Origin of the sequence: Nocardioides eburneiflavus, from assembly GCF_004785795.1 — a bacterium.
Taxonomy (GTDB): domain Bacteria; phylum Actinomycetota; class Actinomycetes; order Propionibacteriales; family Nocardioidaceae; genus Nocardioides; species Nocardioides eburneiflavus.
The window spans coordinates 3,340,050-3,395,287 of the sequence record NZ_SRRO01000001.1; the positions used below are offsets into that span (position 1 = coordinate 3,340,050).

The 55,238-nt window shown below is 71.6% G+C and carries 54 protein-coding genes, 1 tRNA gene, 2 rRNA genes, 1 other RNA gene and 1 pseudogene (2 of these 59 cut by a window edge); 28 read left to right on the forward strand and 31 right to left on the reverse strand.

The window, feature by feature from the left end; translation table 11 throughout:
- From EXE59_RS15705 to EXE59_RS15720, 4 genes are all read left to right on the forward strand, one after another.
- Positions 1–1,408 (forward strand): 23S ribosomal RNA (locus tag EXE59_RS15705) (it extends 1,720 nt beyond the left edge of the window).
- 141 nt (positions 1,409–1,549) lie between these two features.
- Positions 1,550–1,667, forward strand: a 5S ribosomal RNA gene (gene rrf / locus EXE59_RS15710).
- A 115-nt stretch (positions 1,668–1,782) separates the two neighbouring features.
- A complete protein-coding gene (locus EXE59_RS15715; protein WP_135839742.1) occupies positions 1,783–2,757 on the forward strand; it encodes a tetratricopeptide repeat protein in 975 nt (324 codons plus the stop codon).
- Positions 2,758–2,901: 144 nt separating this feature from the next.
- Entirely contained in the window at positions 2,902–3,429 is a 528-nt protein-coding gene (locus EXE59_RS15720) for a DUF3145 domain-containing protein (RefSeq protein WP_425464519.1), read from the forward strand.
- A 4-nt stretch (positions 3,430–3,433) separates the two neighbouring features.
- On the opposite strand, the gene EXE59_RS15725 is transcribed toward EXE59_RS15720, so the two are convergent.
- The 7 genes from EXE59_RS15725 to EXE59_RS15755 form a co-directional block, all read right to left on the reverse strand.
- The gene (locus EXE59_RS15725; RefSeq protein ID WP_135839743.1) at positions 3,434–3,874 is read right to left on the reverse strand and encodes a hypothetical protein; all 441 of its coding nucleotides are present in this window, start codon (positions 3,872–3,874) and stop codon (positions 3,434–3,436) included.
- Between the two features lie 74 nt (positions 3,875–3,948).
- A complete protein-coding gene (locus EXE59_RS15730) occupies positions 3,949–5,379 on the reverse strand; it encodes an acyl-CoA carboxylase subunit beta (protein WP_135839744.1) in 1,431 nt (476 codons plus the stop codon).
- Positions 5,379–6,629, reverse strand: a complete 1,251-nt coding sequence (locus EXE59_RS15735) for a beta-ketoacyl-[acyl-carrier-protein] synthase family protein (protein WP_135839745.1) — start codon at positions 6,627–6,629, stop codon at positions 5,379–5,381. The genes EXE59_RS15730 and EXE59_RS15735 overlap by 1 nt, the downstream gene beginning before the upstream one ends.
- Before the next feature lie 94 nt (positions 6,630–6,723).
- Positions 6,724–6,969 carry an acyl carrier protein gene (locus EXE59_RS15740; RefSeq protein WP_135839746.1) on the reverse strand — a complete coding sequence of 82 codons (246 nt, stop codon included), beginning with the start codon at positions 6,967–6,969 and terminating at the stop codon, positions 6,724–6,726.
- Between the two features lie 62 nt (positions 6,970–7,031).
- On the reverse strand, positions 7,032–8,045 hold the full coding sequence (locus EXE59_RS15745; RefSeq protein ID WP_135839747.1) for a beta-ketoacyl-ACP synthase III: 1,014 nt from the start codon (positions 8,043–8,045) through the stop codon (positions 7,032–7,034).
- On the reverse strand, positions 8,045–9,229 hold the full coding sequence (locus tag EXE59_RS15750; protein WP_135839748.1) for an acyltransferase domain-containing protein: 1,185 nt from the start codon (positions 9,227–9,229) through the stop codon (positions 8,045–8,047). Before EXE59_RS15750 ends, EXE59_RS15745 begins: the two co-directional genes overlap by 1 nt.
- Positions 9,230–9,309: 80 nt before the next feature.
- Positions 9,310–10,482, reverse strand: a complete 1,173-nt coding sequence (locus EXE59_RS15755; protein WP_135839749.1) for a PucR family transcriptional regulator — start codon at positions 10,480–10,482, stop codon at positions 9,310–9,312.
- Between the two features lie 150 nt (positions 10,483–10,632).
- On the opposite strand from EXE59_RS15755, the gene EXE59_RS15760 reads away from it, so the two are divergent.
- Positions 10,633–11,619 carry an alpha/beta fold hydrolase gene (locus EXE59_RS15760; RefSeq protein WP_246056824.1) on the forward strand — a complete coding sequence of 329 codons (987 nt, stop codon included), beginning with the start codon at positions 10,633–10,635 and terminating at the stop codon, positions 11,617–11,619.
- A gap of 78 nt (positions 11,620–11,697) precedes the next feature.
- Here the strand turns inward: EXE59_RS15760 and aceE are convergent, their stop codons facing one another.
- Positions 11,698–14,493: a pyruvate dehydrogenase (acetyl-transferring), homodimeric type gene (gene aceE / locus EXE59_RS15765; RefSeq protein WP_168218549.1), complete on the reverse strand. Its 2,796-nt coding sequence runs from the start codon at positions 14,491–14,493 to the stop codon at positions 11,698–11,700.
- A gap of 232 nt (positions 14,494–14,725) precedes the next feature.
- Here aceE and EXE59_RS15770 point away from each other — a divergent pair, with 232 nt between their 5' ends.
- The 6 genes from EXE59_RS15770 (at position 14,726) to EXE59_RS15795 (ending at position 18,923) form a co-directional block, all read left to right on the forward strand.
- Positions 14,726–15,124, forward strand: a complete 399-nt coding sequence (locus EXE59_RS15770; RefSeq protein WP_281280322.1) for a DUF3052 domain-containing protein — start codon at positions 14,726–14,728, stop codon at positions 15,122–15,124.
- Positions 15,121–16,791 carry an AMP-binding protein gene (locus tag EXE59_RS15775; protein WP_135839751.1) on the forward strand — a complete coding sequence of 557 codons (1,671 nt, stop codon included), beginning with the start codon at positions 15,121–15,123 and terminating at the stop codon, positions 16,789–16,791. Before EXE59_RS15770 ends, EXE59_RS15775 begins: the two co-directional genes overlap by 4 nt.
- Positions 16,788–17,273, forward strand: a complete 486-nt coding sequence (locus tag EXE59_RS15780) for a peroxiredoxin (RefSeq protein WP_135839752.1) — start codon at positions 16,788–16,790, stop codon at positions 17,271–17,273. The genes EXE59_RS15775 and EXE59_RS15780 overlap by 4 nt, the downstream gene beginning before the upstream one ends.
- Before the next feature lie 147 nt (positions 17,274–17,420).
- Positions 17,421–17,492: transfer RNA gene (locus EXE59_RS15785), tRNA-Val, on the forward strand.
- A 123-nt stretch (positions 17,493–17,615) separates the two neighbouring features.
- Positions 17,616–17,996, forward strand: a complete 381-nt coding sequence (locus tag EXE59_RS15790) for a hypothetical protein (protein WP_135839753.1) — start codon at positions 17,616–17,618, stop codon at positions 17,994–17,996.
- Positions 17,997–18,023: 27 nt separating this feature from the next.
- Positions 18,024–18,923, forward strand: coding sequence for a serine/threonine-protein kinase (locus tag EXE59_RS15795; RefSeq protein WP_135839754.1), 900 nt, complete (start codon positions 18,024–18,026; stop codon positions 18,921–18,923).
- A 28-nt stretch (positions 18,924–18,951) separates the two neighbouring features.
- Here EXE59_RS15795 and EXE59_RS15800 read toward each other — a convergent pair whose 3' ends face one another.
- From EXE59_RS15800 to EXE59_RS15810, 3 genes are read right to left on the reverse strand one after another with little or no spacing between them, the layout of a single operon-like run.
- A complete protein-coding gene (locus EXE59_RS15800; RefSeq protein ID WP_135839755.1) occupies positions 18,952–19,632 on the reverse strand; it encodes a response regulator transcription factor in 681 nt (226 codons plus the stop codon).
- Between the two features lie 16 nt (positions 19,633–19,648).
- Complete coding sequence (locus tag EXE59_RS15805) at positions 19,649–21,103, reverse strand: sensor histidine kinase (protein WP_246056825.1); 1,455 nt, start codon at positions 21,101–21,103, stop codon at positions 19,649–19,651.
- Positions 21,060–21,443 (reverse strand): hypothetical protein, encoded by a 384-nt coding sequence (locus EXE59_RS15810; protein WP_135839757.1) that lies wholly within the window; start codon positions 21,441–21,443, stop codon positions 21,060–21,062. The genes EXE59_RS15805 and EXE59_RS15810 overlap by 44 nt, the downstream gene beginning before the upstream one ends.
- A gap of 150 nt (positions 21,444–21,593) precedes the next feature.
- Here EXE59_RS15810 and EXE59_RS15815 point away from each other — a divergent pair, with 150 nt between their 5' ends.
- Genes EXE59_RS15815 through EXE59_RS15830 form a run of 4 tightly spaced genes read left to right on the forward strand, consistent with a single transcriptional unit; the run spans position 21,594 to position 26,153 of the window.
- Positions 21,594–23,126 (forward strand): AMP-binding protein, encoded by a 1,533-nt coding sequence (locus tag EXE59_RS15815; RefSeq protein WP_135839758.1) that lies wholly within the window; start codon positions 21,594–21,596, stop codon positions 23,124–23,126.
- 31 nt (positions 23,127–23,157) lie between these two features.
- Complete coding sequence (locus tag EXE59_RS15820; protein ID WP_135839759.1) at positions 23,158–24,309, forward strand: Nif3-like dinuclear metal center hexameric protein; 1,152 nt, start codon at positions 23,158–23,160, stop codon at positions 24,307–24,309.
- The gene (locus EXE59_RS15825) at positions 24,306–25,046 is read left to right on the forward strand and encodes a zinc ribbon domain-containing protein (RefSeq protein ID WP_135839760.1); all 741 of its coding nucleotides are present in this window, start codon (positions 24,306–24,308) and stop codon (positions 25,044–25,046) included. Before EXE59_RS15820 ends, EXE59_RS15825 begins: the two co-directional genes overlap by 4 nt.
- Positions 25,047–25,061: 15 nt before the next feature.
- Positions 25,062–26,153, forward strand: coding sequence for an FUSC family protein (locus EXE59_RS15830; RefSeq protein ID WP_135839761.1), 1,092 nt, complete (start codon positions 25,062–25,064; stop codon positions 26,151–26,153).
- A 17-nt stretch (positions 26,154–26,170) separates the two neighbouring features.
- On the opposite strand, the gene yaaA is transcribed toward EXE59_RS15830, so the two are convergent.
- A complete protein-coding gene (gene yaaA / locus EXE59_RS15835) occupies positions 26,171–26,950 on the reverse strand; it encodes a peroxide stress protein YaaA (protein ID WP_135839762.1) in 780 nt (259 codons plus the stop codon).
- Positions 26,951–27,098: 148 nt separating this feature from the next.
- Here yaaA and EXE59_RS15840 point away from each other — a divergent pair, with 148 nt between their 5' ends.
- On the forward strand, positions 27,099–28,547 hold the full coding sequence (locus tag EXE59_RS15840; RefSeq protein WP_135839763.1) for an RNB domain-containing ribonuclease: 1,449 nt from the start codon (positions 27,099–27,101) through the stop codon (positions 28,545–28,547).
- A gap of 34 nt (positions 28,548–28,581) precedes the next feature.
- On the opposite strand, the gene rnpB is transcribed toward EXE59_RS15840, so the two are convergent.
- An RNA gene (gene rnpB, locus EXE59_RS15845) (RNase P RNA component class A) lies at positions 28,582–28,962 on the reverse strand.
- A 13-nt stretch (positions 28,963–28,975) separates the two neighbouring features.
- Positions 28,976–29,848 (reverse strand): type I methionyl aminopeptidase, encoded by an 873-nt coding sequence (gene map / locus EXE59_RS15850; protein ID WP_135839764.1) that lies wholly within the window; start codon positions 29,846–29,848, stop codon positions 28,976–28,978.
- Between map and EXE59_RS15855 the strand changes: the two genes are divergently transcribed.
- A complete protein-coding gene (locus tag EXE59_RS15855) occupies positions 29,847–30,041 on the forward strand; it encodes a hypothetical protein (protein ID WP_135839765.1) in 195 nt (64 codons plus the stop codon). The two genes, map and EXE59_RS15855, sit on opposite strands and share 2 nt — an antisense overlap.
- A 3-nt stretch (positions 30,042–30,044) precedes the next feature.
- Here the strand turns inward: EXE59_RS15855 and EXE59_RS15860 are convergent, their stop codons facing one another.
- On the reverse strand, positions 30,045–30,539 hold the full coding sequence (locus EXE59_RS15860) for a hypothetical protein (RefSeq protein ID WP_135839766.1): 495 nt from the start codon (positions 30,537–30,539) through the stop codon (positions 30,045–30,047).
- A 74-nt stretch (positions 30,540–30,613) separates the two neighbouring features.
- Between EXE59_RS15860 and EXE59_RS15865 the strand changes: the two genes are divergently transcribed.
- Positions 30,614–30,892 (forward strand): hypothetical protein, encoded by a 279-nt coding sequence (locus EXE59_RS15865; protein WP_135839767.1) that lies wholly within the window; start codon positions 30,614–30,616, stop codon positions 30,890–30,892.
- A gap of 13 nt (positions 30,893–30,905) precedes the next feature.
- On the opposite strand, the gene panB is transcribed toward EXE59_RS15865, so the two are convergent.
- The 7 genes and pseudogenes from panB to EXE59_RS25135 form a co-directional block, all read right to left on the reverse strand.
- On the reverse strand, positions 30,906–31,763 hold the full coding sequence (gene panB / locus EXE59_RS15870) for a 3-methyl-2-oxobutanoate hydroxymethyltransferase (protein ID WP_135839768.1): 858 nt from the start codon (positions 31,761–31,763) through the stop codon (positions 30,906–30,908).
- Positions 31,764–31,881: 118 nt separating this feature from the next.
- Positions 31,882–33,024 (reverse strand): PQQ-dependent sugar dehydrogenase, encoded by a 1,143-nt coding sequence (locus EXE59_RS15875; protein WP_168218550.1) that lies wholly within the window; start codon positions 33,022–33,024, stop codon positions 31,882–31,884.
- Between the two features lie 48 nt (positions 33,025–33,072).
- On the reverse strand, positions 33,073–35,013 hold the full coding sequence (locus tag EXE59_RS15880; protein ID WP_135839770.1) for an alpha/beta hydrolase: 1,941 nt from the start codon (positions 35,011–35,013) through the stop codon (positions 33,073–33,075).
- Entirely contained in the window at positions 35,010–35,306 is a 297-nt protein-coding gene (locus EXE59_RS15885) for a hypothetical protein (RefSeq protein WP_135839771.1), read from the reverse strand. Before EXE59_RS15885 ends, EXE59_RS15880 begins: the two co-directional genes overlap by 4 nt.
- Positions 35,303–35,800, reverse strand: a complete 498-nt coding sequence (locus tag EXE59_RS15890; RefSeq protein WP_135839772.1) for a hypothetical protein — start codon at positions 35,798–35,800, stop codon at positions 35,303–35,305. The genes EXE59_RS15885 and EXE59_RS15890 overlap by 4 nt, the downstream gene beginning before the upstream one ends.
- 610 nt (positions 35,801–36,410) lie before the next feature.
- On the reverse strand, positions 36,411–36,734 hold the full coding sequence (locus EXE59_RS25130) for a GNAT family N-acetyltransferase (protein ID WP_425464540.1): 324 nt from the start codon (positions 36,732–36,734) through the stop codon (positions 36,411–36,413).
- 179 nt (positions 36,735–36,913) lie between these two features.
- Positions 36,914–37,297: pseudogene (locus EXE59_RS25135) on the reverse strand (GNAT family N-acetyltransferase); the annotation flags it as partial.
- Positions 37,298–37,396: 99 nt separating this feature from the next.
- Here EXE59_RS25135 and EXE59_RS24205 point away from each other — a divergent pair.
- The 8 genes from EXE59_RS24205 to EXE59_RS15935 all read left to right on the forward strand — a co-directional run bounded on the left by EXE59_RS24205 (position 37,397) and on the right by EXE59_RS15935 (position 47,150).
- Positions 37,397–37,798 carry a SigE family RNA polymerase sigma factor gene (locus EXE59_RS24205; protein WP_210429033.1) on the forward strand — a complete coding sequence of 134 codons (402 nt, stop codon included), beginning with the start codon at positions 37,397–37,399 and terminating at the stop codon, positions 37,796–37,798.
- 9 nt (positions 37,799–37,807) lie between these two features.
- Positions 37,808–39,850 carry an NAD(+) synthase gene (locus EXE59_RS15905; protein ID WP_135839774.1) on the forward strand — a complete coding sequence of 681 codons (2,043 nt, stop codon included), beginning with the start codon at positions 37,808–37,810 and terminating at the stop codon, positions 39,848–39,850.
- Between the two features lie 98 nt (positions 39,851–39,948).
- Positions 39,949–40,572 (forward strand): hypothetical protein, encoded by a 624-nt coding sequence (locus EXE59_RS15910; RefSeq protein ID WP_135839775.1) that lies wholly within the window; start codon positions 39,949–39,951, stop codon positions 40,570–40,572.
- Positions 40,573–40,638: 66 nt separating this feature from the next.
- Positions 40,639–41,985, forward strand: a complete 1,347-nt coding sequence (locus EXE59_RS15915; protein ID WP_135839776.1) for a glutamine synthetase family protein — start codon at positions 40,639–40,641, stop codon at positions 41,983–41,985.
- 1 nt (position 41,986) lies between these two features.
- Positions 41,987–42,709: a type 1 glutamine amidotransferase gene (locus EXE59_RS15920; RefSeq protein WP_135839777.1), complete on the forward strand. Its 723-nt coding sequence runs from the start codon at positions 41,987–41,989 to the stop codon at positions 42,707–42,709.
- Entirely contained in the window at positions 42,706–45,696 is a 2,991-nt protein-coding gene (locus EXE59_RS15925; RefSeq protein WP_135839778.1) for a bifunctional [glutamine synthetase] adenylyltransferase/[glutamine synthetase]-adenylyl-L-tyrosine phosphorylase, read from the forward strand. The genes EXE59_RS15920 and EXE59_RS15925 overlap by 4 nt, the downstream gene beginning before the upstream one ends.
- 81 nt (positions 45,697–45,777) lie before the next feature.
- Entirely contained in the window at positions 45,778–46,419 is a 642-nt protein-coding gene (locus tag EXE59_RS15930; RefSeq protein WP_135839779.1) for a SatD family protein, read from the forward strand.
- Positions 46,416–47,150, forward strand: coding sequence for a hypothetical protein (locus EXE59_RS15935; RefSeq protein WP_135839780.1), 735 nt, complete (start codon positions 46,416–46,418; stop codon positions 47,148–47,150). Before EXE59_RS15930 ends, EXE59_RS15935 begins: the two co-directional genes overlap by 4 nt.
- Before the next feature lie 9 nt (positions 47,151–47,159).
- On the opposite strand, the gene EXE59_RS15940 is transcribed toward EXE59_RS15935, so the two are convergent.
- From EXE59_RS15940 to EXE59_RS15955, 4 genes are all read right to left on the reverse strand, one after another.
- A complete protein-coding gene (locus EXE59_RS15940; protein ID WP_210429034.1) occupies positions 47,160–47,654 on the reverse strand; it encodes a GNAT family N-acetyltransferase in 495 nt (164 codons plus the stop codon).
- A gap of 29 nt (positions 47,655–47,683) precedes the next feature.
- Positions 47,684–48,052 (reverse strand): hypothetical protein, encoded by a 369-nt coding sequence (locus EXE59_RS15945; protein WP_135839782.1) that lies wholly within the window; start codon positions 48,050–48,052, stop codon positions 47,684–47,686.
- 77 nt (positions 48,053–48,129) lie between these two features.
- The gene (locus EXE59_RS15950) at positions 48,130–48,642 is read right to left on the reverse strand and encodes a hypothetical protein (RefSeq protein ID WP_135839783.1); all 513 of its coding nucleotides are present in this window, start codon (positions 48,640–48,642) and stop codon (positions 48,130–48,132) included.
- A 133-nt stretch (positions 48,643–48,775) separates the two neighbouring features.
- Positions 48,776–49,186: a hypothetical protein gene (locus EXE59_RS15955; protein WP_135839784.1), complete on the reverse strand. Its 411-nt coding sequence runs from the start codon at positions 49,184–49,186 to the stop codon at positions 48,776–48,778.
- A gap of 199 nt (positions 49,187–49,385) precedes the next feature.
- Between EXE59_RS15955 and EXE59_RS15960 the strand changes: the two genes are divergently transcribed.
- Positions 49,386–50,141, forward strand: a complete 756-nt coding sequence (locus EXE59_RS15960) for a hypothetical protein (protein ID WP_135839785.1) — start codon at positions 49,386–49,388, stop codon at positions 50,139–50,141.
- Positions 50,142–50,399: 258 nt separating this feature from the next.
- On the opposite strand, the gene EXE59_RS23830 is transcribed toward EXE59_RS15960, so the two are convergent.
- From EXE59_RS23830 to cobT, 5 genes are all read right to left on the reverse strand, one after another.
- Positions 50,400–51,851 (reverse strand): hypothetical protein, encoded by a 1,452-nt coding sequence (locus EXE59_RS23830; RefSeq protein ID WP_168218551.1) that lies wholly within the window; start codon positions 51,849–51,851, stop codon positions 50,400–50,402.
- A 271-nt stretch (positions 51,852–52,122) separates the two neighbouring features.
- Entirely contained in the window at positions 52,123–52,245 is a 123-nt protein-coding gene (locus EXE59_RS24870) for a hypothetical protein (protein WP_281280323.1), read from the reverse strand.
- 384 nt (positions 52,246–52,629) lie between these two features.
- Entirely contained in the window at positions 52,630–53,157 is a 528-nt protein-coding gene (cobU, locus tag EXE59_RS15970) for a bifunctional adenosylcobinamide kinase/adenosylcobinamide-phosphate guanylyltransferase (protein ID WP_135839786.1), read from the reverse strand.
- A gap of 24 nt (positions 53,158–53,181) precedes the next feature.
- Positions 53,182–53,946 (reverse strand): adenosylcobinamide-GDP ribazoletransferase, encoded by a 765-nt coding sequence (locus tag EXE59_RS15975; RefSeq protein ID WP_246056826.1) that lies wholly within the window; start codon positions 53,944–53,946, stop codon positions 53,182–53,184.
- A 4-nt stretch (positions 53,947–53,950) separates the two neighbouring features.
- Positions 53,951–54,991, reverse strand: coding sequence for a nicotinate-nucleotide--dimethylbenzimidazole phosphoribosyltransferase (cobT, locus tag EXE59_RS15980; RefSeq protein WP_135839787.1), 1,041 nt, complete (start codon positions 54,989–54,991; stop codon positions 53,951–53,953).
- 53 nt (positions 54,992–55,044) lie between these two features.
- Between cobT and EXE59_RS15985 the strand changes: the two genes are divergently transcribed.
- Positions 55,045–55,238 carry the 5' portion of a 2'-5' RNA ligase family protein gene (locus EXE59_RS15985; RefSeq protein ID WP_135839788.1) on the forward strand. 361 nt of this gene lie beyond the right edge of the window, so the window shows 194 of its 555 coding nt (coding positions 1–194); its start codon is at positions 55,045–55,047; the stop codon falls past the right edge of the window.

Sequence of the window (55,238 nt, forward strand, 5' to 3'; positions counted from 1 at the left end):
AATCCGCACCATCCACTTCAGTGTGGAGCCTGAGACGTGACGCGGAGCCATGTATGGCGAAGTGGGTGATCCTATGCTGTCGAGAAAAACCTCTAGCGAGCAACGAGCCGCCCGTACCCCAAACCGACTCAGGTGATCAAGTAGAGAATACTAAGGCGATCGAGACAACCATGGTTAAGGAACTCGGCAAAATGCCCCCGTAACTTCGGGAGAAGGGGGGCCCGGATCGTGTACCCACTTGCTGGGGAAGCGTGAAGGGCCGCAGAGACCAGGGGAAAGCGACTGTTTACTAAAAACACAGGTCCGTGCGAAGTTGTAAGACGATGTATACGGACTGACTCCTGCCCGGTGCTGGAAGGTTAAGAGGACCGGTTAGGCACTTGTGCCGAAGCTGAGAATTTAAGCCCCAGTAAACGGCGGTGGTAACTATAACCATCCTAAGGTAGCGAAATTCCTTGTCGGGTAAGTTCCGACCTGCACGAATGGAGTAACGACTTTCCCGCTGTCTCAACCATGGACTCGGCGAAATTGCACTACGAGTAAAGATGCTCGTTACGCGCGGCAGGACGGAAAGACCCCGGGACCTTTACTATAGTTTGGTATTGGTGTTTGGTACGGCTTGTGTAGGATAGGTGGGAGACTGTGAAGTCCACACGCCAGTGTGGGTGGAGTCAACGTTGAAATACCACTCTGGTCGTACTAGATGTCTAACCTAGGTCCGTTATCCGGATCAGGGACAGTGCCTGATGGGTAGTTTAACTGGGGCGGTTGCCTCCTAAAATGTAACGGAGGCGCTCAAAGGTTCCCTCAGCCTGGTTGGCAATCAGGTGGCGAGTGTAAGTGCACAAGGGAGCTTGACTGTGAGACAGACATGTCGAGCAGGGACGAAAGTCGGAACTAGTGATCTGGCCACGGCATGTGGAAGCGTGGTCACTCAACGGATAAAAGGTACCCCGGGGATAACAGGCTGATCTTCCCCAAGAGTCCATATCGACGGGATGGTTTGGCACCTCGATGTCGGCTCGTCGCATCCTGGGGCTGGAGTAGGTCCCAAGGGTTGGGCTGTTCGCCCATTAAAGCGGCACGCGAGCTGGGTTTAGAACGTCGTGAGACAGTTCGGTCCCTATCCGCCGCGCGCGCAGGAAACTTGAGAAAGGCTGTCCCTAGTACGAGAGGACCGGGATGGACGAACCTCTGGTGTGCCAGTTGTTCTGCCAAGAGCACGGCTGGTTGGCTACGTTCGGAAGTGATAACCGCTGAATGCATCTAAGCGGGAAGCACGTTTCAAGATGAGGTTTCCCACCCAACAATGGGGTAAGGCCCCCCACAGAACATGGGGTTGATAGGCCGGAGGTGTACAGCAGTAATGCCCAGCCGACCGGTACTAATAGGCCGAGGGCTTGTCCCAACCACGTACAAGACCACACACGCGCAAAACAACGAACACATGTTCGCGTCCACTACGCAGTTCCCAACCAACAAACCCAACCCCCCACACGCCCGAAGGGCGTGTGCCAGGGGTGAGAGAGTTTGATCAGGTTGAAAGAGTTACGGCGGCCATAGCGAAACGGGAAACACCCGGTCCCATACCGAACCCGGAAGTTAAGCCTTTCAGCGCCGATGGTACTGCAACCGAGAGGTTGTGGGAGAGTAGGACGCCGCCGGACAAACATTTGGCAGGGGCCACCAGGGATCTGGTGGCCCCTGCGCCATTTCATGGCATGGAGTGAGTACGGTTGCCCCGGGGACGGGGGCCGACGCAGGAAGAAGGAGAGTGCGGCTGTGGCCGAGGACCGTCGAGGACAGCGTCCGGCACGAGGTGGATCCGGCGCGGGACGAGGCAACTCGTCCGGCGGCGGGCGCAGCGGCTCTTCGCCCCGTGGGCGCGGCTCCCGGGACGACCAGCCTCCCGGTCGTGGCGGTTCGTCGCGCGGTGGCGGCTACCAGGGCGGCAAGTCCACCGGTGGCAAGCCGTCGGGTGGCAAGCCCGGCGGGCGCCCCGGCGGTCAGCGGTCGGGCTCCGAGCAGCGCGGTTTCCGTGGGCGTACGGAGGAGAAGCCGCGCACGGCGGACCAGGCGGCCTACGACGGTCCCGACCTGCCCGAAGACATCACCGGCGCCGAGCTGGATCGCGGTGTCCGCGCGCAGCTGAAGGGTCTGCCGGAGAAGCTCGCGGCCCGGGTGGCTCGCCACCTCGCAGCGGCCGGCGCCTTCATCGACGACGACCCCGAGCTCGCCTACCGCCACGCCCTCGCGGCTCGTGCGCGTGCGTCGCGGATCGCCGTGGTGCGCGAGGCTGCGGGGGAGACGGCCTACGCGGCCGGGCACTACGCGGAGGCGCTGTCGGAGCTCCGCGCCGCCAAGCGGATGAACGGCGCGACGGACTACCTGCCGATCATGGCGGACTGCCACCGCGCGCTGGGCAACCCCGAGCAGGCGATCAAGCTGGCGAAGAGCCCGTCCGTCGCGAACTTCAGCTCGGAGGCCAAGGCGGAGATGACGCTGGTCGAGGCCGGGGCGAGGCGTGACATGGGACAGCTCGACGCCGCGTTGCGTACGCTCGAGCTCGCGCCGCTGACATCGAAGAGCCGCTCGGCCTGGGTGGTGCGCCTGCGTTACGCGTACGCGGACACGCTCGAGGCGGCGGGCCGTGAGGAGGACGCGCTCGCCTGGTTCCACCGGACGCACGCCATCGACTCCGACGAGCTCACCGACTCCGCCGAGCGCGCGGACCTGCTGGAGCGTCGTCAGTCCTGACCGGTGCGACACGCTGGCGTTCCGGCGCCTCATGAGTCACAATGGGGTCACTAATCACATACGTGTCACTCGACTCTCGTTGAGCACTGACGACAGACCGCTGGGGAAGGCGCATCTGGAGCGTCGGAACTCAAGGAGGTCACGGTGACCACACGCATTGCTTCCCGCCCGGACGGTCCGGGGACGAGGGGCATTCTCTACGTGCACTCTGCGCCCTCCGCTCTCTGCCCGCACATCGAGTGGGCCGTGGGCGGAGTCCTCGGGGTTGCCGTCTCGCTCGACTGGACGCCGCAGCCTGCCCAGCCGGGCGCCTACCGCGCGGAGCTGTCGTGGACGGGCTCGGCCGGCACCGCTGCCGCCGTGGCGTCCGCGCTCCGCGGGTGGAACCACCTGCGCTTCGAGATCACCGAGGAGCCGACCAGCTCGTCCGAGGGCACGCGCTTCTCGTGCACGCCCGACCTGGGCATCTTCCACGCGATCACCGGGCCGCACGGAGACATCCTGATCCCCGAGGACCGGCTCAAGGCCGCGGTGGTGAAGGCCGCCCTCGGCGACACGACGCTGCTGCTCGAGATCGACAACCTCCTCGGCAAGCCGTGGGACGACGAGCTGGAGACCTTCCGCCACGCCGGCGAGGGTGCTCCCGTGCGGTGGCTGCACCAAGTGGTGTGAGCTCCTAGCCGTTGCGCTTGCGCAGCCGGAACGTGTCGGTGACCTCCACGGAGGTCTCGCTGGTGGTTCCTTCGTAGGACGTGAGCACGCCCGTCAGCGTGAAGCGGCCCTGTGTCGTCGCCCAGCGGCACAATCGGTAGGTCAGGACGCCGGACTCGGCGTCGTTGGGGCCGATCAGCGACTGCGCGTTGACGCCCCGGCCTTCGCGGTCCTGCATCGTGATGTCGAAGGTCCAGTCCTCCGACTCCGTGGTCACCGCGTAGGCGTACGCGTAGTCCTTGCAGCCCCGCTTGAGGCGGCCGTCCGGGGCGTCCAGGGCCCCTGACAGGACGACCGGGTCGGTCTGTACGGTCGGCTCGTCACTGGGGTGGGTGGGCAGGGGGAGCGGCAGAGGGAGCAGGCTCGTCACGGACAGGGCCGCGGCCGCGAGCAGGGTCGACAGCATGACACCTCCGAGGGTTCGAGGTGTCCAACGACCCACGTGTGACGTGCGTTACGTCCTCGGCCGATGCGGCCGGGTCAGAGCGGGATGTTGCCGTGCCGTCCGCGTCGTACGCCGGCCGTGTCGATCTCGTGGCGCATCGCATGGGCGATGGCGCTCCGGGTGCGGGTGGGCTCGACCACCTCGTCCACGACGCCGATCTCGACGGCCTTGTCGACGCCGCCGGCGATGCGCTCGTGCTCGGCGGCGAGCTCGGCCTCGACCTGCGGGCGGATCTCCGGGGAGACCTCCGCCAGCTTGCGGCGGTGCAGGATGCGGATGGCAGCCACGGCACCCATCACGGCCACCTCGGCCCCCGGCCACGCCAGGACACGCGTGGCGCCGAGCGAGCGGGCGTTCATGGCGATGTAGGCGCCGCCGTAGGTCTTGCGGGTCACCAGCGTCACCCGCGGGACCACGCACTCGCCGAAGGCGTGCAGCAGCTTGGCGCCACGGCGTACGACTCCGTCCCACTCCTGGCCGACGCCGGGGAGGTATCCGGGGACGTCCACGAGCACGACGAGCGGCACCCCGAACGCGTCGCACATCCGGACGAACCGGGACGCCTTCTCCGCCGACAGCGAGTCGAGGCAGCCGCCGAGGCGCAGCGGGTTGTTGGCGACGACGCCGACCGTACGGCCGCCGAAGCGTCCGAGCGCGGTGACGACGTTGGGCGCCCAACGAGCGTGCAGCTCCTGCATGGTGCCCTCGTCGAGCAGGCCGTCGACGAGCGGGTGCACGTCGTAGGCGCGCTTCCTGGACTCCGGTAGGAGGGCGCCGAGGTCGCGGTCCTCGACAGAGTCGGCGGCCAGGCTGCCCTGGGAGCCGAGGAGGGAGGCGACCGTACGGGCGCGGTCGAGGGCCTCGCGCTCGGAGTCGGTGAGGATGTGCACCACTCCGGAGCGGCGGCCGTGGGGCTCGGGACCGCCGAGGCGCAGCATGTCGACGTCCTCGCCGGTGACGGAGCGGACCACGTCGGGGCCGGTGACGAAGATGCGGCCCTCCGGGCCGAGGATGACCACGTCGGTCAGCGCCGGCCCGTAGGCCGCGCCGCCGGCGGCGGGGCCGAGCACGACCGAGATCTGCGGGATGACGCCCGACGCCTGGGTCATGACCTGGAAGATCCGGCCGACCGCGTGGAGCGAGAGCACACCCTCGGCCAGCCGCGCGCCTCCGGAGTGCCAGAGACCGATGATCGGCACGCCGTCGGTGATCGCCCTGTGGTAGGCGTCGACGACGACGCGACAGCCCAGGTCGCCCATCGCGCCGCCCATGACGGTGGCGTCGCTGCAGAAGGCGACCACGGAGGTGCCGTCGACGCGGCCGACAGCTGCCAGCATGCCCGAGTCGTCGTCGGGCGTGATCAGCTCGAGGGTGCCGTCGTCGAGGAGGGCGGTGAGGCGGTGGACCGGGTTGCGCGGGTCGTCCGCACGGGGGAGCCTGGCTGGCCTGGTGGCGGTGGCGGTCATCAGACGCTGCCGAAGGCGACCGCGACGTTGGCGCCTCCGAAGCCGAAGGAGTTGTTGAGCGCGACGATGTCGCCCTCCGGCAGGTCGCGTCGTGACGTCGGGATGTCGAGGTCGACCTCGGGGTCCTTGTCGTCGAGGTTGATCGTCGGGGGGCTGACCCGGTCGTGCAGGGCCATCACGGTGGCGACCGCCTCGAGCGCGCCGGCGCCGCCGAGCAGGTGGCCGGTCATGGACTTCGTGCTGGTGACCACGCAGCGCTCGACGTGCTCGCCGAGCACGGCGTGCAGCATGAGGCCCTCGGCGATGTCGCCCTTGGGCGTGGAGGTGGCGTGCGCGTTGACGTGGACCACGGTCGCCGGGTCGACGTCGCCCTCGCGCAGCGCCATCTTGATGGCTCGCGTGCCGCCGCGACCCTCGGGGTCGGGCTGGGCGATGTCGTGGGCGTCGTTGCTGATGCCGGCGCCCCGCACCTCGGCGTAGATCGTCGCGCCACGGGCGCGGGCGTGCTCCTCGGACTCGAGGACCAGCACGGCGCCGCCCTCGCCGAGGACGAAGCCGTCACGGCCGGTGTCCCACGGACGCGAGACCTTCGTCGGGTCGCCGCCCTCCTCGCTGCCGGTCTTGGACAGCGCCATCATGTTGGCGAAGGCGGCCATCGGCAGCGGGTGGATGGCGGCCTCGGTGCCGCCGGCGAGGACCACGTCGGCGCGGCCGAGCCGGATCAGGTCGATGGCCATGGCGATGGCCTCGTTGCCCGAGGCACAGGCCGACGTGGGCGCGTGGACCGCCGCCCGGGCGCCGTACTTGAGGCTGACGTTGGCCGCGGGCGCGTTGGGCATGAGCATCGGGACCGCGAGCGGCGAGACCCGGCGTGCACCCTTCTCGAGGAGGGTGTCGTAGTTGGCGAGCAGCGTGGTCACTCCGCCGATGCCGGACGCGACGGCGACACCGAGGCGCTCGGGCTCGAGACCGGAGCCCTCGAGCCGGGCGTCGGCCCACGCCTGGTCGGCGGCGACCATCGCGAACTGGCTGGACCGGTCGAGGCGGCGTGCCTTGACCCGGTCGAGGACCTCGGACGGCTCGACGGCCGCGCGGCCACCGATCTTCACCGGGAGCTGCTCGACCCACTCGTCGGTGAGGTGGCGTACGCCGGACTCGCCGGCCAGCATGGCGCGCCAGGTCGACGCGACGTCTCCGCCGAGCGGGGAGGTGGTGCCGAGGCCGGTGACGACTACGCGGGTCGAGGGCATGAGATGAGGTTCCGTTTCTCGCGGGGTTCGGGAGGTTCCTGGGTCACGGGGGGGCCGGGCTGGACACCGGCCACCCCGTGACGTGGGGGAGGGCTCAGCCCTGGGCGCGCTCGATGTAGGCGACGGCGTCACCGACGGTCTTGAGGTTCTTGACCTCGTCGTCGGGGATGGTCACGCCGAACTTCTCCTCAGCGGCCACGACGACCTCGACCATGGACAGCGAGTCGACGTCGAGGTCGTCCACGAACGACTTGTCGAGCTGGACGTCGTCGGCGTCGACGCCGGCGACCTCGTTGACGATCTCGGCGAGGTCGGCGCGGATTTCTTCGGTGGTGGCCATGGGGCCTTCCCTTCTGGTGGTGGGTGCTGCTTGGGCTGGTCTGGAGCTCAGGTGGTGCATGGCTACGGGACGGTGACGACCTGGGCGGCGTAGGAGAGCCCGGCGCCGAACGCGATGAGCAGGGCGGTGTCGCCCGACCGGGCCTCACCCTCGGCGATCATCCGGTCGAGCGCGAGCGGGACCGACGCGGCCGAGGTGTTGCCCTGGTCGGCGACATCGCGGGCGATCCGGACCGTGCTGGGGAGCTTCATGGAGCGGGCCATCGCGTCGATGATCCGCATGTTGGCCTGGTGCGGGACGAAGACGTCGAGCTCGTCGATGCTGATGCCGGCGCTGTCGAGCGCCTGCTGGCCGATCTTGGCCATCGCGAAGGAGGCCCAGCGGAACACCGGGTTGCCCTGCATCACCAGGTGCGGCATCACGCCGCTGCCCGGCACCTCGGGGCTGCCGACGACGTCGCGCCAGTCCTCACGCTGCCGGATCAGGTCGAACTGCTCGCCGTCGGAGCCCCACACGACGGGACCGATCCCCGGGGTGTCGCTGGGACCGACGACCGCCGCACCCGCGCCGTCGGCGAAGATGAAGGCGGTGCCGCGGTCGGTGAGGTCGAGGATGTCGGTGAGGCGCTCGACCCCGATCACCAGGACGTGGCGGGCGCTGCCCGCGCGGACGAAGTCCGAGGCCAGCGAGATGCCGTGGCAGAAGCCGGAGCAGGCCGCCGAGATGTCGAAGGCGGCTGCCTGGTCCGTGCCGAGCTCGTGTGCGATGGCGGTGGCGACGGCCGGCGTCTGGAGCAGGTGGCTGACCGTGGCGACGACCACGCAGTCGATCTGGCTGGCGTCGAGCCCGGCACGCTCGAGGGCGATCCTCGATGCCTCGACCGACATCATCTGCACCGACTCGTCAGGACCTGCCCAGCGGCGGGTCTTGATGCCCGAGCGCTGCTGGATCCACTCGTCGCTGGAGTCGATCGCGTCGACGACGTCGGCGTTGGGGACGACGCGGACGGGGCGGTAGGCGCCGATGCCGAGGATGGCCGCGTGCGGCGAGCCGGTCGTGGTGGTGATCGTGGCCATCAGCTCGAACCTTCCGGGTGCAGGCGCAGCAACGGCTGGCCGGGGGAGACGAGGTCGCCGTCCTCGACGAGCCACTCGACGACCGACCCGCCGTGGGGGGCGGACACGTCGACGCGGTCACGCAGGCTGGCGACGGCACCGATCACGACGCCGGGCTCGAGCGCGTCGCGCTCGACCGCCTCGGACGAGAGGTGGAAGGTGCCCTTGGCCGGCGACACGACCATGCGCCAGGTCGGGGTGGTCTCGATCATGGAGGCCTCGCCGTGCTTGTCGCAGAACTCGCGGGCGGCGTCGAGCTGGTCGGGGGTCTTGAGGGCGAACGTCTCGACGCCCTTGAGGGCCCGCTTGGCGATGCCGGTGAGGGTGCCGGCCGGCGGCATCTCGAGGATGCCGGTGACTCCGAGGTCGGACATCGTCTCCATGCAGAGGTCCCACCGCACGGGGTTGGCGATCTGGCCGACGATGCGGCGCAGGACGTCGCGACCGTCGTGCACGACCTGGCCGTCGCGGTTGGAGATGACCGGCGTACGCGGGTCGTGGGTCGAGACCGACCGCGCGAGTGACGACAGCCGGTCCACGGCCGGGCCCATGTGGGTGGTGTGGAATGCGCCGGCGACGCTCAGCGGGACCAGGCGGGCCTTGGCCGGGGGATCCTCGGCGAACGCGGCGAGCTGCTCCGTGGTGCCCGCGGCGACCACCTGGCCGGGGCCGTTGTCGTTGGCCGCGGTGAGACCGTGGCGCTCGACGGCGGCGAGGACCTCCTCGCGGTCCCCACCGAGGACGGCGGTCATCCCCGTCGCGGTGATGGCTGCGGCGTCCGCCATCGCGTTGCCGCGCTCGCGCACCAGGACCATCGCCTGCTCGGCGGTGATCGCGCGGGCTCCGGCCGCCGCGGTGAGCTCGCCGACGCTGTGCCCGGCGACGGCGCCGATGCGGGAGAACGCGTCGGCGGGGTGCGGGAAGAGGTCGAGTGCCGCGACCAGACCGGTCGCGACCAGCAGGGGCTGGGCGACCTTGGTGTCACGGATCGTCTCGGCGTCGGCCTCGGTGCCGAAGTGGGCCAGGTCGATGCCGGCCACGGTGGCCAGCCAGTCGAAGCGCGCAGCGAAGACCGGGTCCTCGAGCCAGGGTGTGAGGAAGCCGGGGGTCTGGGCCCCTTGTCCGGGGGCGACGATGACGAGCACGGGTTCCACTCTGCCGCCTCCGCGACGGTGGTCGCGGGTCCGACGCCGACGAATCTGACCCCCGGAATCTTGTAGGGTTCCTACAGTTCCGTGCGACCCGACTGACGCCCTAGGATCAGCGCGAGCTGGAGGGTGAACGCTTCGCGCGGCCGGGTCGGCGACCAACCGGTGACGTCGGTGACCTGGCGCAGCCGGTAGCGCACCGTGTTGGGGTGCACGAACAGGGCCCGGGCGGTCGCCTCGATGGACGAGCCGTTCGCGAACCAGGCGGCGAGGGTCTCCAGCAGCGTGCCGCGCACGGCCATGAGCGGCAGGTAGACCTCGTCGACGAGGTGGCGTCGTGCGTGCCCGTCGCCGGCGAGCACCCGCTCGGGGAGGAGGTCGCGGCTGGACACCGGCCGTGGGGCGTCGGGCCAGCCGCTGGCGGCGCGGTGGGCGGACAGGGCCGCCCGCGCCGAGGCACTGGCGTGCGCCAGGTCCGCGGTGACCGGGCCGACCACGACCGGTCCGTCGCCGAAGTGGTCGAGCAGCCGCGTCGCCGCCGGGAGGGGGTCGCTCACGCCGCCGAGGACGACGACGAGCCGGTCGCCCTGGATGGCGCACAGGGCGTCCATCCCGCCGGCGCGGGCGGAGCGGCGCACGGACTCGAAGACGTCGAGCTCGGCGCGGTGGGGCGGCACGGCGCCCAGCACCACGGCGACGTCACCGTGGGCACCCCAGCCGAGGGCGCTGGCGCGGGACAGGACGGTCTCGTCGGCCTCGGCCCGGACGACGGCGTCGACGACCAGGGCCTCGAGTCGGGCGTCCCACGCGCCCCGGGACTCCGCCGCCCGGGCGTAGACCGCGGCCGTGGCGAAGGCGACCTCGCGTGCGTAAAGGAGCACCGCGTCGTGGACCTCCCGGGCGTCCTCCGGGTCGAGCAGCGCGTCGATGGTGGTCTCCACGACCCGGATGCTGAGCCGCACCAGCTCCACCGTCTGCTGAAGGGAGATGACGCCGGTGAGCTCGCGCGGCGCGGCGCCGAAGACCACGACGTCGAGGGGGTCGTGCGCGGAGGCCTCGACCTCGTGGTCGTACCACTCGACGAAGCCCCGGATACCGGCCTGCACGATGAGCCCGACCCACGAGCGGTCCTGGGCGCTGAGGTCGTCGAACCACGGCAGGTCGGTGGACATCCGCCCCGTCGCGGCCGTGCTCAGCGCCCCCGTCGAGTTGCGCAGGGCCTCGGCGGCGCGGCGTCGGGACGGAGGCATGGAGCGACTCTAGTGGGGTGCGGGTCGTAGTGGGATTCCCACGAACGGGCACCGAAGGTCACGACTTCGCATCGGCGGCGGTCCCGTGGTGGCGACCGTGCCGGCATCTGGTTGAATCCGGGACCTGCCCCCGCCGTCGTTGGAGTCACCGTGCCCCGTCGCACCAGCCCGCACCTGCAGCGCGTCACCGTGCACGGACACCGTCGCGCGTACGTCCGCATGGGGTCGGGGCCGGTGGTCCTCCTGCTGCACGGCCTCGGCTGCGACCACACCACCTGGGTGCCGGTCATGGAGTCCCTGGCACGCACCCACACCGTGATCGCGCCGGACCTCCTCGGCCACGGCTCGTCGGACAAGCCGCGCGCCGACTACAGCGTGGGCGGATATGCCAACGGCATGCGCGACCTGCTGACCGTGCTGGGTGTCGACTCCGCGACCGTGGTCGGGCACAGCTTCGGCGGAGGCGTGGCCATGCAGTTCGCGTACCAGTACCCCGAGCGGACCGAGCGCCTGGTCCTGGTGGGCTCGGGCGGGCTGGGGCCGGACGTCAGCCCGGCCATCCGGGCCATCACCACGCCCGGCTTCCACCAGGTGATGGGACTGCTGGCCGCGCCCGGCCTGCGGCACGCCGCCACGGCCACGATGCGGCTGCTCGCCCGCAGCCGGATGTCCCAGGTGCGTGACCTGGGCGAGGTCGCCGACATCTATGACTCGTTCAAGGACCCGCGCACCCGCGCGGCCATCCGGCACGTCGTCCGCGCCGTCGTCGACTGGCGCGGCCAGATCGTCACGATGGCCGACCGCGCCTACCTCACCGAGGCCATGCCCATGTGCGTCATCTGGGGCGCGGACGACATGGTGATCCCGGTCAGCCATGCCAGCAACGCGAGTGCCCTCGCGCCCTCCGCCCGCATCGAGATCGTGCCGAACGCCGGACACTTCCCGCACCGGGACCACCCGGAGCGGTTCGTGAAGATCGTGCGCGACTTCATGAGGTCCACCGAGCCCAGCCGCTACGACCGCGAGCGGTGGCGCCAGCTGCTGGACGAGGGCGCCTCCGTGCCGTCGGTGCACGCGGAGGCCGGGGAGTCGCCGCTCGCCCCGGTGCACTCCGTACGCCGCGCGTCGAGCGCCTGACGGCATTCCACCCGGTCAGCCCCAGCCGCTCAACCTGCCTTCGCCCACGCCCGGAGCTCGTTCCTCGCTCCGCGCTGCTCAGGCATCCCCACCCTCCTGCTGGATGTCCTGCGTCGCCGTCGGGTCGTCGATCTTGTAGCGCTCGAAGGCCTCGACGACCTTCTCCACGGGCACCTCGCCGGCGTCGGCGAGGGCCTGGAGGGCCTGGACGACGACGCTGACGGCGTCGATGTGGAAGAAGCGGCGGGCGGCCGGTCGGGTGTCGGCGAAGCCGAACCCGTCCGCGCCGAGCACGCGGTAGTCGCCGGGCACCCAGCGCGCGATCTGCAGCGGGACTGCCCGCATGTAGTCGGACACCGCGACGACCGGCCCCTGCACGCCGGCGAGCCGGTCGCTGACGTAGGCGGTGCGCTTCTCCGCGCCCGGGTTGAGCAGGTTCCACTGCTCAGCGGCTGCACCGTCGCGGGCGAGCTCGTTCCACGAGGTGACCGACCAGAGGTCGGACTGCACGCCCCAGTCCTCGGCGAGGAGGCGAGCGGCCTCCTGGACCCACGGGAAGCCCACCCCGGAGGCCAGCAGCTGGACGCGGGGTCCCTCACCGTCGGCGGCGGCGACCTGGTGGATGCCCTTGAGGATGCCCTCGACGTCGACGTCCGACGGCTCGGCCGGCATCGAGACGGGCTCGTTGTAGACGGTCAGGTAGTAGATGACGTCCTCGCCCTTGCCGTCCGGGCCGCCCGAGCCGTACATGCGCTCGAGGCCGTTCTGCATGATGTGGCTGATCTCGTAGGAGAACGCGGGGTCGTAGTGGACGACCGCCGGGTTGGTCGCCGCGATCAGCGGCGAGTGCCCGTCGGCGTGCTGGAGGCCCTCACCTGTCAGCGTGGTGCGGCCGGCGGTGGCACCGATGAGGAAGCCGCGGGCCAGCTGGTCGGCCATCGCCCAGATCGAGTCGCCCGTGCGCTGGAACCCGAACATCGAGTAGAAGATGTAGAACGGGATCATGTGCTCGCCGTGCGTGGTGTACGCCGAGCCGGCCGCCGTGGCCGAGGCCATCGCGCCGGCCTCGGAGATGCCCTCGTGGAGCATCTGGCCCTGCGCGGACTCCTTGTAGGACAGCAGCATCTTGCGGTCGACCGACTCGTACTGCTGGCCGCCGGGGTTGTAGACCTTGGCGCTCGGGAACATCGAGTCCATGCCGAAGGTGCGGTACTCGTCGGGCGCGATCGGTACCACGCGGTCGCCGATCTCCGGGTCCTTCATCCAGTCGCGGAGCAGCCGGACCACGGCCATGGTCGTGGCGAACTTGTTCTTGCCGGACCCCTGCTTGAGCTCGGCGTAGAGCTCGTCACCGGGCAGCTTGAGCGCGGTGGCGCGGTTGACGCGGCGCGGGACCGAGCCGCCGAGCGCCGTGCGGCGCTCGAGCATGTACTCGATCTCGGGGGAGTCGGCACCCGGGTGGTAGAACGGCGCGCCACCGGTCTTCTCGTAGGACTCCTCGAGGTCGCGGTCGCTGATCGGCAGGTAGAGCCGGTCGCGGAACTTCTTGAGGTCCGGGAGGGTCAGCTTCTTCATCTGGTGGGTGGCGTTCTTGCCCTCGAGGGCGTCGATCGTCCAGCCCTTGATGGTGTGGGCGAGGATCACCGTCGGCTGACCGGTGTGCTTGGTCGCGGCGTCGAAGGCGGCGTACACCTTGCGGTAGTCGTGGCCACCGCGGGGGAGCTTCTCGATCTGGGTGTCAGACATGTGCTCGACCATCTTGCGCAGGCGCGGGTCCGTGCCGAAGAAGTGCTCGCGGATGTAGCCGCCGTCCTCGGTGGAGTAGGTCTGGAACTGCCCGTCGGGGGTGGAGTTCATCTTGTTGACCAGCACGCCGTCGACGTCCTTGGCGAGCAGCGCGTCCCACTCGCGGCCCCACACGACCTTGATGACGTTCCAGCCGGCGCCGCGGAAGTTGGCCTCGAGCTCCTGCATGATCTTGCCGTTGCCCGTGACCGGGCCGTCGAGCTGCTGCAGGTTGCAGTTGATGATCCAGGTGAGGTTGTCGAGCTCCTCGCGCGCGGCCACGCGGATCGCGCCCAGTGACTCGGGCTCGGCCATCTCGCCGTCGCCCATGAACGCCCAGACCCGCTGCTGCTTGGTGTCCTTGATGCCGCGGTTGTCGAGGTAGCGGTTGAACCGGGCCTGGTAGATCGAGCTGATGGCGGTGAGGCCCATCGAGACCGTGGGGAACTCCCAGAAGTCCGGCATCAGGCGCGGGTGGGGGTAGGACGGGAGGCCGGCGCCCTTGCCGTGCTGGACCTCCTGGCGGAACCGGTAGAGCTGCTCCTCGCCCAGGCGGCCCTCGAGGAACGCGCGGGAGTAGATGCCCGGCGAGCCGTGGCCCTGGATGTAGAGCTGGTCGCCGCCGCCCTCGTGGTCCTTGCCGCGGAAGAAGTGGTTGAAGCCGACCTCGTAGAGGCTGGCGGAGGACTGGTAGGTGGCGATGTGGCCGCCGACCTCGAGACCCTTGCGGTTGGCCGAGGAGACCATGACCGCGGCGTTCCAGCGGATGAACGCCCGGATGCGGCGCTCGACCTCCTCGTCGCCGGGGAACCACGGCTCGCGCTCGGGCGGGATGGTGTTGATGTAGTCGGTGGAGCGCAGCGCGGGCACACCGACCTGCTTCTCCCGCGCTCGCTCGAGCAGGCGCAGCATCACGTAGCGAGCCCGGTCACGGCCCCGGTCGTCGAGCATCGCATCGAAGGACGCGAGCCACTCCTGGGTCTCGTCGGGGTCGATGTCGGGCAGCTGGGTGGGGAGTCCCTCGTGGATCACCGACGCGATGGCCGTGCTCGTGCTGGACTTCTCGTCGGACTTCTCGGCGTCACTCACCCGCTCATCGTGTCACGCGAGCCCGCCCCGCGAAATCTACCCGCAAGTAGTCCCGCAGGGCGTACATCCGGGCCCGTCCCGGCTCGCCGGGCGGGACGGGGTTGCGGCGCCTGCCGTGTTCCTGTGGACTGTGCGCAACCATGCCTGAGCAGGTGACCGTCCGGTCGGCTGTCCAGGCGCACCCGGACATTGGAGGCAATGCGTGAGCTCGACGGTGGGCGACTCTGCCCCGGTGACAGGCACGGGGGACCGGCTCGGGCTCAAGCCCGGCATGGTCGTCCAGGAACTCGGCTGGGACAACGACACCGATGACGAGCTGCGCGTCGCGGTCGAGGACTGCATCGACGCCGACATGGTCGACGGCGACTACGGCAACGTCGTGGACGCCGTGCTGCTGTGGTGGCGCGACGACGACGGCGACCTCGTCGACGGCCTCGTGGACGCCCTGACCGACCTCGTCGGCGGCGGCTCGATCTGGTTGCTGACCCCGAAGGTCGGACGGTCCGGGACGGTGGACGCCGCCGACATCGCCGAGGCAGCGCCGATCGCCGGGCTGTCGCAGACGACCACCGCCGCGGTCAGCAAGGACTGGCAGGCCACGCGGCTGGTCGCTCCGAAGACTCCGGCGTGACGGCCCGCGACCTCTCGAGCTCCCTCGCGGCCCGGGCCTCGGGCGTCGCCACGACGCTCGGCGTGCTCGGCAGTGCCGGAGTGATCCGCCCCTACGGCCCGCGCACGCTCGTCGACATCGGGCGCGTGGTGCTGCGCTGGGGCACGGGCCCGGCGGGCGGCTTCGCGACGCTGGCGGCGCGCGCACCCCACCAGGTCGGCGTCGTCGACGAGCTCGGCGAGCTGACCTGGGGCGAGCTGCACCGCCGCTCCAACTCCCTGGCCCGCGCGCTGTCCGAGCGCGGTGTGCGCGAGGGCGACTCCGTGGCGGTGATGTGTCGCAACCACCGCGGCTTCGTCGACGCCTCGATCGCCGTCGCCAAGCTGGGCGCCGACATCCTCTACCTCAACACCGCGTTCGCGGGCCCGCAGCTGGTGGACGTGCTCGAGCGCGAGGCGCCGAGCCTGGTCGTCCACGACGAGGAGTTCACCGCCCTGCTCGCCGGGGCCCGGGTCGAGCGCCGCGTGCTGGCGTGGACCGACGGAGACCCCGGCTCGGAGGAGACCCTCGAGCGGCTCGTCTCCGCCCACGACGAGTCCGACCTCCACCCGCCGCAGCGTCACGCCCGGATCGTCATCCTGACCTCCGGCACCACCGGCGCGCCCAAGGGCGCACCGCGCAAGGAGGCGGGCATCGACGCGGCCGTCTCGCTGCTCTCGCGGATGCCGCTGCGGGCCGGGTGGCGTACGCACGTCGCGGCACCGCTGTTCCACACGTGGGGCTTCGCGCACCTCGCGCTCGCGATGCTCCTGGGCTCCACGGTCGTGCTCCGGCGCACCTTCGACCCGGAGGCCGCCCTGCGCACGGCCCAGGACGAGCGGTGCCAGTCGATGGTCGTCATCCCGGTGATGATCCAGCGGATGCTCGCGCTCGACCCCGAGGTCCTCGACGGGATCGACCTGTCCCGCGTCGAGGTCGTCGCGTCGTCCGGCTCCGCCCTGCCTGCGACGCTCGCCCGGGCGTGGATGGACCGCTTCGGCGACAACCTCTACAACATCTACGGCTCGACCGAGGTCGCGTACGCCTCGATCGCCACGCCGGAGGATCTGCGCGCCGACCCGACCTCGGCCGGCAAGCCCCCGTACGGCACGGTCGTGAAGATCCTCGACGAGGCGGGCAGCGAGCTCCCGCCCGGCGAGACCGGACGGATCTTCGTCGGCAACGGGCTGCTCTTCGAGGGCTACACCAACGGCGGGTCCAAGGAGGTCGTGGACGGCCTGATGTCGTCGGGCGACGTGGGCTACTACGACGAGGCCGGCCGCCTACACGTCGCGGGCCGCGACGACGACATGATCGTCTCCGGAGGGGAGAATGTGTTCCCCCAGGAGGTCGAGGACTGCCTCGTCACCCACGAGCAGGTGGGGGAGGTCGCTGCCATCGGTGTCAGCGACGAGGACTATGGTCAGCGCCTGCGCGCCTTCGTGGTGCGCACCGGCGAGGTGTCGGAGGACGAGCTGCGCGACCACGTGAGGGCCAACCTGGCGAGGTTCAAGGTGCCCCGCGAGATCGTGTTCCTCGACGAGCTGCCTCGCAACGCCACCGGCAAGATCCTCAAGCGGGAGCTCGCCGAGTGGGACCGGGCGAAGGACGAGGCCACCACCCAGAAGGACGGCGAGGAACCAGCGTGACCAGCGAAGGACTGTGCATCGGCGACGAGGCACCCGACTTCACGCTCCGCGACCAGTTCGGCCAGGACGTGCGCCTCAGCGGCTTCCGGGGTCGCAAGGCGGTCGTGCTCATGTTCTTCCCGTTCGCGTTCACCGGGGTGTGCACGGGCGAGCTGTCGGGCGTACGGGACCGTCTCGACGAGTTCCTCAGCTTCGACACCGAGGTCCTCGCGATCTCCTGCGACTCCGTCTATGCGCTGCGCACCTTCGCCGAGTCCGAAGGACTCAACTTCCCGCTGCTGTCGGACTGGTGGCCGCACGGCGCGGTGTCGTCGGCCTATGAGGTCTTCGACACCGTCCGCGGTGCGCCCCGGCGCTCGTCGTACGTCGTGGACCGCGACGGCCGACTGCGCTGGTCGGTGCACAACGCCAACCCCGACGGACGGGACCTCGACGAGCACCTCCGTGAGCTGCACGCGGCCCTCGAGACCCACCTGGTCTAGACAGGTCCAGACCCATTTTCGGGATTCTTGGAACCACCCTTGGACCGGGGTGTAATCTTCTTCTTGTTGAGCCGCTGGTGACCCGAGACGCCAGCGGCTCAACTCATTTCTCCCACAGGCGCGCGGTCCCGTAGGGTGTGCCACTGCGCGTCGGTAGCTCAGCGGTAGAGCACTCGGTTTACACCCGAGCGGTCGGCGGTTCGAAACCGTCCCGACGCACCCGGTCCCCACCGTGAGAGCCGTGCATGAGAGCCCTCTCATCGGCGCCTCACCGTCGGCTCACCCCCGGCCGACAGTCTTCTCGTACACCGGGCCGCACGGCCCCCGACGAGAGGAACAACGATGAGGAAGATCCTTCCCACCGCCCTGCTGGGTGTCGCCGGCCTGACCGCCTTCGGCCTGATCGGCATGTCGTCGCCCGTCGTGTCCGCCGGCGTCGACGAGGCCGCCAAGCGCGAGGACGAGGCTCCGTCGCTGGTCCTGGTGGCCGACGACGACGATGACGACACCAACGACGACACCGACACCAACAGCCCGTCGTACACCGACCAGAGCCGCGACACCGACGACAGCACCAACAGCCGGGTCACCGACGTGAGCCGTGACCGCGACAAGAGCCGCGGCGACAAGACCCGCGACTGGACCCGTGACGGCGGCGACCGCACCCGCGACTGGTCGGCCAACAGGACCAACGACCGCAGCCGCAACGACACCCGCGGCTGATCGACCGCGGTCGACGAGGGGGGCGAGATGGGCACGCGCGACGACGGCTGGCACCTCGACGAGGGCGAGCTCCTCGCGCCCGGGCTGAGCGCGCTGCGCCGGCTCGGCGGGGGAGCCGCCTACGAGGCCTGGCTGTGCTTCGACGAGGTGACGTGGTCGCCGGTCGTGGTGAAGGTCCTGCGCCCCTCCCAGGTCGAGGACGAGTCCTCCCGGCGCGGCCTGCGCCGGGAGGTCCTGGCCCTGGCGACCGTCAACCACCCCGTGGTCGTCCGCTGGCTCCGCGACGGCCAGGACGGCGACCGGCCCCACGTCGTGCTCGAGCACATCGACGGCCCGCGCCTGTCCAGCCTGATCCGCCGTTACGGGCGGCTGCAGGAGCAGCAGTACCTCCCGCTCGCCATCGACGTCGCCGCGGCCCTGCACTACTTCCGCCACATCGGCTGGACCCACCTCGACATCAAGCCGAGCAACGTGATCATGGGTGCTCCCGCGCGCCTGATCGACCTCTCGGTCGCCCGGACCGAGGAGGACGCACGCCTGCTGCGCCACCCGATCGGCACCGACGCCTACATGTCTCCCGAGCAGTGCGACCCGGGCGCCTCGCACGAGCACGGCGGGCCCGTCCCGTCCTTCGCGTCCGACGTCTGGGGACTCGGCGCGACGCTCTTCCACGCCGTCGCCGGCACCAGGCCCTTCGAGCACGGCGATCCCGACGCCCGCGACGTACGCCTGCGCTTCCCGCAGCTCGTCGCAGCCCCTGCCGCGCTGCCCGACGACGTGCCCCCGGTCGTTGCCGAGGTGATCGCGGCGTGCCTGCGCGTCGACCCCGACGCGCGCCCGCTGCCGCACGAGGTGGCCGAGGCCCTCGAGCCCGTCCTCGCCGGCCTGCCGCGCGGCTCGCTCGCCGGCTTCAAGATCCGGGGCTAGGAAGATCCGGGGCTAGGTAGATCCGGGGCTAGGAAGATCCGGGGTTGAGCCGGTAGCCGACCCCGCGGACGGTGGCGATCGACCCGGTGCCGAGCTTCTTGCGCAGGTAGCCGACGTAGACGTCGACGACGTTGGAGCCGGGGTCGAAGTCGTAGCCCCACACGAGGTCGAGGAGCTGCTCGCGGGTGAGGACCTGGCCGGGGTTGAGCAGGAAGATCTCGGCCAGTGCGAACTCGCGCGCGGACAGCTCGGACTCGCCCTGCGGGCCGGAGATGCGGCGCGTACGCCGGTCGAGCCGCAGCGTGCCGACGACGAGGTCGTCGCCACTGGCCGGCGCGTCCGCCGGGGCGAGCGAGCGCAGCCGGAGCCGGATCCGGGCCATCAGCTCGGCGAAGCGGAACGGCTTGGCCATGTAGTCGTCGGCGCCGCTGTCGAGGGCGGTGACGGTGTCGGTCACGGAGTCGCGGGCCGTGAGGATGATGACCGGCATCCGGCTGCCCTGCGAGCGCAGCCGGTCGAGCACCTCGAAGCCGTCCATCCCCGGCAGCCCGATGTCGAGCACCATGAGGTCGAAGCGACCGGAGAGCGCCTCGTCGAGCCCGCTCGGTCCGTCGGCCGCCACGGTCGGCTGGTGGCCCTCGGCGCGCAGGCCCTTGGCCACGAACGAGGCGATCCGCTCCTCGTCCTCCACGATCAGGATCTGGGCCACGTCGTCTCCTCGCTGGTCATCTGGTCATCGTCCGCACGGGGAGCGCGATCTCCACGTGCGCGCCGTGCGGCTCGGCGTCGGTGATGCGTACGGTGCCGCCGTGGGCCTCGGCGATCGCGCTGACGATGCTGAGCCCCAGGCCGAAGCCGTCGTCGCCCGCGCGCACGTGGCTGCGTCCGAAGCGCTCGACCACGGCGTCGCGGTCCTCGGGCGGGATGCCGTCGCCGGTGTCACGGACCCACAGCCGGACCTCGTCGTCGTCGCCGGCCGAGCCGATCGCGACGACGGTGCCGGTGTCGGTGTGCTTGACGGCGTTGTCGGCGAGCTGGAGCAGGGCCTGGGTGATGCGCTGCTCGTCGAGCACTGCCCGGCCACGCGCCATCGCGTCGAGCTGCCAGTCACGGTCGCCGAGCGCCCTGGCCTTGGCCAGCACGGACTGCGTGAGCGACGTCAGCTCGACCTCACCGAGCACGAGGAAGTCCGGCCGCCTGCTCTTGGCGAGGAGCATGAGGTCGCCCACCAGGCGTGACATCCGGTCGACCTCGTCGAGCAGCAGGTCGCGGGTCTGGGCGAGCTCGTCGGGGTCGTCGCCGTCGAGGAGCTCGAGGTGCCCGCGGACGACCGTCAGGGGGGTCTTGAGCTCGTGGCCCGCGTCGTCGAGGAACTGCCGCTGGGCCGCGAAGCCCCCGTCGAGGCGCTCGAGCATGCCGTTGATGGTGCGGGTGAGCGCGGTGATGTCGTCGTTGCCGCGCTCGGGGATGCGCCGGGAGAGGTCGGTGGCGGTGATCTCGCGGGCGGTCTCCTCGAGAGTGCGCAGCGGGGCGAGCAGGCGACCGGACTGGAAGGCGGCGATGGTGGTGATGAGGCCGAGCGAGAGCAGCGCGATCAGGGTGTAGGTCCGGAGGGTGCCGTTGAGCTCCTCGTGCTCGTCGCGCAGGAAGTTGACGATGACGAGGGCGCCGTCGCCCTGGGCGTTCGTGACCGGCACGAGGGTCACCCACGTCTCGCCGAAGGTCGGTGAGTCGATGACCCGGGTGCCCCCGGACCCGGCCAGGTCGGACAGGGCGGCCTGGTAGTCGGGCTCGTCGAGCACCTCCTGGCCGTAGCGGTTGACCGTGCGCTCCGGGATCTCGCCGCGGACGTAGCCGACGAGCATCTCGTCGTCGTCGGGGACGTTGCGGGTGAGGAAGACGTTGAGCACGCGGGCCACGTCGTCGAACGGCTCCCCGGTGTTGGGGTCCCGCTTGAGGTTGCGGAACTCCGCGATCTCCTGGCTGATCTGTGAGGTGACCTGACGCTCGATGCGCGCCGACTCCAGTGCGTACACGAGGAGGCCGGCGCCGGTCATCGCGGCCGCAGTGAGGACGGCGATGACGACGGTGAGGCGGGTCCGGACGGAGACACGCGTGAAGCGGTGGCGGGCACTGTCAGTCGTCCCCGTCGGTCCGCTCGTCGTCGGTGTCGTCATCATCTGGTCCGTCGTCGTCCCACTCGTCGTCGTCATCCTCCCCGACCGGTGTCGGCTGCGGGGTCACCACGCGAGCCTGGTCGCCGGTGCCCCCGCCGGAACCGTCGCGCTGGCGACCCCCACCGCGGCCGTCGCCGTTGCGATCGCCCCGGCGCTCGCGGTCGCTGCCCGAGGTGGTGTCGGGCGCCGGTGCCTCAGGCTCGTCGGCCGGCGCGTCGCGCAGGATGACCGGGCTGTGGTCGGCGGGTGGAGGTGCTCCGGGCGAGACGAGCGACCCGGCGACGTAGGCCGTCACCGGCACCACGACCGCCAGGAGCAGCAGCACCTTCGTCACCGGTCCCATGCTCCTGATCGTGCTCGTCGATCGTGGCGAGTGCGTGAGACGCGGATGAGAAGGCTCTTAGGATCCGCTCGTCGCCGCCGACGTGCCGTCCGTCGCAGCACCCGCGTCGACCCCCTCGTCGTGGTGGGTGACGCGTGCCACAGTGGGCGCATGATCGTCCCCTTCAGCGTCACCGACTTCATCGAGCGCGCCGCCGCCGTCTACGGCGAGCGGCCGGGGTTCGTCGACGAGCCCGACCAGCCGGCCGCGTCGCTCGGCACGCTCACCTACGCCGAGGCGTACGCCCTCTCGCGCCGGCAGGCAGCGAAGCTCGACGAGCTCGGCATCGAGATCGGCGACCGCGTCGCGGTCCTCAGCCACAACTCGGCGCGGCTGCTGACGTCGTTCTTCGGCGTGTGCGGGTCGGGGCGCGTGCTGGTGCCGATCAACTTCCGCCTGCGGCCCGACGAGATCTCCTACATCGTGGCGCACTCCGGTGCGCGGGTGCTCTACGTCGACCCCGAGCTCGTGGACTCCGTCAGGGACATCGACGTCGAGCACCGGTTCGTGCTGGGGGAGGACGAGTCGATGTTCGCCGCGGACGGCGCGGAGCCGCGCGCGTGGGAGCCGGACGAGAACGCGACCGCGACGATCAACTACACGTCCGGCACCACCGCGCGGCCCAAGGGCGTGCAGCTCACGCACCGCAACCTGTGGACCAACGCGGTGACCTTCGGCCTGCACGCCGGGATCACCGACCGCGACGTCTACCTCCACACGCTCCCGATGTTCCACGCCAACGGCTGGGGGATGCCGTTCGCGATGACCGGCCTCGGCGTGCCGCAGGTGGTGCTCCGCAAGGTCGACGGCGCCGAGATCCTGCGCCGTGTCCGGGACCACGGCGTGACGGTGATGTGCGCCGCCCCGGCCGTGGCCGCCGCCGTCCTCGAGGCCGCCGCCGACTGGGAGGGCGAGATCCCCGGTCGCGACCGGGTCCGCATCATCATGGCCGGCGCCCCGCCCCCGACGAAGACAGTCGTGCGGGTGCAGGAGGAGCTGGGATGGGAGTTCATGCAGATCTACGGCCTCACCGAGACCTCCCCGCTGCTCACGGTCAACCGCTCGCGTGCCGAGTGGGACGACCTGTCGGCGGAGGACCGGGCCGCGAGGCTCGTGCGCGCCGGGGCGCCCGCCATCGGCGTACGGCTGCGCACCGACGAGCACGGCGAGGTGCTGGCGCGCTCCAACGTCATCCTCGACGGCTACTGGGAGCGGCCCGACGAGACGGGGAAGGCGCTGGTCGACGGCTGGTTCCACACCGGCGACGGCGGCGTGATCGGCGATGACGGCTACCTCACGATCAGCGACCGCAAGAAGGACGTGATCATCACCGGCGGCGAGAACGTCTCCTCGATCGAGGTCGAGGACGTGCTCTTCTCCCACCCGGCCGTGGCCGAGGTCGCGGTGATCGGCGTCCCGAGCGAGAAGTGGGGCGAGACGATCAAGGCGCTCGTGGTGCTGGCCGACGGCGCGACGGTGGACGAGGCCGAGCTGATCGCGTGGTGCAAGGACAAGGCGGCCGGCTACAAGGCGCCGACGTCGGTGGAGTTCCGCGACGAGCTGGCCCGCACGGCGACCGGCAAGCTGCAGAAGTTCAAGCTGCGCCAGCCCTACTGGGAGGGCCAGGACCGGCAGGTCAACTAGCGCTGCCGGCGTCGTCGTCTAGCCTGCGCGCATGCCCCGCCTCGCCGACGTCGTCGACCTGCTGCACGCCTGGTACCCGCCCGGGACCGCCGACGCGTGGGACGCAGTCGGGCTCGTCGCGGGCGATCCCGACGCCGAGGTCGACCGGGTGATGCTCGCCGTCGACCCGACGGCCGAGGTCGCGCGCGAGGCCGTGGAGTGGGGCGCCGACCTGCTCGTCGTGCACCACCCGCTCTTCCTGACGCCGGTCAGCTCGGTCGCCGCGACCACGCCCAAGGGGCGCACGCTGCACACCCTGACCGCGGGCGGCTGTGCGCTGCTCACCGCGCACACCAACGCGGACCAGGCCGAGTCCGGCGTCTCGGAGTCCCTGGCGCTCGCCCTGGGCCTGACCGACCTCGCGCCCATCCGGCCCGCTCCCTGCGCTCCGCACGACAAGGTCGTCGCCTTCGTCCCGCTGGCCGATGCCGAGGCCGTACGGACCGCGATGACCGACGCGGGTGCGGGCCGGCTCGGCGACTACGACTCCTGCACGTGGACCGGGACCGGCGAGGGTCGCTTCCGACCGCAGGAGGGGGCCACGCCTGCCGTCGGCCGGCTCGGCGACCTCGAGGTGGTCGAGGAGGCCAGGGTCGAGACGGTGGTCCCGCGCTCCCGGCGTGCGGCGGTCGTGCGGGCGCTGCTCGCCGCCCACCCCTACGAGGAGCCGGCCTTCGACGTCGTGCCGCTCGCCGACCCCGGGCTGGCCGGCACCGGCACGGGGCGGGTCGGCACGGTCGGGGAGACGACCCTCGCAGCCTTCGCGGAACAGGTCGCGGCGGCGCTGCCCGCGACCGCCCACGGCGTCCGGGTCGCCGGCGACCCCGAGCGGGTCGTACGGCGGGTCGCGGTGTGCGGCGGCGCGGGCGACTTCCTCCTCGACGAGCTCGCCGGCAGCGACGTCGACGCGTACGTCACCAGCGACCTGCGGCACCACCGGGCGGGCGAGTTCCTCGAGCACGACGGGCCGGCCCTCGTCGACGTGGCGCACTGGGCGGCGGAGTGGACGTGGCTGCCGGTGGTGGAGGCTCGGCTGCGCGCGGCGCTGGGCGATAGGGTCGACACCCGGGTCAGCACGCGGTGCACGGACCCGTGGACGTTCCGCCCCCCAGCCGATCCGAAGTCGAAGCAGGAGAGCCGTTGAAGGCCGATCCCACCCACCAGCTCGCGCTCCTCGACGTCGCCGAGCTCGACCGACGTGCCGCCCAGCTGCGGCACCAGCGAGCCAGCCTCCCCGAGCTGGCCGAGATCAGCGCGCTGGAGACCGAGCGCACCGCGCTCACCGACCAGGTGCGCGACGCGCGCATCGTCGTCGACGACCTCACCGTCGAGCAGGCCAAGGCCGACCGCGAGGTCGAGCAGGTCAAGGCCCGCCGCGAGCGCGACCGCACCCGGATGGACGCCGGGCAGATCACCAACCCCAAGGACCTCGAGCGGATGCAGCACGAGCTCGTGTCCCTCGAGCGCCGCATCAGCACGCTCGAGGACGCCGAGCTCGAGGTGATGGAGAAGCTCGAGGAGGCCCAGCAGGTCCTCGACGCGCTCGCGATTCGCGCCGACGACATCGACGCCAGGCTCGCCGAGCTGGTCGCCGCCCGCGACGAGAAGCGGGTTGCGATCGACCGCTCGCTCGACGAGGTGTCGTCCTCGCGGGGGCCCGCGACCGACGGCCTGCCCGACGACCTGATGGCGCTCTACGAGCGGCTGCGCGAGCAGAAGGGCATCGGCGCGGCCCTGCTGCGCACCCGCCAGTGCGGCGGCTGCAACATGACCCTCGACGCCTCCGAGCTGTCCCGGATCCGCTCCGCCCCGGCCGACGAGGTCATCCGGTGCGAGGAGTGCCAGCGCATCCTGGTGCGCACCGACGAGTCGGGACTCTGAGAGGCCGAGGCGGCGGTGCGCTTCGACGCTGAGCTGGTCGCGGCGCGTGGGCGTACGTCGCTCCGCGCCCGGGTCGCCCGGCTGCGCGCCAAGGCCTGGGTCATCGGGCAGTGCGCGATCGCCGCCGGCGTTGCGTGGTGGCTCGCTGCGGACGTCTTCGACCACCACCTGCCGTTCTTCGCACCGATCGCCGCCGTTGTCTCCCTCGGCATGTCCTACGGCCAGCGTCAGCGGCGGGTGGCCGAGGTGACCGTCGGCGTCGCCCTCGGGGTGTTCCTCGGGGACGCCACCACGCACCTCATCGGCTCCGGCGGGCCTCAGATCGCCCTGATCGTCGCTGCGGGGATGTCGATCGCACTGCTCCTCGACGCGGGGCAGCTGCTGATCATCCAGGCCGCGGTGCAGGGGATCGTGGTCGCTGCGCTCGCCCCGGCGCCCGGGGACGCGTTCCTGCGCTGGACCGACGCGATCATCGGCGGGGCGGTGGCGCTGGTCGCCGCGACGGTCGTGCCGCGTGCGCCGCTGCGCAAGCCGCGCGACCAGGCGGCCGTGGTGGTGCGCAAGATCGCCGAGCTGCTACGCTCCTCCGCCGATCGCCTCGGTGACGGCGACGTCGAGCGCGCACTGGCGGTGCTGCGCGACGCCCGCTCGACCGACATATTGATCGGCGAGCTGCGGGCGGCGTCCGAGGAGGGCCTGTCCGTGGTCAGCTCCTCGCCGTTCCGACGCCGGCACGGCGAGCAGCAGCGGCAGCTCGCGGAGCTCGTGGAGCCGCTCGACGTGGCCCTGCGCAACACCCGCGTCGTCGTGCGCCGGGTGGCGGTGGCCTGTTACCGCCGCGAGCCGGTGCCGTCGTCGTACGCCGCCCTGATGCGCGACCTCGCCGACCTCTCGGACCGGGTCGCCGACGAGCTCGTGGCCAACCGCATGGCGGTCGCGGTCATCGACGACCTCATCGCGCTGGGCCACGCGACCGCGAAGGTCGAGCACAGCGACGACCTGTCTGCGGAGGTGATCCTGGCGCAGGTGCGCTCGATCATCGCCGACCTGCTTGCGCTGTGCGGGATGGACCCGCTCGAGGCGACCGCTGTGATCCCGTTGCGCTGACCGGTCCCGGCGGTGGATCAGACCTGCGTGACGACGACGTCGAGCTGGGTGCCCTTGGGCGTCGGCTCGCCGACCTCGACGGTCCACCCGAGGCGGGTGAGCGCCTCGGCGAGCGCCTTCGGGCTGCGCGGGTCGGCGCCGTCCTCGAGGAGAGCACGCACGATCCTGCCCTTGGTGGCCTTGTTGAAGTGGCTCACCACGCTGCGCCTGCCCTCGGCCTCGTGCAGGACGCGTACGGTCGCCACTCGTCGCGACAGGTCCTTGCCGGGGCGCCAGAAGGCGGCGTACGTGCTGGAGCGCAGGTCGACGAGGAGGCCGCCGCGCACCGCCTCGGTGATCGCGTCACCGAGCACCTCGCGCCACGCGCCGGCGACCGACCCGACGCCGGGCAGCGCTGCGTCACCGGAGAGCCGGTAGGCCGGGATCCGGTCGCCGGGTCGCACGATCCCGAAGAGCGAGCTGGTCACCGCCACACGCGACGTGGCGCGGCGGCGGGCGGCTGGACTCAGCGTGTCGAAGCCGAGCGCGTCGTAGAGGACGCCGGTGTAGATCGCGTCGGCGCGCGCGGTCGGCGCGGTCCCGAGCGTCGCGTTGCGCTGCACGAGGTCGCGCTGGGCAGGACCGAGGCCGAGCACCTCGACGGCCTTGTCCGGGTCGTCGCGGCACAGGGTGGTGAGCGCGTCCAGCAGCGTCGTACGGGTGGGGGTGAGCGCGGGCGAGGCCAGCGTGGCGAGGTCGAGCGACTTGCCCCGTCGCGGAGCGGTCTTGCCCTCGCTGGGCGGCAGCAGGATCAGCACCGGCACAGGGTAGGGGCGTGGGAGGTCGTCACGCCCACGAGGTCCGGGTTTCGACGCGCGGTCGCGAGCTCGCAGGTCGCTCGCGCGCTTGCTCAACCTCCCGCCCCACGCCGTGCGCTCGTTCCTCGCGCCCGACTATGGTCGTGACATGCCCAGCAACCGCGTGGTGAAGGTCCGGTCGACGGGTGACAGCGTCAGCGCCCAGGAGATGCGGGAGGGCATCGCCGCGATCCAGCAGGAGCTGAAGGTCATTGCCCAGTTCCCCGAGGAGGTCGAGCGCGCCGCGGCCGAGGCAGCAGCAGCGCCGCGCCTGCCAGAGCTGGACCGCACCGACATCCCGTTCGTGACCATCGATCCGGAGTCGGCACGCGACCTCGACCAGGCGATGCACATCGAGCGCTCGGGCGACGGATACGTCGTGCACTACGCCATCGCCGACGTCGGCGCCTTCGTGACGCCCGGCGATCCGGTCGACGTGGAGGCCAACCGCCGTGGCGAGACGCTCTACGGCGCGGACTCCAAGGTCCCGCTGCACCCCACTGCCCTCAGCGAGGGCGCGGCCTCGCTGCTGCCGGAGGAGGTCCGGCCCGCGCTGCTGTGGACGATCCGGGTCGACGACACGGGGGAGGGGACCGACGTCCAGGTGGAGCGCGCCCTGGTGCGCTCGCGCGCCAAGCTGTCGTACGAGGCGGTCCAGGCCGACCTCGCCGCCGGACGCGCCCCGGAGCTCATCGACCTGCTCCGCGAGGTCGGCGAGCTCCGGCTCGCCCGCGAAGCGGCGCGCGGGGGTGTCTCGCTGCCGCTGCCCGAGCAGGAGCTCGTCGAGAACGACGGGCACTGGGAGCTGGAGTTCCGCCGGCTGACGCCGGTCGAGACGTGGAACGCCCAGATCTCGCTGCTCACCGGCATGGCCGCCGCCTCGTTGATGGTCTATGCGCGGGTCGGCGTCCTCCGCACGCTCCCGCCGGCGGACCCCCGCGACGTCCAGCGCCTGCACCGCACCGCTCGCGCGCTCGGCATCGAGTGGCCGGCCGAGCAGCTCTACCCCGACTTCATCCGGACCCTCGACCCGTCGCTGCCGACCCACGCCGCGATGATCGTCGCGTGCACCCGGCTGCTGCGCGGCGCCGGCTACGTCACGTTCAACGGTGAGCTGCCCGAGCAGGCGCAGCACTCGGCCCTTGCCTCGGAGTACGCCCACGTGACCGCGCCGCTGCGCCGGCTGGTCGACCGCTACGCCGGGGAGGTCTGCGTGGCGCTGTGCGCCGGCACGGAGGTCCCGGAGTGGGTGGTCGCGGCGATGCACGAGCTGCCCGACACCATGGCGGGCTCGGGGCGACTCGCCAACCAGTACGAGAACGCGATCGTCGACCTCTGCGAGGCCGAGCTGCTCCACGACCGGGTGGGCGAGCGGTTCGACGCCGTCGTGGTGGACCTGGACGAGAAGGACAAGCGTCGCGGCGACATCACCATCCAGGACCCCGCCATCGAGGCCACGGTCACGGGTGCGGGCGAGCTGCCGCTCGGCGAGGAGGTCTCCGTGGAGCTGGTGGAGGCCGACCCGAGGACGCGCAAGGTCGGGTTCCGGCTGGCCTGAGGGCCAGCCCGTCCTGTCCGACACGCCGGGGGTGGGAGTGGGCCGGCCTGTAGGCCGGGTTCTGTCCTGCTTGCGCAGGGGCGACCATCCATCTGCGACGACCGTTGCCGGCCGCCTGGTGCGATCTACCCGGATGCTCGGGCGGGCCGCCCTCGAACGCATCCTGTCTGATCTTGCTCCGGGTGGGGTTTGCCTAGCTGCGCCGGTCGCCCGGCGCACTGGTGGTCTCTTGCACCACCGTTTCACCCTTGCCGCCCTCCGGAGAGGGAGGCGGTCTGTTCTCTGTGGCACTGATCCCGCGGGTTGCCCCGGGTGGCTGTTGGCCACCACCCTGCCCTGTGGAGCCCGGACCTTCCTCGACCCGCCGTCCCCGGACGAACCAGGGGTGACGGACCGCGGCCGCCCGGCCGACCCACTCAGGGTCGAGTCTAGGGGTGCGTGAGCACCTCGGCGCCATCCTCGGTCACGAGCAGCGTGTGCTCGAACTGCGCGGAGCGGCGGCGGTCCTTGGTCACGACGGTCCAGCCGTCGTCCCACATGTCGTAGTCGGGCGTGCCGAGGTTGAGCATCGGCTCGATGGTGAACGTCATCCCGACGCGGATCTCGTCGTCGAAGCGCTCGTCGTCGTAGTGGGGGATGACCAGCCCGGAGTGGAACGCGGTGCCGATGCCGTGACCGGTGAAGTCGCGCACGACGCCGTAGCCGAAGCGCCTGGCGTACGCCTCGATGACGCGGCCGATGACGTTGACGCGGCGACCGGGCCGGACCGCCTTGATCGCGCGGTCGAGCGACTCCCCGGTGCGCTCGACCAGCAGCCGCGACTCCTCGTCGACGTCACCGGCGAGGAAGGTGGCGTTGGTGTCGCCGTGCACGCCACCGATGAAGGCGGTGATGTCGATGTTGACGATGTCGCCGTCCTCGACCACCCGCGAGTCGGGGATGCCGTGGCAGATCACCTCGTTGACGCTCGAGCACAGCGACTTCGGGAAGCCGCGGTAGCCGAGGGTGGAGGGGTACGCCCCGTGGTCGCAGAGGAACTCGTGGCCGAGGCGGTCGAGCTCGTCGGTGGTCACGCCCGGCACGACGTGCGAGCCCACGAGCTCGCGGGCCTGGGCGGCGAGCCGGCCGGCGACGCGCATCCGCTCGATCGTCTCGGCGTCCTTGACCTCCTCGCCGGTGAATCGCGCCGGCGCAGGCTTGTCGACGTACTCCGGTCGGGCGATGTGGGCGGGCACGGCACGACGTGCAGACACCTCTGCGGGGGATACGACAGGCACCTCGCGAGTGTAGTTTCGGCACATGAGCGAGAACGAATACTGGTTCTGCCTGACGCACCACACCGTCGAGGGCCGCGACGGGTGCAAGAACGCCGACCGCCTCGGACCGTACGCCTCGTCGGCCGAGGCCGCCCGCGCCCTCGAGAAGGTCGAGGAGCGCAACGAGGAGTGGGACAACGACCCGAAGTGGAACGACGACGAGACGTCGGACAGCTGACGGCTACTTCTTCCTCGACTTCTTGCCCTTGACGGGCGAGGCCGACTGAGCGACGTCGGCCACGGCGCGCACGCTCTTCAGTGCCCGCTTCGTGTTCTTGTCCAGCGTCTTCGTGAGCTCGGAGATCGCGGACTCGTACTGCTGGCTCACACGCGCCGCCGTCTCGGCGGCCACCCGCTCGGCCGTCTCCTGCGCGACCTTCTGGATGAGCGCCGCGGTGCTGAGGGCCTGGGCGCCGACGTCGACGGCTCGCTCGGCAGGGGACTTCCGGGCCGCGCTGGCGACCGGCCTCGGAGCCGCAGGCGTGGACGTGGCGGCGGGAGCGGACTCCTTCGCCGTCTTCGTCGCCGCAGTCTTGGCAGGTGCCTTCTTCGCCGCCGCCTTCTTGGCAGGTGCCTTCTTGGCGGGGGCCGCCTTCTTCGCGGGTGCCTTCTTGGCAGCGCTCTTCTTGGTGGCGGTCTTCTTGGCGGGCGCCTTCTTCGCCGGGGTCTCGCTCACAGCTCACTCCTCGCCTCGTAGGACACCCGATCCTCGCGTGCTGGCCCCGCGTTGTCACCCGCTAGCGTGGTGCGGTGCCCGATCGCCGCCCGTCCGCCCCGCTGTCGCCGTGGCCGATCGCCGGCCTGGTGGGGCTGGCGTGCGTCGCCTTCATGATCGGCGCGACGACCGTGGCTGTCGGAGCGCCGTGGTGGGCGATGCTCGGCGTGGCGATGGCGTGGCTGGTCGCGCTGGTGCTCGCGATCGCCTGGTTCAGCCGCCGGCCGCGCGCCGTCGTGCTGCTGCCGGTGGCGGTGGCCCTGCTGTGGTTCGGCACCGTGGTCGGCGGCGCCCGCTACCTCGGCTGGAGCTGACCGCCTGGCGGCCTCAGAACGTGTGCTCGGGGCCTGGGAAGGTGCCACCGCGCACGTCGTCGGCGTACGCCCGGGCAGCGTCGAGCAGGACCCCGTGCACGTCGGCGTACTGCTTGACGAAGCGGGCCATCCGGCCGGTGCGGAGACCGAAGGCGTCCTGCCACACCAGCACTTGTCCATCGCAGCCGTTGCCCGCACCGATGCCGATGGTCGGGATGGTCAGCTCCTTGCTGATCTGCTCGGCCACGTCGCCGGGCACCATCTCCATCACGACCGCGAAGGCGCCTGCCTCCTGGACGGCACGGGCGTCGGCGACGACCCGCTCGCTGGCGTCGCCGCGGCCCTGCACGCGGTAGCCGCCAAGGGTGTGCTCGGACTGTGGGGTGAAGCCGATGTGCGCCATCACCGGGATGCCGCCGCGCGTGCACCGCTCGATGACGGGCACCATCTCGGCGCCGCCCTCGAGCTTCACGGCGTGCGCGCCGGCTTCCTTCATGAAGCGGACCGCGGTGAGGTAACCCTGCTCGGGCGAGGCCTGGTAGCTGCCGAACGGCAGGTCGCCGACGACCATCGAACGCTTGGCCGACCGCGCCACTGCGCGGGTGAGGGGGAGCAGCTCGTCGACGGTGACCGGCAGCGACGTCTCGTTGCCGAGGACGTTGTTGGACGCCGAGTCACCGACCAGCAGGAGGTCGATGCCGGCCTCGTCGAAGGTGGCCGCGGTGTACATGTCGTAGGCCGTCAGCATCGTGATCTTCTCGCCGCGCTCCTTCATCTCCCGCAGGTGATGGGTGCGTACGCGCTTCACGGGCGCAGTCGGTGCTGCTGGGCCGGAGCCGTAGGGCGCGGTCTCCTCGGACGGTGTCGTCATCGCTCGCTCCTCGTCATCTCGCAGCTCCCCGGTGGAGTCCACGGACCACGATCAGGCTAGTCCCGCGCAGGGCCGACGGCGCTGTGGCGGTGGTCACTCCCGCGTCGGTCTGGGCGGGTCACCGCGGAGAGACCCGGAGGACCCGGTCGCGGGCGCCGTTGTCGGTCGTGAGGAGGAGGTCACCGTTGCGGGCGGACGTCACCGACCGCAGCCGACCGAAGCGCTGGAGGGCGGCGGGACGGGTCATCCCGACCAAGGTGCCCCGGCCGTCGAACCGCAGGAATCGCACCTCCGAGCCCTTGAGGGCGGCCACCGCGAGGCTGCCGTCCAGCGAGCCCCACTGCCGGCCGCGCACCCAGGCGGCGCCCGAGGTGGCGATGGTCGGGGAGCCGGAGGACCAGGCCGCCTCCTGCTGCTCGCCCGGGAGCGACTGGTCGGTCATCGGGACCGACTCGTCGTAGCCGGGCACCGGGTGCCATCCGTAGTCGCCGCCGGGGACGAGCAGGTTGACCTCGTCGTCGCGGGAGCTGCCGTGCTCGACCGACCAGAGCGAGCCGTCCGCACGCTGCGCCAGGCCCTGCACGTTGCGGTGTCCGTAGGTGTAGACGTAGCGCCGGTCGCCGGCCGCACCTGCGAACGGGTTGTCGGACATCGGGGCGCCGGTGCGCCGGTTGATCCGCAGCACCTTCCCGCCCAGGGAGTCGAGGTCGCGGGGGTTGGTGCCGACGGCGGCGTCGCCGGTGCCGATCACGAGCCCGGGGCCCTGCTGCTCGAGCAGCAGGCGGCACCCGCCGTGACGGCCACTGGTGGCGGGCAGGCCGGAGATCATCGTGCGCCTCCTGGACAGGGAACGCCATCCCTTGTCGACCCGCCAGCGGGTGACCCGCACCTCGGGCCCGTTGCGGGTCCTGGCGCCGTGGCAGGCCCAGACCTGCCCGCGGTCGGCGTCGACGACGACCGACATCAGCCCGGTCTCGCCGGAGACCCACACCCGGCTCGACAGGTCGGCGAGCGTGCGCCTCTTGCCCGCGCGGACGACGCTGAGGCGGGCGCGGTCGCGCTCGGAGACCACGATCCGCCCGCCCGATGCCTGCTGGACGTCCCACGGGTGCTCGAGGCCACGAGCGACCGTACGGATCCGCAGCGAGGGTGCCTCGGCGCGCGCGGCGGGTGCGGCTCCGGGGGCTGTGCCGGCGGTCGACGGCGGGCCGGCGAGGAGCAGGCCGGCAGCGAGCGTGCAGAGGGACACGGACAGCGACATGGCGCGAAGGTGGCGGTGCACGATCGTCACGCTACGCATCGACTCCGGTCACGGCCAGTGGTCCGGCCAGGCGTCGCTGAACACCCGGCCCACCTCCTCGGCTCCTGACCGCACGCCGTCCACTGCGCGGCCGGCCCTGTCCACGACGGTGTCACGCACCTCCTCCAGCGGCTCGACGACGTAGTTCTCGAGGGCCTGCTGCGCCTGGTAGGCGGCCTCGCTCCGGGCGAAGTCGTAGAGGCGGTCGTGGGCGGGGGTGTCCCGCCCGGGCACGAGGTCCACCTGGTCGTCGCGGTCGATCACGATGTTGGTGATGTTGTCCAGCGACGCCGTGCCGCTGTCCAGGTAGCTGGTGTGCCGGTCGAGGATCGCTTCGCCGTCCTGCAGGTGCCACGGCGTGTCGGTGCCGTCGGAGGAGACGTCGAACCGGTTGGCCCCGAACGCCTCCTGGCTCGGGTCGTCGCCCAGCCCGAGGTTGCCGAGGTGGACCGTGTCGCCGCCGAGGTTGATCGGCACGTCGATGGAGATCTCGCCCCCCAGCCAGGTGACGAAGTCGTTCTCGCGGGAGCCGACGTAGACCTCGCCCACCGGGGCGTCCAGACCGGAGACGTCGTGCACCCCGCCGCCCGCGCCGGGGCTGCCGATGAGCACCAGCGAGTCCTCGTCGAGCCCGTCGGCGGCGGCGTGCGCCGCGGTGGTGGAGCCGTAGCTGTGCCCGATGACGGTGAGGTGGGACTGCCCGGTGGGGCTGTCGCCGGTGTAGGTGGCCCGCAGGCCGTCGACGAAGTCGCTGAGCAGGTGACCGCCGTTCTCGGCGAGGCCCTCCTGCGTCACCCCGGCGATGTCGGCGAGCTCGCTGGTGATCCCCTCGGCGGCGCTGGGGGCGTCGTAGCCCATCCAGGCGATCGCGGCGATGTCCTCGCCCTTGCTCTGCGCGTCGAGGAAGAGGTTGAGCGCGTCCTGGCCCTGGGACTCCATCTTGGTCATGTCATTGGTGAGGCCGGGCACGATCACGGCCGTGTCGTCGGCGGTGTCCGGGTCGCCGTAGCTCACCGCGGCGGCCCCGTCGCCGTCGAACGCGTGGGGCAGGTAGACGATCAGGTTGGTGTCGATCGGCTCGCCGGCGTGCTGGGGCGGCTGCCCGAGCGCCATCGCGTCGCGGGTGGCCTCGACACGTCGGAGCCAGGCCTGCTCCTCGTCGGTGAGGCTGCCGTCGGCCTGGCGCTGGAGGAGGTAGTCCTCGTCGCGGTCGAGCATCCCGCGGTTGGCCTCGTCACGATCGCCGGTGGGGATGCCGTTGGTGTTGCCGACGAGCTCCGGGAAGGCGATCGCGAGCGCCGCGCGCTGCTCGTCGGTGAGCGACCCCCACCACTCGGTGACCGAGCGGGGGTCGGGGCGCGAGGCCAGCTGGCGGCGCAGGTCCTCGACGTCGACCCGGCCCGGGGCGTCGCGGGCGTCCCTGCCCTCGCCGAGGGTGTCGACCGACGACAGGGCGGCGATGACCCGGTCCTCGTCGGCACGTACGCGCTCGAGCCAGGCCTCGCGGTCGGCGACGATGCGGTCGTGGCGCCGGGCGAGCGCCGCGGCCTCGTCCTGGAGCTCGTCGGCCTGGTCGGCCTCGGCGCCGTCGGCGCGCGACCACAGCGACTCGCGGTCGCGGTTGTAGGCCACCCGGTCGTCGTCGAGGCGCTCGTGCTCGGCGCGGCGGGTGGCCATCTGGTCGAGGTAGACGTCGACGGCGGTGAGGGCCTTCTCCAGGGCCGCGACCGCGGCGTCGGCCCGGCGGCCGAGGGAGGTCATGGCGTGGCCCGCCGCCTCGGCGGCGTCGCCGGTCCACCCCGCGGGGGCGCCGTGGGCGGACATCCACGAGGTCACGTCGGAGGTGGCGATCGCAGCGGCGCGCAGGTCGGTGGCGACGGCGGAGGCCGAGGGGCGTACGTCGGGCTCGGGCCACGCCGCGATCGGGGCGGGGACGTGGATGGTGGTCATCGGTCCGCCCACGGCACGAGGTCGCGCAGGTCTGTCGACGCCTGCTGGTCGGTGGCGAAGAAGTCGAGGCGGACGGCCGACAGGGCCTGCGAGTGGCTGATGGCCGCCTGCTCCATCGCATCGATCTCGGTGCGCCAGGTCTCCACGAAGCGGGTGGCCGCCGCTGCGACGCGCGGCCCCAGCTCGGCGACCTCGGCCTGGGTGAGGTTGCGGCTGGCGGAGTGGAGCACGTCGGCCTGCTCGTCCCAGTCGCGAGCGGCCTGGATGATGACGGGGTAGGGGACCTGGGTCACGGGTGGCCACCCGCCTCGGAGAACGCCGCGTCGGCCACCGGGCGCGAGGTGAGGGTGAGGTCCACGCCGCCCTCCACGACGTGGGCGACGAGGCGGTGACCGTCACGGAGCGCCTCGAGGGTGGGGCGCTCCTCGCGCTCCAGCGGCCGGGCCTGCCAGCCGAGGTCGAGCAGCGCCTTGCCGACCCGTCGCAGCTCGGGGACCTCGTTGCCCGGAGCCGGGAAGGAGGTCGCCACCGTCAAGTGCTGCTGCGCGGCCTCCTCGTGGTGCTTCCAGAACCGGACGCCGTCCGGGAGGTCCGTGCCCAGGGCGACGCCGAGCACCCGCAGGGCCTCGAGCGCGTCGTCGGCCACCACCTCCGGGTCACCGGTCCACGCGTCAGGATCGGCGGGGCGCGGCTCGGTGGGCGGGAGGAGGACGACGTCGACGTCGGGGTGACGCTCGCGCAGGACCCGGAAGAACGGGTCGGCGGCGGCAGGATCAGGGCGGGCCATGGACCGAGGATGCCCTCTCATCGGCGGCGGAAACCTCCGGGGAACGGGCGGTGGAGAACGCGACCCGACAGGCGTCCGGGTGCGTCAGAAGTCACCGGTGAGGTCGTCGGTCCCGCTGCCGCCCCGGAGCTGGTCGGCGTCCTCGTCGGAGTAGGACACGCACGGGGTCGTGATCTGGACGCGCCACTCCACGCCGTCCTCGGAGCGCCGCTGGCGCTGGACGTAGAGGCTGACGCCGTCCCTCTCCGCCCTGACGCCGGCCTCGTTGGCAGAGGTGCCGAGCGTCCAGCCCGAGCGTGCGAGCTCGTCGGAGACGGCGTCCACACCGGTCTCCCACGTGCCGGCTCCGGCGATGACCCCGCCGTTGATCGTGTACTCGAAGCTGTTGCGCCCCAGTCGACAGCTCATGTGCGACCCACCGAAGCTGTGATCGGTGGGGGCGAGGGCCGCGGTGATGCCGGGGCGGGCTGCCTTCAGCGCCTCCTTGCCCAGCCGCGCCTGGGACGCAGGGTCGGTCGTGTCCCCGCCGGCTCCACCACCGGAGGAGGCGCTGCACGCGCCGAGGACGAGCAGTGCGAGGACGCAGCCGAGAATCCGCATGCCCCCGAGCCTAGGCCCTCCGCGTCGGGCGCGAGAGCTGCACACCGACGCGCGTGGTGGCGTACCCCAGGCGCGTGTTGAGCGCCCGCATCGCTGCGTTGCCGTCCTGGGTCCAGGTGTAGACCTCGGTGATGCCGTGGTCTGCCGCCCACGCCAGGGTGAGGAGCTTGAGGTGGACCGCGAGGCCGCGGCCGCGCCAGTCGGCGCGTACGGCGGTGAGGCCGTTCTCAGCGCGCGTCGGTTGGTCGGGATCGAGGCCCAGGCCGGCGCACCCGACCACCTCACCGTCGTGGAGGCGAGGAACATCGGGTCGGCGAGCCACGAGCGGACCCACCCCTCGGGGGAGACGTCGAGCGGCGTGTCGACCGCGAAGCCGGCGAGCGCCTCCAGCCCGAAGCGGTCGTACGCCGCCTCCCAGAGTCCGGGACGGTCCTGCGCGGTCACGACCTCGATGCCGTCGGGCCGGGGCGTCTGCGCCACGGGACCGTCGATCGAGAAGGTCTGCTCGACCTCACGGTTGACCTCCTCGAACCCAAAGCGCCGGGCGAAGGCGAAAGACTCCTCGTCGTCTGCGCCGGAGCGCAGCATCGGGTAGCCCATTGCCTCGACGTGCTCGACCAGCCGGTGCAGGAGCGCCGTGCCGATGCCGCGACGTCGGTGCTCGGGCAGGACCCGCGGGATGACACTGCCGGAGCCGGCGCTCTCGGCGCGGTTGGCCATTCCGTGACCGACCACGACGCCCTCCTCGCGGGCCAGCACCAGCAGCCGCTCGGGGGTGTCGCCCTCCCGCAGCTCGGCGACGGACTGCGTGCGCTCGTAGGGGATCACCGCGATCCGCACCCGGCGCCACGCCTCGTAGTCCTCGTCGGTCGTGCACGCGCTGATGTCGAGGGCCATGGGGGCAACCTAGGTGTGTCGCGGCAAGTCGTCCCAACCTTTTTCGCCTCCGGTGCAGTTGAGTGGTCAGCACCGGAGGGTCCGGGCACGGGGGGACACGTGGACGAGCAGGGCTTCACCGAGTGGGTGGGCGGGCGGCAGCGCCAGCTGCTGCGCTCGGCCTACCTGCTCAACGGTGACCTGCACCGTGCCGAGGACCTCGTGCAGGAGGCGCTGACCAAGGTGGCGCTGCGTCTCGACGACCTGTCGACGCGGGCCTACCTGCCGGTGACGGACCCGGGCTACGCCATTGCCGACGGCGGGCTGATGGTCGCCGAGGGATGGCTCGACGACGACACCGTGCTGGCGTCGGTGGGTCCGGCCGGCGGCGTGCGGGGGGGCGAGCGTGTCCTGTTCACGTGGGAGGTCGGGTCGGGCGCGCTGTCCCGGATGTCCACCGTGACCGACGACCTGGCGTACGACCTCGCGGTGGGCGCGCTGGCGAGCGGGCCGGTTCCCTAGAGTGGCGGCGTGGACTTCTACTCCGCCTACGCGCAGGGCTTCGCCCGCGTCGCGGCCGTCACCCTGCCGGTGCACCTCGCCGATCCCGCCGCCAACGCCGCCGAGGTCGTCGAGCAGGCCCGCGCCTGCCACGACGACAGCGTCGCGGTTGCGGTGTTCCCGGAGCTGTGCCTGACGGGGTACTCCGTCGACGACCTCTTCCTCCAGGACACCCTGCTCGTCGGCGTGCAGGACGCGATCGCCGAGATCGCCGCGGCGAGTGCCGATCTGATGACCGCGCTCGTCATCGGTGCGCCGATCGTGCAGGGCAACCGGGTCCACAACTGCGCCGTCGTCATCCACCGCGGCTCGGTCCTCGGCGTCGCGCCGAAGTCCTACCTGCCCAACTACCGCGAGTTCTACGAGCGCCGCTGGTTCGCGCCCGGTGACGACCGCGAGCTGGAGTGGGTCACCGTCGCCGGCCAGGACGCGCGGTTCGGGCCCGACCTCGTCTTCCGGTGCCTCGACGTCCCCGGCCTCGACCTCCACGTCGAGGTCTGCGAGGACATGTGGGTGCCGGTGCCGCCCAGCGCGGAGGCCGCGCTCGCCGGGGCGACGGTGCTCGCCAACCTCAGCGGCTCCCCGATCACCGTCGCGCGTGCCGAGGACCGCCGGCTGCTGGTCCGCAGTGCCAGCTCGCGGTGCGCGGCGGCGTACGTCTATGCCGCAGCAGGGCAGGGCGAGTCGACCACGGACCTCAGCTGGGACGGCCAGACGATGGTCTACGAGTGCGGCTCGCTTCTCGGCGAGGGCGAGCGGTTCCCCGACGGGCCTCGCCGTACGGTCGTCGACGTCGACCTCGACCTGATCCGGCAGGAGCGCCTGCGGCAAGGGACGTTCGACGACAACCGGCGCACGCACCGCGAGCGCGTCAACCGCTTCCGCACGGTCGAGTGGGAGCTCGAGCCCCCGGCCGGTGACATCGGCCTGCGGCGCAAGGTCGACCGCTACCCGTTCGTCCCCGACGACCCGGCCCGCCTCGAGCTCGACTGCTACGAGGCCTACAACATCCAGGTCTCCGGCCTCGAGCAGCGCCTCAACGCCATCGGCACGCCCAAGGCCGTCATCGGCGTCAGCGGTGGACTCGACTCCACGCACGCGCTGATCGTGGCGTGCAAGGCGATGGACCGGCTCGGCCGGCCGCGCAGCGACGTGCTCGCCTTCACGATGCCCGGGTTCGCGACCGGGGCCACCACCAAGTCGTACGCCACCCGCCTCTCCGAGGCGCTCGGCGTCACCTTCGAGGAGCTCGACATCCGCCCCGCGGCCGAGCAGATGCTCGAGGACCTGGGCCACCCCTACGGCCGCGGCGAGAAGGTCTACGACGTCACCTTCGAGAACGTCCAGGCCGGCCTGCGCTACGACTACCTCTTCCGCCTCGCCAACCAGCGTGGCGGCATCGTCGTGGGCACCGGCGACCTCTCCGAGCTGGCGCTCGGCTGGTGCACGTACGGCGTCGGCGACCAGATGTCGCACTACACCGTCAACGCCGGCGTGCCGAAGACGCTCGTGCAGCACCTGATCCGCTGGGTGATCAGCCACGGCGAGTTCGAGGAGGCGGCCAACGAGGTGCTCGTCGAGATCCTCCAGCAGGAGATCACCCCCGAGCTGATCCCGACGGAGGAGGGCAGGAAGCCGCAGGCGACGCAGGACACCGTCGGCCCCTACAACCTCCAGGACTTCACCCTCGCGATGGTGGTGCGCCACGGCTTCCGGCCGCGCAAGATCGCCTTCCTCGCGTGGCACGCCTGGAAGGACGCCGACGCGGGGGAGTGGCCGCCCGGGTTCCCCGACGACGCGCGGGTGGCGTACGACCTCGAGGCCGTACGCACCTGGCTGCAGGTCTTCGTGAGGCGGTTCTTCGCCAACCAGTTCAAGCGGTCGGCGCTGCCCAACGGACCCAAGGTCAGCCCGAGCGGGACGATGAGCCCGCGCGGTGACTGGCGGATGCCCAGCGACGCCAAGGGGACGGCCTGGCTGACGGAGATCGAGCGGGACGTGCCCGCCTCCTGAGCCGGGGGCGGCGGGTGTGGACAGTCGGCGCGACTGGTGCAACCTCCCCGGCGCCGGCTGCGTCCAGTCAGCACAGACCACCTCACGGGGAGACCGAGATGACCCACCGCACCACCCACCGCACGACCAGGCTGCTCGCGTCGACCATCGCCGGCGCATCCCTGCTCGCCGGCCCACTGGCGGCGACCGCACCGTCCGCCCATGCGCAGGTCGAGGAGCGCGCTGCGGCGCGGACGACCCTCACCTTCACCGTCGACGACTGCGAGGGCTGCGAGGTCCAGCTCGTCAACGCCCGCAGCACCCTCGACGCCGACGTCGTCCACGTCTGGCAGTCGCAGGCCAAGCAGGTGCGCGACGGAACGGTCACGTTCCGCGTGGCGACGAGGCGTACGTGGGGGTTGTCCGCCACCGTCCGCGCGCCGTGGGAGGGCCACACCGGCTACCTGACGACCGTCGCGTGGCGCTACGACGGCGAGCGCGTCGGCGACACCGTCACGCTCGAGGAGGCCGTGACGAAGAAGAGGGCGTCCGCCTGCTGGGAGGGCGTACGCGGGCGCTCGGTCACCGTCCCCCTCGTGGTCGAGAAGGTCCGCGTCCGTGGCGTCAGGGGCAAGGTGGACGGCAGCATCGCCTTCGTCCCGACGACCCAGGGCTGGCTCGCGCCGATGCGCGTGGTCTGGGACGGCGTCCTCGGCTCCCAGGACGTCAACATCTGCCGCTAGGCGCGCTCGCTGCTCAACCAGCGGCGCCGTCGCGGGCGGCCGGCGGGTGCCCCCTAGGCTGGGACCATGGGCAAGCAAGAGGACTTCGTACTCCGCGCGCTCGAGGAGCGTGACGTCCGGTTCGTCCGGCTGTGGTTCACCGACGTGCTGGGGTTCCTCAAGAGCGTGAGCGTGGCCCCGGCCGAGCTCGAGAACGCCTTCGAGGAGGGCATCGGCTTCGACGGCTCGGCCATCGAGGGCTTCGCCCGCGTGTACGAGTCCGACATGCTCGCCCACCCCGACGCCTCGACGTTCCAGATCCTGCCGTGGCGCACCGGCGACGACGGCGGACCCGCGACGGCGCGCATGTTCTGCGACATCGTCATGCCCGACGGCAGCCCCTCGTACGCCGACCCGCGCCACGTCCTCAAGCGCACGCTCAGCAGGGCGGCCGACCGCGGGTTCACGTTCTACACACACCCCGAGATCGAGTTCTACCTGTTCAAGGACGTGCCCGGGAAGGGCGACGAGCCGCAGCCGGTCGACCGCAGCGGCTTCTTCGACCACACCGCGCAGTCGCGTGGCGCCGACTTCCGCCGCGAGGCGATCACGATGCTCGAGGCGATGGGCATCTCGGTGGAGTTCAGCCACCACGAGGGCGGTCCCGGCCAGCAGGAGATCGACCTGCGCTACGCCGACGCGCTCACCACCGCGGACAACATCATGACCTTCCGCACCGTGATCCGCGAGGTCGCGCTCGGACAGGGCATCTGGGCGTCCTTCATGCCCAAGCCGTTCACCACCCACCCGGGCTCCGGCATGCACACGCACGTGTCGCTGTTCGAGGGCGACCGCAACGCCTTCTTCGAGGCCGGCGCCGAGTACCAGCTGTCCAAGACCGGGCGCCAGTTCATCGCCGGCATCCTGCGCCACGCCAGCGAGATCAGCGTCGTCACCAACCAGTGGGTCAACTCCTACAAGCGCCTGCTCGGCGGCGGTGAGGCCCCGTCCGGCGTGTGCTGGGGCCACAACAACCGGTCCGCGATGGTGCGCGTCCCGATGTACAAGCCCAACAAGGGCCAGTCGACGCGCGTCGAGCTGCGCACGATCGACGCCGCCTGCAACCCCTACCTCGCGTTCGCGGTGGTCCTGGGCGCCGGCATGAAGGGCATCGAGGAGGGCTACGAGCTGCCGCGCGAGGCCGAGGACGACGTGTGGTCGCTCACCGAGCGCGAGCGCAGGGCGCTCGGGATCACGCCGCTGCCGAGGAGCCTGTGGGACGCGATCGGCGTCGCCGAGGACTCCGAGCTGTTGGCCGAGACGCTCGGCGAGCACGTCTTCGACTTCTTCCTGCGCAACAAGCGCGCCGAGTGGGAGGAGTACCGCACCCAGGTCTCCGCCTTCGAGCGCGACCGGATGCTGCCGGTCCTCTGAGATGGCGGGTCCCCGCGTCCTGGTCGTCGAGCACGAGGAGTCCTGCCCGCCGCACCTCGTGGGGAGGTGGCTGACGGAGGTCGGCTGCACGCTCGAGGTCTGCCGCCCCTACGCCGGCGACGCGCTGCCGATGCTGACGGCGTACGACGGGGTCCTCGTGCTGGGCGGCGAGATGGGGGCCAACGACGACGACACCGTCCCGTGGCTGGCGCCGCTCAAGGACGCGATCCGGGCTGCCGTCGCCGCCGGGACGCCGCTGCTGGGCATCTGCCTGGGCCACCAGCTGGTCGCCGTGGCGCTCGGCGGCGAGGTGGCACCGAACCCGCGCGGGCAGGCCGTCGGGCTGACCGACGTGCGGTGGACCGCGGCGGCCGCGGAGGACGACTGGGTCGGCACGCGGACGGGCGACGAGGTCGCGATCCACTGGAACAACGACGTCGTGACCCGGCTCCCCGACGGCGCCGTGGTGCTCGCGCACAGCCCGGGCGGCGAGGTCCAGGTCGTGCGGTTCGCCCCGCGCGCGTGGGGGATCCAGGCGCACCCGGAGGTCGACGTCGACATCGTGCGCCACTGGGCGGTGACCGAGCGCGACGAGCACGTCTCGCTCGGGCGTGACCCCGACGCCGTGCTGGCCGCGATCGAGGGCGCGGGTGCCGCGCTCGTCGCCCACTGGCAGCCCCTGACAGCGAGGTTCGCCGCACTGGCAGGAGAGGATCGCGCATGACCTCGTCGGGAACCTTCGTACGGCTCGGCTTCGTCGACGGCCCCGCCGCGGTGCGCGGCATCGACCGCCTCGGCGACGCGGGAGCACCGCTCACCACCAAGCTGGCCGCGACCGCCGACCCCGACGCGGCGCTGGAGGGGCTGATCCGTCTCGCCGAGTCGCTCGACGAGGCGACTCCCGGTGCGGGGGACCGGATGCTGGGTGAGGTCGCGGACGACGAGGGCACGGCCATGCGGCTGTGCAGCGTGCTCGGCGCCAGCGCCGCGCTCACCCACCACCTCGTCCGCCACCCCGAGCAGTGGCGCGAGCTGACGGACCCGACGCTGGGCACCACCCGCGCCGCGGCGTACGCCGTGCGCGAGGCGATGCTGTGCGCGGTCGGGGCCGACCCCCACGCCGCCGAGCCGGTCGCGGGGCTGGCGGATGCGGAGGCTGTCGACGCGCTGCGGGTGGAGTACCGCCGCATCCTGCTGCGGCTCGCGTCCCGCGACCTCGCCCACCACGTCAGCGTCGACGACGCCGCGGCCGAGATCTCGGACCTCGCCGCCGCGACGCTCGAGGCAGCCCTGGCGATCGCCAGGGCCCGGGTCGGCGAGACCGCGCACGCGGCGCGGCTCACGATCATCGCGATGGGCAAGTGCGGCGGCCACGAGCTCAACTACGTCTCCGACGTCGACGTGGTCTTCGTCTACGAGCCGGCCCCCTCGGAGTCCGGTGAGATCGACGACGGTGCCGCGCTGCGGGCCGCGACGCAGCTCGCCTCGCAGCTGATGCGGATCTGCTCCGACCACACCCGCGAGGGCACGATCTGGCCGGTCGACGCCAACCTGCGCCCCGAGGGCAGCCAGGGGCCGCTCGTCCGGACGCTCGCCAGCCACCAGGGCTACTACGAGAAGTGGGCCAAGACCTGGGAGTTCCAGGCGCTGCTCAAGGCCAGGCCCGTCGCCGGTGACGCCGACCTGGGTCGCCGCTACTGCGAGATGGTCGCCCCGCTGGTGTGGAGCGCGGCCGAGCGTGACGGCTTCGTCGCCGACGTCCAGGCGATGCGGCGCCGGGTGGTCGACCACATCCCGGCCCACGAGGCCGAGCGCCAGCTCAAGCTCGGCTCCGGTGGCCTGCGCGACGTCGAGTTCGCCGTGCAGCTGCTGCAGCTCGTCCACGGGCGGGCCGACGCCTCCCTCCGGGAGGGGGCGACGCTCAGCGCGCTGGATGCGCTGACCAAGGGCGGCTACGTCGGTCGCGAGGACGGCGAGCGGCTCCACGAGGCGTACTCCTTCCTGCGCACCCTGGAGCACCGCATCCAGCTGCACCAGCTCCGGCGCACCCACGTCGTCCCCGAGGACGAGGCGTCGCTGCGGCGTCTCGGCCGCTCGCTGGGCCACCTGGCCGAGCCGGCCGCGCAGCTCGACAAGCAGTGGCGCTACCACCGGCGCGAGGTGCGCCGGCTCCACGAGAAGCTCTTCTACCGGCCGCTGCTCGGCGCCGTCGCCAAGCTGGCCGGCACCGAGGCGCGGCTGTCGCTGGAGGCCGCCGAGGAGCGCCTCGCCGCCCTCGGCTACGCCGATCCCCGCGCGGCGCTGCGCCACCTCGAGGCGCTGACCAGCGGCGTCTCCCGTACGTCGGACATCCAGCGCACCCTGCTCCCGGTGCTGCTGGAGTGGTTCGCCGACTCGCCCGACCCCGACGCGGGGCTGTTCGGGTTCCGCCGGATCAGCGAGAGCCTGGGGCGCACGCCGTGGTACCTCACGATGCTGCGCGACGAGGGCCAGGTGGCCCAGCGGCTCGCCCAGATCCTCGGCACGTCGCGCTACGCCACCGACCTGCTGGAGCGCGAGCCGCAGGGCGTGAAGATGCTGGGGGAGTCGCTCGTCCCGCTGAGCGCCGAGACCGTGCTCGCGGAGATGGAGGCGCTGGTCGAGCGGGCCGAGACGCCGGAGGCCGCGGTCGTCGCCGTGCGGGCCGTACGCCGCCGCGAGCTGCTGCGCATCGCGTGCGGCGAGCTGGTGGCCGGCACGGACGTCGCGCTGGTGGGCCAGGGCCTGAGCCGGCTCACCGACGCGACCCTCCAGGCCACGCTCCACATCGCCACGGAGTCCGTACGCCGCCAGCGCGGCCTCGACGCCGCGGCGAGCCGGATCGCGGTGATCGCGATGGGCCGCTACGGCGGGTTCGAGCTGTCCTACGGCAGCGATGCCGACGTGATGTTCGTGCACGAGCCGGTCGAGGGCGTCGAGGCCCAGGCGGCGTCGTCCTTCGCGACGGCGGTGGTCGCCGAGCTGCGTCGGTTGCTGTCGCTGCCGGCCAGCGACCCGCCGCTCGAGGTCGATCCCGACCTGCGGCCTGAGGGCAAGAACGGTCCGATGGTGCGCACGGTGGAGTCGTACGCCGCCTACTACGCGAAGTGGTCGTCGGTGTGGGAGTTCCAGGCCCTCCTGCGGGCTGACGCTGTGGCGGGCGACGAGGCCCTGCGCGCCCGGTTCACCGAGCTGATCGACCCGTTGCGCTTCCCCGTCGACGGGCTCCCGGACGCAGACGTGGTCGAGGTGCGGCGCATCAAGGCCCGCGTCGACGACGAGCGGCTGCCGCGCGGCGCCGACCGGCACACCCACCTCAAGCTCGGGCGGGGTGGGCTGGCCGACGTGGAGTGGACGGTGCAGCTGCTCCAGATGCGGCACGCGGGCCGGATCGAGGAGCTCCGCACGCCCCAGACGCTCCCTGCGCTCGAGGCGGCCGCCGCGGCCGGGCTGATCACGGCGGAGGACGCCGAGACGCTCGCCGACGCGTGGCGGCTGGTGAGCCGCGTCCGCAACGCCGTGACGCTGGTGCGGGGCAAGCCGTACGACCAGCTGCCGCGCGACGCGCAGGAGCGGGCCGCGGTCGCCGGGGTGCTCGGCTACCCGCAGGGCTCGTCGGACCAGATGGTCAACGACTACCTGCGCACGACGCGCCGGGCTCACGCGGTGGTGGAGCGGGTCTTTTGGGAGTGAAGCGCATGACTTCACCATGGATCGGATGAAGCAATAACCTTCATGTTGGACAAATGAAGCAATAACCTTCACGATGGGACGATGACCGCCGTCGCCACCGTCATCGGGGACCTCGTGGGCTCCCGGACCTCGCAGGACCGGAGCGACCTGCACCAGCGGCTGGGGAGCGTGCTCGCCGAGGTCAACGACCTGGTCACGCCCGTGCGCGGTCTCTGGGTCACCGCGGGCGACGAGTACCAGGGCACGTACGCGACCGTGCAGCACGCCGTCCGGGCCACCCTGCTCGTCCGGGTGCGGTTGTGGCCGGCCCACGACGTGCGCCACGGCATCGGTTGGGGCGAGACCACGGTGCTCGACGAGGCGGGCATCGAGGACGGTCCGGGCTGGTGGGCCGCGCGCGCGGCGATCGACGCAGCCGAGCGGGCAGCCGAGACACCGGCGCAGCGGTGGCTACGCACCGCGTACGTCGTGGCCGACGGCGCCGAGGGCGGTGCCGACCCCGCCCTCGTGAACGCCGGCCTGGTCCTGCGCGACGAGCGGGTCAGCGGCCTGTCGGAGCGCTCGGTGTCGGTGCTGCGTGGTCTGCTGTCCCACGAGACCCAGCGCGACCTCGCCGAGGCGTTGGGGATCAGCGCGTCCGCCGTGTCGCAGCGGGTACGCGCCGACGGGCTGGCGGCGATCGTCGCGGCCCACGACCTGCTCGCCCCGGAAGGAGACCGATGAGCTGGCTCGGGATCCTGCTGATCGGGTTCGCCGTCACCGACCTCACCCACTCGGTGCGCCGTACGCGCTACCTCCCGGAGTGCGTCGGTGCCCTGGTGGCGCTGGTCGTGGGCGTGCTCGCGGGCCTCACCTCCGGCCCTGACGTCGTCGCGCTCGTGGTGATCGCGGTCGTCGTCCTCCTGTGGGGGCTGACGGTGACCTGGGGCTTCGGGCACCCGGGCCCCAAGCCGGCGCGCCTGCCGCTCGCCCTGTTCGTCGTCGCGCTCGTCGCGGCGGTGGCGTGCTCAGGCCTCGCGCCCGAGTCAGGTGGGCAGCTGGGGCGCTGGCTCGACTCGGTGTCCCTGCCCGCGCTCGAGGGCCTGGAGGCCGACCGCTTCCTGCTCCTGCTCGGCGGCTTCGCCGTCCAGCTCTCCACGGGCAACGTGCTCGTACGCCTCGTCCTCAAGTCCACCGGGACGATCAACCCGCGCGCCGACGGCCAGATGCCGCCCACCCAGCTCAAGGGCGGGCGCCTGCTCGGCCCGCTCGAGCGGGTGTTCATCCTCGCCCTCGCGCTCGGTGGCCAGGTCACCGCGGCCAGCGTGGTCGTGGCGGCCAAGGGGCTGCTGCGGTTCCCCGAGCTGTCCTCGCGCGACGAGCAGCAGACGGTCCACGAGATGACCGAGTACTTCCTGCTCGGGTCGTTCGCGTCGTGGCTGGTGGCGCTGGGGGCGTTCGTCCTGGTCTCGTGAGGGGCCGGATCAGAGCAATCGCGTCGTCGTCAGGTTCGTCCCGTGGATGGTGTCCTCGCGGTCGGCCTCGGTGAACCCGACCTTCTCCAGCACACGGCGGGACGCGGTGTTCCAGTCCCAGACGGAAGCCCACAGCCGCTCGTACCCGGACGACCTCGCCCAGTCCAGGACCGCCCACGACGCCTCGGTCGCGTAGCCCTGTCCCCTGGACCGACGGAGGAGCTCGAACGCGAGCTCCGGTTCGTGCGCCCCACGTCCGCTGTCCACCAGTCCGCAGTAGCCGACGGCGTCGCCGACTGCCTTCCGCTCGACCGCCAGCAGCCCGGCCGAGGATGGCTCGTGCGCCCGGATCCCCCCCTCGAGCTCTGCGAGCGACGGGCGTCCGTCCGCGTCGATGCGGCGGTGAGGCGGCACCCGTGGATCGCGTTCGGACCACATCTCACGCTGGACGGCGGCCTCGGCCACCCGCCACGGCCTGAGCAGCAGTCGATCCGTCTTGAGCACGACCCCACGGCTCCGAGCCGCACCTCCTGTCACGGCACGACACTTCCAGTGTGCGAGGCCGCGCGTGCCCGAGAGTGGAAGCAGGACTCGAGCAGCCCCCACTGCTTGCCGATGGCACGGCTCCTGCCGCCGTCCGGCTTCTCGTACTGGATCGAGACCGTGGTGCCCGCGGTGTCGCGGTACTGGCGACCGGTGTGGAGCACGTCGTCGAGCTCGTACTCGACGTAGACGCAGCCACGTCCGGCTCCGAAGGTCCGCTCGACGCGTGTGCGGGTCATGCCCGGGGAGACCTGGGCGTACTCATGGCGCGTCACGTGCCGCGGCGCCTCGGGCATCGCCGACGGGGGAGCAGTCGGCACCAGCGCGACGGCCATCAGGACCGCGAGTGCGAGCTGCATGAATCCACGCTAGGTCACCAGGCACTTCAGTGTGCGGTGGTCGCCGGGCGAATGAGCGGTTGACACCCGTCCGCGGGTCAGCCGACATTCACGTTGACGCGCGTGGTGACCCCAGCGTCGACCAGTCCGACGTAGCCACCCAACGCGCCTACAAGCACGCCGATCACCACCAGCTGGCCGATGGAGGCACCCTCGCGGGCTGACGGCCGCGTCCGCTGCCAGGCGTACCAGTCGCTGCGGCAGAACTGTGCGAGCCCGACGAGGGATACCGCACCGGCAGCGAGTGCGAGCAGGGCGTGGGCTGCCTGACCCACGTCGTCCACCGACACCAGGTCGACCAGCCCACCGATGAAGGCCAACGCCAACACGACCCAGGCGAGCACGATCCGAACGCGGCGGGCCCGGACGACGCCGGCGGACACGTAGCCGACCAGAAGTGCGCCGAGGACCACGGACACGACCTGCGACACCTCGTCGTCGACGCGGCCTCCGTGTCGGACCACCAACAACACCTGCCCCGCGAGCGAAGCCCAGGCAACCACCCAGATCGACAGGGGCAGTGGGGACGTTACGTCCAGCCGCTCGCCCACCCCTTCAGCGCTCACTGGGTCATCGTCGCACCCGCCTCACGCACGCGCTGGCATCTGGCCCCGGACGCGCACGCCCCTCTGAAGGCGAACCACACGTGCGGATCTGCCGATGAGCGTGCGTCGATGGCAGCCATCAACACTCGACGCCGACAGCCTGCTTCCATGACCTCCCCGATACCTCAACCGTGACCCAAGTGATCCCGACCGGCCCCTCGGTCCCGCGACCGGTGGGAGGGAGGCACTCGGGACGGTCGCCCATGTGGAAGCTCCCCCCGGAATCGATCCAGGCGACGTCACGCGGGACCCAGAACTCGCCGTGGCCAGGGTCGGGATCGTCAGTGCACGAGATGTCGCCGATGGCCGACAGGCATCTGACCTCCGCCTTATGCATCGCGGGGCGCTGCTGCCCGGCGATGTAGCCGACCGCCAGACCCACCACCAAGAGGGCTGCTGCTGCAGCCGCGCCACGTCGATCCGGAAGCAGACGCGAAACACGCGCGTGGTTCGCTGGCTTGTCCTGCCCGCTCGGCTCCTGCTGACTCATGCGCCCCCCAGCTGTGGTGTAGGCAGAGTGTCGCATCAAGTGACTGGCTTGACGCTCGGAGACACCCGAACCGGCCGGAAGTAGTGCACGCTCATGCCGCGTTGAGGGCGGCTACGCTCGCCCGGATCTGCCGCGATCAGCTCGACCGCACATGCCGATGAGCGGATGTGTCGGAAGGTCGGCGTGATGGAATCGCCACATGGGTGCTTGGGGTCCGGCCATCTTCTCCGACGACACGGCTTGCGACATCCGGTCCGACTACCGCGAGTTGCTCGAAGACGGTGTCGATGACGCAGAGGCGACACAGCGGGTCATCTCGGAGTATCAGCATCTGGGGGACGATGAGGTCCACGTCCTGTGGCTGGCTCTTGCTGCTGCGCAGTCAGGCCTCGGACGCCTTGACGACTTGGTGAAGGCAGAGGCTCTGCGTGTCATTGATGGGGACGTTGGACTGGAACTTTGGGTTGAGGCCGGGGCCAGAGAGTTGGCCAGCCGGAAGGCTGCGCTGGCCAAGTTGCGGAAGACCCTCAGGGGTCCGCAGAAACCTCCATCGAAGGTTCGCCGTCCTTGGTCTCACGTGACCGACCTGAGCCCGGGCGACGTGCTCGCCTGCACGTTGCCTGATGGCAAGCGGGCTCTCTTCCGGGTGGCAACTCTGGACGCGCAGCGGGTGGGCACCGCGCCGATTGTCCGGCGACTGGAATGGGCTAGGGCGTCGCTGCCCAGTGGTCGCAAGTTGGCGAAGTTGAAGCCCCTTCCCGAGACGCGACCGATGGACGATAAGCCCAGCGTGTCCTTCTGTGTCGCTCGGCACCGGAAGAAGGACGAAGACTGGCGGGACGTGGGGTTTGAGATAGTCGGACAGGTTCCGCTGCCATCCGAAGACGCTCAGTTTGCTCCTCGCACCTACACCACTTGGCGTGCACTACGGACCAGTCTGGACAACGGCTGGTAGGTGCAAACGGCTGTCCCCGCAGGACCCAGGCTGTGGTCAGCCGTATGGTGCGACAACGCACTCATCTGCCGCGTTGAGGGCGGCTACGCTCGCCCGGATCTGCCGCGTTGAGGGCGGCTACGCTCGCCCGGATCTGCCGCGTTGAGGGCGGCTACGCTCGCCCGGATCTGCCGCGTTGAGGGCGGCTACGCTCGCCCGGATCTGCCGCGATGCGTGCGGATCGGTTGGCGTGTGTCCGGTCCCCGTCGAGGTCGACGCCTACCCGACGTAGATGTCGACGCCGGGCGGGGCTTCGAGGATGAGTCGTGCTTTCTCCGGGTGGATGCGGTGCGTGCCGGTGTGGTCGACGAGGAAGCCGAGGCCGTGCGGGGTGAGCCAGACGTAGCGTCCTTCGCCACATTGGCGTGACCGATAGCCCGCGTGGGTCTTCCAGCGGTGGTGGCGTCGGCCCAGCGGGCCGGAGTTGTGCGGGCCGGTCTGCGCCGGCGGGGGATCTCGACCGTCGTCGCCGGTGCCGCCGTGCTGGTAAGGGGTGGGGTGGTCGAGATCGACGTGTCGGCTGGTGGAGGTCGCGAAGGGCCAGTAGTCGCCGCCCGTGACGAGGTGCACCTGGTCCCTTAGCGACTCGGGGTGTTCGTAGGCGGTGTAGCGGACCCGGGATGACAGGTCCTTGACGGGCTGGACCTTGAGGGTGTGGTGGCGCAGGAGCTCGGCGAGGCGGGTGAGCGTGACGGGTCCCAGGCCCTCGACCCGCGTCACCCCGCCGATGTGCACGGCGGCTTCGTGGAGGTGGACGTGGAGCACGCTCTTGGGTGCGAGCGGTGACAGGTCGACGTCACGCAGGGACTCGAGGAGGTCCGCGGGGAAGGCCAATGCGCGAGAGGGAGCCTGCGGCTCGCGGTCGAGGTCGAGCTCGGGGTCGTCGGTGTCTGTCCCTGTCTGGGTGTGTTCGAGGAGGAGGGTGAGGAGCTCGGCGGGTCGGGCGAGCCAGCCGAAGGCGAGAGCGCGGAGCTCGTCGGGGTGGGCCTCGGGGTGCCGTGGGGCGACGATCTCGGCGACGCGGTGCACGGTCGCGTCGACGGCTGCGGCGTCGCCGGCCTCGAGGCGGGCGATGAGGGTGCGGAGTCCGTGCTCGTCGGTGCGGCCCAGGCCGAGGTAGCGGCGACGGCGCTCGGCCTCGCAGCGCTCGTCGTGGAGGTCGGGGTCGGCTTCGACGACCTTGGCCTCGGCGACCTGCAGCACCCGCGCGGCGGACTCGCTGGCGATCACCCGGGACACCGCGGAGTCCACCACCCCGACCCTGGCGAGGGGGAGGTGGCGCGACAGCTTCGCGACACGGCGCGCGATCCAGGGCTCGCACTCCCCGCGCCGGCACACGGCCCAGGTCAGCGGGAGGCGGTGCTGGAGGTCGAGGACGTCAGCGATGGCGTTGGAGGTGGCAGTGACGCCGGTGCTGCGGGCGAGGGCGATCTCACCGAGGCAGAAGTCCTGCACGCCGGGGGTGCCGTCACCGCCGAGCTGGCGCAGCACGTTGCCGACGCGGCGCGCGATGTGGCCGTCGGGGCCCTCGGTGGGGTCGCTCGAGTGGGCTGCTGCCCAGGTCGCGAGGACGTCGAGCTTGTGGACCTCGGCGAGCCGGGCGGCTCGTTCGGCCTCGGTCGCGGCAGCGAGGAGGCCGAACGCGTCGAGGTCGGTGAGGTCGGTGGACATGGGTCGATTCTAGAGAAGGCCACCGACACTCTGACCTGCGCAGATGGATCTGTGGAGAACTGATTTCGAACTGGTGGGCGAGGGCCTTGATGCCGAGTGGAGGAGTGGTTTCGAGGCTCGCTGCGCTCGCACCTCAACCACCGACGGAGGCGCGCACCTCAACCCCCGACGGTCGCGCGCACCTCCGCCACCGACGGTCGCGCGCACCTCCGCCGCCGACGCAGGCAGGCTCGCACCTCCACCACCGAGAGGCGGGTCTCGCCAGCGCAACCTAGAGCTCGGCGAGCCAGGGGTGCCCGGGGTGCCCAGGTTCGAGCGACAGGAGCCACGAGCGCGACTCGACGCCGAGCAGCGGAGCGCACACGTCGAAGTCGAGCTGGTCCTTGGGCCTCACGGCGCGCGCCTTGGGCAGCAGCTGCACCTCGGGCCGGAGGTACGGATGCCCTCGACGCGCCACAGGATCTCGGACAGGGGGCTGCTGATCCGGGCGTCGCGCTTGTAGGTCCAGGTCGTCGGGGTCGCGCTCATCAGGATGACGTCGTACTCCCACGGGTCGGCGCCGCTGGGACGGAGCCAGAGGTTCTCGCAGGATTCCGTGAGCGAGTCCGAGTCGTCGAGGAGCGGGGTCAGGGTGCCGCTGTCGGCCTGCCAGACGTCGAGCCGCCCGGCGAGGTGCCCACGGAGCTCGTGGACGTCCGAGCGCAGGATGCTCGGGTCGACGTCGTCGTGCGGGCGGGAGACACCGGGCCGTGGAGTCGGAGGACCTCGTCGTGCTCGGTCACAGCCGCAGGACGCGGCCGGCGACCACCAGGTGCACCTCGTCGCACGCGGCGGCGACGCGTTGGTTCACCAGCCCGAGCAGGTCGCGGAAGAGCCGGCCGGAGCGGTGCTCGGGCACGATGCCGAGACCGACCTCGTTGGTCACCAGCACGACGTCCTGCTCGCACCGGCCGAGCGCGTCGACCACTTCGTCCGTACGGGCGAGGACCAGGTCGTGGACGGCGTCGGAGTCGCCCTCCCAGGCGTCCGCGGCGTCGATGACCGCGGTGAGCCAGGTGCCCAGGCAGTCGACGAGCAGCGGGTCGCGGGCCTCGGCGAGCACGCCCGCGAGGTCCTGCGTCTCGAGGGTGCCCCACGAGTCCGGGCGGCGGGCCCGGTGGGCGTCGATCCGGGCCGCCCAGTCGGGGTCCTGCTCGCGGTCGGGCGGCGTACCGGTGGCGACGTAGGTGGCGGGTGCCCCGCCGATCAGGTCCTCGGCGTGGGTGGACTTGCCGGAGCGCACGCCGCCGGTGACCAGGATCCGCATGGCGCGCATCCTGTCAGAGCCCGGTCACGTCGTGGCGGCTGCCAGCACCAGCGCGGCGAACGAGACCTCCACCGCCGCGCCGAGCACGTCGCCGGTGATCCCGCCGAGGCGGCGTACGCACCGCAGCAGCAGCGCGACCACGACCGCGACCATCGCCACCAGCCCGAGCAGCAATGACCACGGTGCCTCGAGCCCACGCCCGGCGAACGCCACCGCCACGGCGGCAAGCACCAGCGTCGCGATCGCACCGACGACGGGGACCGCACCGATGCAGGTGGCACCGAGCCCGTCCGGGCGCGCGGCCGGCACCCCGCGTACGCAGGCCAGGGCCAGCGACCCGCGCGAGGCGCACACCAGCAGCCCGACCACCCACCAAGCGTGCTCGTGGCGCACGACCGCCTGCAGGCCGGCCGCCTGGAGCCCCGCCACCAGGACGACGGCGATGACGCCGGCCGGCCCGACCGGTCCGGTGCGCATCACCTCGAGCGAACGGGCGGGGGAGTAGGAGGCGGTCAGCCCGTCCGCGGTGTCGGCGAGGCCGTCCCAGTGGAAGGCGCGGGTGCCGAGGGCGAGCGCGAGCACCACGACGTACGCCGTGGCGAGCGGTGGCAGGTCGACCCAGTCGCCCAGCACGACGATCGCAGCCGCGACGACGCCGAGCGGCAGCGCCGCCACCGGCGCGAGCGCCATCCCCAGCCCGGCGACCCGCCGGTCCACCACGCTCGGTGGAGGGACGCGCACCGCGGTGAGCGTGCCGGTGGCGAAGAGCCACGCGTCGCGCAGGAGCACGGCCTCAGCCCGGGAGGATGTCGGACAGCAGCGCCACGTCGCGCAGCACCGCGACGCCCGAGCGCAGCACCGGCAGCGCGGCCACGGCGCCGGAGCCCTCGCCGAGGCGCATGCCGACGTCGAGCAGCGGCTCGAGGCCGAGGGACTTGAGGGCATGGGCCTGCGCGGGCTCGGTCGAGCGGTGGCCGGCGACCCACCAGGCGGCGGCACCGGGCGCGATCGCCTGCGCGACGACCGCGCACGCGACGGACATCAGGCCGTCGAGGAGCACCGGCACGCCCCGGGACGACGACTCGACGAGGAAGCCGACGGCTGCCGCGAGGTCGGCGCTGCCGAGCGCGGCGAGCAGGTCGACCGGGTCCTCGGCGCGACCCTCGGTCCGGGCCAGCGCGGCGGCCACGACGTCGCGCTTGCGCGCCCACCCGTCGTCGTCGATGCCGGTGCCGCGGCCGGTGACCTCGTCGGCAGGGAGGCCGAGGACGGCCGCGACCAGCGCGGCGGCGGGGGTGGTGTTGCCGATGCCGAGGTCACCGGTCATCAGCAGCTGCGCGCCGTCGTCGACGTGCTCTCCGGCCACCTCGGCGCCGAGCGCGAGGGAGCGCTCGACCTCGTCGCGGGTGAGTGCGTCCTCGAGGTGGATCGCGCCCGAGCCGCGGCGCACCTTGCGTGCGGTGACGTCGGCCGGCAGGTCGGTGAGGTCGGCGTCCACGGCCACGTCGAGCACGCTGACGCGCACCCCGTGCTCCCGAGCCAGCGCGGACACTCCTGCCTGACCCGCGACGATCGTGCGGACCATCGCCTCGGTGACGGCGGCGGGATAGGCCGAGACCCCGTGCGCCGCGACACCGTGGTCGCCGGCGAACACCACGAGGCGTACGTCGGTCAGCGGGCGGGGCGGCACCTCGCCCTGCGCGGCAGCCACCCAGGCGCCGATCTCGCCGACCCGGCCGAGGGCGCCGGCAGGGGTGGCGAGGGCGGCCAGCCGCTGCTGGGCGAGGGAGGCGATCTCGGGTGAGGGCGGGGCGATGCGCGACGTCTGGTCCATGGCCGGACCAGCCTAGTGACGTCGGGTCCCGGCCGGCCTGCCAGTCTTGCCGCGTGTCCGGTCACTCCGTCCTCCAGCTCCCGGTCCCTGCGCTGGAGGGGTGGGTGCGCGCGCGGCACACCCACTACGACGACGGGTTCGTGTCGGCGGACCCGCGGTTCGGGCACGCCCACATCACCGCCCTCGGACCGTTCGACCCGGCGCCGTCACGAGAGGCGCTCGAGCTGGTCGGCGCGGTGGCCGCGTC

What these genes read in the sequence shown, in the direction of transcription:
- EXE59_RS15725 (WP_135839743.1), bottom strand. Translation starts at nt 3,874, where the DNA reads ATGCTGTCGACCCTGCTCGCGGCCGCGGCCCTGTCCGTGACGAGCCTG.
- EXE59_RS15730 (WP_135839744.1), bottom strand. Translation starts at nt 5,379, where the DNA reads ATGACCGCCACCGCCACCAGGCCAGCCAGGCTCCCCCGTGCGGACGAC.
- EXE59_RS15735 (WP_135839745.1), bottom strand. Translation starts at nt 6,629, where the DNA reads ATGCCCTCGACCCGCGTAGTCGTCACCGGCCTCGGCACCACCTCCCCG.
- EXE59_RS15740 (WP_135839746.1), bottom strand. Translation starts at nt 6,969, where the DNA reads ATGGCCACCACCGAAGAAATCCGCGCCGACCTCGCCGAGATCGTCAAC.
- EXE59_RS15745 (WP_135839747.1), bottom strand. Translation starts at nt 8,045, where the DNA reads ATGGCCACGATCACCACCACGACCGGCTCGCCGCACGCGGCCATCCTC.
- EXE59_RS15755 (WP_135839749.1), bottom strand. Translation starts at nt 10,482, where the DNA reads ATGCCTCCGTCCCGACGCCGCGCCGCCGAGGCCCTGCGCAACTCGACG.
- EXE59_RS15790 (WP_135839753.1), top strand. Translation starts at nt 17,616, where the DNA reads ATGAGGAAGATCCTTCCCACCGCCCTGCTGGGTGTCGCCGGCCTGACC.
- EXE59_RS15795 (WP_135839754.1), top strand. Translation starts at nt 18,024, where the DNA reads ATGGGCACGCGCGACGACGGCTGGCACCTCGACGAGGGCGAGCTCCTC.
- EXE59_RS15805 (WP_246056825.1), bottom strand. Translation starts at nt 21,103, where the DNA reads ATGATGACGACACCGACGACGAGCGGACCGACGGGGACGACTGACAGT.
- EXE59_RS15810 (WP_135839757.1), bottom strand. Translation starts at nt 21,443, where the DNA reads ATGGGACCGGTGACGAAGGTGCTGCTGCTCCTGGCGGTCGTGGTGCCG.
- EXE59_RS15815 (WP_135839758.1), top strand. Translation starts at nt 21,594, where the DNA reads ATGATCGTCCCCTTCAGCGTCACCGACTTCATCGAGCGCGCCGCCGCC.
- EXE59_RS15820 (WP_135839759.1), top strand. Translation starts at nt 23,158, where the DNA reads ATGCCCCGCCTCGCCGACGTCGTCGACCTGCTGCACGCCTGGTACCCG.
- EXE59_RS15840 (WP_135839763.1), top strand. Translation starts at nt 27,099, where the DNA reads ATGCCCAGCAACCGCGTGGTGAAGGTCCGGTCGACGGGTGACAGCGTC.
- EXE59_RS15855 (WP_135839765.1), top strand. Translation starts at nt 29,847, where the DNA reads ATGAGCGAGAACGAATACTGGTTCTGCCTGACGCACCACACCGTCGAG.
- map (WP_135839764.1), bottom strand. Translation starts at nt 29,848, where the DNA reads ATGTGCCGAAACTACACTCGCGAGGTGCCTGTCGTATCCCCCGCAGAG.
- panB (WP_135839768.1), bottom strand. Translation starts at nt 31,763, where the DNA reads ATGACGACACCGTCCGAGGAGACCGCGCCCTACGGCTCCGGCCCAGCA.
- EXE59_RS15875 (WP_168218550.1), bottom strand. Translation starts at nt 33,024, where the DNA reads ATGTCGCTGTCCGTGTCCCTCTGCACGCTCGCTGCCGGCCTGCTCCTC.
- EXE59_RS15880 (WP_135839770.1), bottom strand. Translation starts at nt 35,013, where the DNA reads ATGACCACCATCCACGTCCCCGCCCCGATCGCGGCGTGGCCCGAGCCC.
- EXE59_RS15890 (WP_135839772.1), bottom strand. Translation starts at nt 35,800, where the DNA reads ATGGCCCGCCCTGATCCTGCCGCCGCCGACCCGTTCTTCCGGGTCCTG.
- EXE59_RS15910 (WP_135839775.1), top strand. Translation starts at nt 39,949, where the DNA reads ATGACCCACCGCACCACCCACCGCACGACCAGGCTGCTCGCGTCGACC.
- EXE59_RS15915 (WP_135839776.1), top strand. Translation starts at nt 40,639, where the DNA reads ATGGGCAAGCAAGAGGACTTCGTACTCCGCGCGCTCGAGGAGCGTGAC.
- EXE59_RS15920 (WP_135839777.1), top strand. Translation starts at nt 41,987, where the DNA reads ATGGCGGGTCCCCGCGTCCTGGTCGTCGAGCACGAGGAGTCCTGCCCG.
- EXE59_RS15925 (WP_135839778.1), top strand. Translation starts at nt 42,706, where the DNA reads ATGACCTCGTCGGGAACCTTCGTACGGCTCGGCTTCGTCGACGGCCCC.
- EXE59_RS15930 (WP_135839779.1), top strand. Translation starts at nt 45,778, where the DNA reads ATGACCGCCGTCGCCACCGTCATCGGGGACCTCGTGGGCTCCCGGACC.
- EXE59_RS15935 (WP_135839780.1), top strand. Translation starts at nt 46,416, where the DNA reads ATGAGCTGGCTCGGGATCCTGCTGATCGGGTTCGCCGTCACCGACCTC.
- EXE59_RS15945 (WP_135839782.1), bottom strand. Translation starts at nt 48,052, where the DNA reads ATGCAGCTCGCACTCGCGGTCCTGATGGCCGTCGCGCTGGTGCCGACT.
- EXE59_RS15955 (WP_135839784.1), bottom strand. Translation starts at nt 49,186, where the DNA reads ATGAGTCAGCAGGAGCCGAGCGGGCAGGACAAGCCAGCGAACCACGCG.
- EXE59_RS15960 (WP_135839785.1), top strand. Translation starts at nt 49,386, where the DNA reads ATGGGTGCTTGGGGTCCGGCCATCTTCTCCGACGACACGGCTTGCGAC.
- EXE59_RS23830 (WP_168218551.1), bottom strand. Translation starts at nt 51,851, where the DNA reads ATGTCCACCGACCTCACCGACCTCGACGCGTTCGGCCTCCTCGCTGCC.
- cobU (WP_135839786.1), bottom strand. Translation starts at nt 53,157, where the DNA reads ATGCGGATCCTGGTCACCGGCGGCGTGCGCTCCGGCAAGTCCACCCAC.
- cobT (WP_135839787.1), bottom strand. Translation starts at nt 54,991, where the DNA reads ATGGACCAGACGTCGCGCATCGCCCCGCCCTCACCCGAGATCGCCTCC.